The organism is Pseudoduganella guangdongensis (assembly GCF_009857475.1).
Classification (GTDB): Bacteria; Pseudomonadota; Gammaproteobacteria; order Burkholderiales; family Burkholderiaceae_D; genus Rugamonas; species Rugamonas guangdongensis.
Window position 1 is genome coordinate 1 of sequence record NZ_WWCJ01000023.1, and the last position, 57,259, is coordinate 57,259.

Consider the following 57,259-nt stretch of genomic DNA (forward strand, 5'->3'; position numbering starts at 1 on the left):
GGGCGCGGCGGCGCCGCCCAGGAACGGCATGCCGCAGCGCTCCACGGTCGGCGCCGGCGGGCGCGGCACCAGGCCGAAGCCAAGCGCCCCCGCCTTGCGCCGCGCCAGCTGGCGCACGCGCCAGGCCACCTCCGCCGCCCCCATCAGGCGCAGGCGATTCCACTTCCATGCCAGCGCCGTCATATGGGCACGAACCCCAGTTCGCGGTACATCTGCTCCACGCGCGGCAACACTGCCTGCGTGCTGAACATGGCTTCCACCTTGCGCCGCCCGGCCGCCCCCATGCGCCGCGCCAGCGCCTCGTCCTGCAGCAACTGCCGCAGGCGCGCCGCCAGCGCCGCCACATCGCCCGGCGCCACCAGGAAGCCCTCCACCCCGTCGGCCACCGCTTCCGGGATGCCGCCCACCGTGGTTGCCAGCACCGGCACGCCGGCTGCCATCGCCTCCAGCACGCTCATGGGCATCCCCTCATGGTAGGACGGCAAGGCGAACAGGCTGGCCAGGGCAAGCTCGCGCTGCTTGCCCTCGCCCGCCACCCAGCCCAGCAGGTTCAGTTGCGCCGCAATGCCGAGCTGCCCGGCGCGCGCGCGCACGGCAGCGAGCTCGCCATCGCCGCCCAGGCGCAGTTCGATCGCCGGCACCTGCGGCGCCACCTGCGCCGCCGCCTGCAGCAGGTCGAAGCTGCCCTTCTGCGGCCCCAGGCGCGCCAGCGACAGCACCGCGCCGCGCGCGCGCGCCTCCCAGGCGCTGGCCGGCGGCAACAGCACCGGATTATGCACGCACACCACATGCGGGTGCCCGCACATGGACTGCACCCACTGCTTCCACCCTTCCGACAGCACCACCACGCGCGCGCAGCGGCGGAACACATAGCGCACGAAACGCTGGCGCACGGGCCCGCATTCGGCGCCGTAGAACTGCGCAAAGCCGCCGCCATGCAAGTGCAGGATGGCCGGCACCCGCGCCGCGAACGCCAGCAGCAGGAAACCCGACTTGCGCCAGAAGCTGGCGCGCGAGGCCATATGCACATGCACCAGCCCGACCCGGCCGCGCAGCAGCAGCCCGGCAAACGCCGCCAGCGCCGCCAGCATGGCGCGCAGCTTGCGCAGCGCGCTGCCGTCGCAATGCGTGGCCAGGTAGATCACGCCGTAGCGCTGCAGCAGGCCGGCCTGCTGATAGACCCGCACCACGGCAGCGATGCCGCCCATGGTATCCAGCCCGGTGCCCAGCATGACGATGTGTTTCATGTGCGCCGCCCGTCCTGCCATTCGTTGACCACCCAGCGGAACTTGCCCGCCGCCGTATCGGGCAGCGCCTCGCGCAGCACCACCTTGACCTGCACCGTGGGATCGACCAGGTGGCGGATGTTGTGCAGCAGCTTGTCCTGGTCGTCCTGCGAGAAGCCATGGTCCGGCACCAGCCGCAACTCCCATTGCCCCGGCCCGACCTGGGCCACCTGCGACTTGCGCACATGCTCCACGCCCTTGAAGGCAAACGTCAGCACCGAGGCGCTGACCTCGGCGCCGTCGCCGCCGGTGATGCGGTCCTCCAGCTTGCCGGTCACCGGCTCGATCATGGGGAACGGCCGGCCGCAGGCGCAGCGTCCCGGTTTCCAGCGCGTGCGGTCGCTCAGGCGGTAGCGCACCAGCGGCATGGCCAGGTTGTGCAGGGTGGTGCCGACCACCTGGCCGACACCCTCGGTAGGTTCGCCATGCTGGTCCAGGATCTCGACATGCGAATAGTCCGGATTCACATGCAGCGAACCGTATTCGCACTGGGTGGCGAAGGCCACCCGCTCGGCCATGCCGTACATATCCATGATCTTGCCGCCCAGGTGCGCCAGGATCAGCTCCTGCTGGTGCGGGTAGAGCGGCTCCGAGGCCGTGAAAATCACGGGAATGTCGAGCGCCTGCCCGCGCCGCTGCAGTTGCTGGGCCAGCGTGAACGCGGTGGACGGATAGGCCTGCAGCATGGCCGGCGCGAAGTCGCGCAGCTTGCCGATGATGGCATCGACGCAGGCATCGGTCAGGTGGCGCGAGGACAGCAGCAGCTGCCGGTTGTAGCGGTTCTCGAACCAGTACGGCGGCGCCTTGCGCTCCAGCTCCGCCACCATATCGCCGCGCAGCGCGGCGCGCGGCATGCCGTCGGCAAAACCGCCCCAGGTCCAATGGCGCTTGATGAAGGCTTGCTCCATCTGCACCGAGGCCAGGCTGCGGAACACGGTCAGCGGCGTGCCCGTGGTGCCGCTGGTCTTGCCCAGTGCCTGCCACGGCCGCTTGACGCCGCCGTTCGGGTACAGCCCCTGCGGCTGGTCCAGCAAGGTCGACTTGTCGACCACCGGGAACAGCTCGCGCAAGGCCTGGCGCGCCTCGTGCGGCGCAAAGTCGGGTGTGATGCGCGCGTAGTAAGGCAGCTGCCTGATGGCAGCCTGCAGGCTGCGGTGCAGCAGGCGGTCGCCCAGCGCCTGCAAGGCCTCGCCATCCATCGCCTCGTGCCGCCGCAGCTTGCGCACCAGGCGCTGGCTCAGCGCATTGTCGCGCACCAGCGCCCGGCCGCCGTACAGGAACTCCTTGCGTAATTCAGCCAGCATAGCCGCCCCCCTAATGATCGCCCAGCAGCGCCCGGTAGCGCTGCGCCACCGCCGCCCCCAGCACGCGGTAGCTGCGCTGCGCGTCGATGAAGCGCGGCCCGGCCGCTGCCCGCGCGCGCGCCGCCTGCGGGTCGCGCAGGATGGCCAGCAAGGCGTCCGCCATCGCCTGCGGCGTGCTGGCCGACAGCCAGCCGGCGCCGCTGGCGGCCAGCACCGCCGCCTGGTCCGGTATATCGTTGCCGACGCACGGCATGCCGAGCGCCAGGTATTCCAGCAGCTTGGTCGGCGAGCTCACGTCGTACAGCGCGCCGCGCGGCACATACGACACCGCCGCCTGCGCGCCCAGCAAGTATTCCCAGGCCTGCGCCGATGGCAGCCAGCCGGTCACGCGCACCGCGTCGGCCAGCCCGCGTTCGCGCGCCGCCGCCAGCAGCGCCGCCTCGTCCTGCGCCTGCGGCGCGCCGCCGATCAGCAGCAGGCAGGCCTCGGGCCGCGCCTGGCGCACCAGGAGCAGCGCGTCGAACAGGCGCTCCAGCCCGCGCGCCCGGTCCAGGGTGCCGAGGTAGGCAAGCACAGGCCGCCCTTCCCAGCCCGGCCAGGCGCGCGGCGCAATGTCGCGCGCCAGCACCTCCATGTCCACCCCCATCGGCACCGCGCTCAAGCGCGCCGCCGGCAGCCCGCGCGCGCGCATCAGCGCCGCCATCGCCTCGCTCTGCACAAAGACATGCTCGGCGCGCGGCAGCAGCACGCGGTACAGCAGCCAGCCTTCGACCTGCCCCTTGAGCAGCACCAGGCGCGCACGCCAGGTGGGCCGGCGCGCCAGGTCGGCGCGCGCGCGCTCGATGCGCCCCTCGCTCATCAAATAGGAGACCCAGTACAGCAGCGGCACCCCTTTCAGGCGCGCCACCGCCAGCGCCAGCAGGCCGATTGAGACCATGTCGCGCACCTGCACCGCGTCGCACGCGCCGCGCTTCATGCCGAGCAAGGCGCGCAGGCACAGCCAGGCAAAGGACAGCTCGCGCCGCCAGCGCGCGCCGCCGCCGGAGCGGCGCACCGAGGCGAAACCCTGGGCGCCGGCCGGCGCCGCGGCATCCGTGCCGCCCTTGCCCACCACGTGGCACTGCACGCCGTGGCGCGGCAGGTATTTCCCGAACAGGGTCGCCACATCGGCGCGGAAGGTCGGCAGCGTTTCCGGCACCAGCTGCAGGATCTGGAGCGGCCGGTCCATGGCTTACCCGTGCAGGAAGCGTTCGATTTCCGCGCCCGGCTCGCCGCGCCCGGCCAGCACCTGCGCCGCCTGCCGCACACGCTGCGCCAGTTCCTCGCGCCAGGCCGGCTGCGCCAGCACGCCGGCCAGCGCGCTGCGCATGGCATGCACGTCGTCGTGCGGCACGAAACCGGGATAATCGGCGCCAAGATAGGCCTCGATCGCCTCGTGCCGTGTCGCCACCAGCGGCTTGCCATGGCGCAGCACGCGCAGCAGCACGCTCTGGCCGCAGGCCTCGCCGGCGCCGCGCAGCGGCATGGCGACCACGGTGCTGCGCGCCAGCAGGTCTTCGAATTCCGTCTCCGGCAAATCGCGCAGGATGCGCGTGCTGGCGCGCGCCGGAGGACGGATGCGGTTGTGCTGCGAGGCCACGATCACCAGCGGCTCGTCCAGTGTTTCCGCCGCTTCCAGCAGCAGATCGTAATCGCGGTTGGAAAAGCCGCCGGCGAAGATGCCGCCCTCGCCCTCCTGCGGCGCGGCGCGGCCATCGAGCTCCTGCCGCCATAAATGGCAGAACACATCCTGCGGCGCCATGCCGACGCCCTGCACCAGGTGGCGCGCCTCGCCCGGCGAAAACGCAATGAAGCCCAGGCCTGGGATGCGCAGCCAGCGCAGCAGGCGGTCGGCCACGCGGCGCGCGCGCTGGCCGTGGATGAAGCAGGCCATGACCAGCAAGCGCTGCGGGCGTGGCAGCAGGCGCGCCTTGAGCAGCGCCAGCAGCGGCAAGGCTTGCCAGCCGACCACCAGCAGCCGGTCCTGGCGCGTCCACAGGCCGCGGCAGCGCCACAGGCGCGGCGACAGCATGGCGCGCACAATGGCTGCCTTGCTGCGCATGCCGGCGCCATCGGGCCCGATCACGGTCACCCGCGCGCCGCGCGCCTGCAGGTACTGGGTGATGTCGCGGTAGCTTCCCGCCTGGGATAACAGCACATGGTTCATGTGGTCTCGCGCAGCAGTTGGCGTCCAATGACGCGGTTGATCAGTTTGCGGTCCATGCCATCGATTGCACCCAACAATAGCAGCGCCAGCGCGAAAACGGCGCACAGCAGCAGCGTTCCCAGCAGCGCCGCCCCCGTGCCCTGGCCCGGTACCAGCCAGGCCGCGCCCATCGCCAGCGCAGCGGCCAGCAGCGCGCGCCGCCACCAGTGCCCGCCCAGCGGCCAGGCCAGGCCGCGCCGCTGCAAGCCGGCCACCACCAGGCCGTTGATCACCAGTTCATTGCCCAGCAAGGCCAGCGGCACCAGCCACAACCCCAGGCGCGGCGCGGCCAGCCAGTACAGCACGGGCAACAGCAAGGCCGACGCCAGCGCCGCCTGCGCCCACAGGCCCGCCAGCCCCACCGCATTGCACACCACGTTCAGGATCAGGCGGTGCAGGCGCAGCGCCAGCCAGGCGCACAGCACGGCGAACAGCCAGTGGTACTCGACAAAGCGGCCGCCGCTGGCCAACTGCAGCACCAGACCGCCGTACACCACGGCCACCGCCAGCATGGGCAGCAGGCTCAGTGCGCTGAACTTGAAGACGAAGTGCGCCCAGCGCTGCAGCTCGGCATAGTCGCGGTTGCCGGCATAGGCACCGATCATGCGCGCCCGCACGACGGTAAAAATTACCATGCCGGGCAGGTAGTTGCGGATGATATCCGTCAAACGCAGCACGAATCCCAGCCCCGCCATCGCCTCGGCCGGCTGGCTGCGCGCCATCAGCAGCAACAGGCTGGACGGCGAATACAGGTATTCCACCACGCCGCCGGCGTAGTTGTTGACGGCGAGCGCGCCCAGCTGCCGCAGGCCGGGCGCGCGCCAGCCGTCGCGGCCCTGCGCCGGCAAGGCCCACAGCGCCCGCAGCGCCAGGCCGATCGCCACGGGCAGCAACACGGCGCTGGCCAGCAGTTCCGCCAGCAGCAGCCAGTGCGCCGTGCCTGCCGGCAGCAGGCATAAGGTGGCCAGCAGCAGCGCGCTGCGCAGAATATTCATGAGCTGGATGCGCCCCTGCAGGGCGAGCGCCTCCAGGGTGTTGTCGCGCAGCAGGCGCAGCCCGCCTTCCAGCAGCAGCAAGGGCGCCAGCACGTCGAGCATGCCGGTCAGCACCGGCGGCGCCACTGGTTGCAGCCAGCGCGCCGCCAGCAGTGCGCCGCCGGCCAGCGCGCCCAGCAGCAAGAGGCGCAGCGCCAGCACGCCCGCCACCAGGCGCACGGCGGCGCGCCGCGTGCCGTGCAGCCGGCAGTCCGGCAGGAAACGCAGCAGGACCCAGTCCAGGCCGAAGCCGGACAAGCCGAGCGCCAGTTCCAGCGCCGCCATCGCCGTCACGTAATAGCCGAACTCGGCGGCCGGCAAGACGCGCGCCGACAGGCCCAGCACACAGGCAGTCAGCACGGCGGCCGGTATTTTGCCGGCCAGGAAGGCGACGATATTGCGCCGCGTTTGGGGTCCCGAGTAAGGTGCTGTCATGGCATGACCCGGTCCCCCTGCAGGTTATGGCAGCGGCAGCGTCAGGGTCTGGCTCCCCACAGTCAGGGTGCGGCTGGTGGTGCCCGTGGTGAGCGACACCGCCGGCTTCTTGCAGCCCACGTCCAACAAGACCAGGAACTCAGCCTTGAGCGCCTTCGGCCGGATGAAGGCGGCGTGGTCCTCGATGCCGCTGCGCGGCGCCGGTCCATCGCGCTTCACCAGCGAGGTGCCGGGCGTGATCGAACGCAGGCAGAGCGAACGGTCGCCATTGACGATGACGGCGCTGCCATCGGCCTGCGGCGTGATCGCGGCCGCCCCGTGGAAGTTCCACTCGAAGGCGCGCGCCACCGGCGCCGCCAGCGTATCCATCACCACCGCCGCGTCCTGGCTGCGCAGGTACCACAGCTTGCGCCTTGCCTGCGTCAGCGCGCCTTCGTAGGCGGGCGTGGCGTCGCCTTCCACATAGTCCATGGTGGCCGAGGTCGAGAAGCCGGTCAGCTTGCCGTTGCGCGCCAGGTTGATGGTGTTGCCATCGACCCGCTGCCCCACCCCGTTGTCGTAGGTGATGGCGTTGTGCGATTTGGTCGGGCGGTACCAGCTGCTCCACAGCGGCGAGCCGTACCAGTCGTAGTAGCCGGCTTCGATCAGCAGGCGCTTGCCGCCGCTGTTCAGCACAAAGCTGTTCTGGTCGCCGTGGCTGTGGTTGTAGGCGCCGTAGGGGCTGGACTTGAAGTATAGCGAGGTGCGCTTCAAGTCGGCCATCGAGCTGTGCATGGCGGCCCAGCCCACGCTCGGGTACATGGCGGCATTGGGCGGCGGCACCGCCGTACTGACCGTATTGGCCGGCAGCGGCGACGGCGCCTGCAGCATGGTCAGCGGATCCTCGATGCCGGTCATGGCGTTGAAATACCACTTGGCGGCGGGCGAATTGAAGCGCGAGGAGAACGCCTTCAGCAAATAGGTGTTCGGCACATCCTCATGGCCATCGCCGAACACGTGGCTCGGCGTGCCGGGCGGCACGAAGTGCGCCAGGAAGCGCAGGAAACCATCCGACCACGGCTTGCGGTACACCGACACATTGAGTGCCTGGCTCAACGGGTCCCAGATTTGCACCGAATAATCGGCCGCCGCCTGGGCATAGGCGGTGCCGTTGGCATAGCCGCCTTCCGGCCCGCTCCAGGTATACACCTGGTGCACGTAAGTGCGCACCGAGAAATCGAACCAGGTCTGCGCCTGCGGCACGTCGCCCAGGTTCAAGGTGGCAATCAGGGCCAGGAAGCCGAGCGCGGTGCCGGCATGCGAATCATAGGGGTACTGGTCGGTGCGCACGATGCCACTCGACAAGTCGGCGTAGATGGCGCCGGCACGCGTGCCGATGATGGAGAGCCAGCGGTTGCGCCGGGTCGCGTCCAGCTCGGCCCACAGCATATCGGTCGCCTTCGACAGCGACAGCGCAATCGCGCGCGTAGCCTGGTCCTGGTTGGCGTAGCTGGTCGGCCCGGCGGGGTTGAGCGCCGCCAGCTCGTCGCCGCGCTTGATGGCTTCCGCCAGATAGGTCGCCGCCTTGGGGTCGCCGATGCGCAGGCGGTACAGCAGCGAAGCCGCCTCCAGCTGATGCGTGGTGCGGTTGATGCGGGTCCGGATATCGGCGTTCTGGTTGCTGAGCGCGGTGGTCATGGTGCCGCTGGTCAGCAACGGCCAGTCGGTGTCCTTCACCGGCGCCATGCCAAGCCGGCCATCGACGATTTCGGCCAGGCGCCGCACCTGGTTGCCGCGCTCAGTCACCATGGCCGGCGTCCACTTCAGGTAAGGCAGGAAGCCCGGCGCCAGCATGCGCGTGCGACCGTGGCGCAGCACATTGTCGCGCAAGGTGGCGTTGTCCGGCACCTCGAATTTGATGGCGCTGCTGTCCAGCGTGAAGCTGCGCACGCTGGACCAGTCCTTGGCCACCGCTTCGGCCAGCGGCACCACGGCGGCATTGGCCGCCTCTTCGATCTGCGCCAGCGAGGCGCCGGCCGCCTTGGCCTTGGCGCGCGCCGCCGCGTCGGCGTCGTTCATCGCCTGGGTACGGCTGAACGGCGCCACCTTCCAGGTGTAGATGCCGGCGGCCGCGAAGGCGCGCGAGGGCAACAGCCAGTTGCGCGGCACCACCGTCTTGATCGGCGTCGCGCCGGCCGGCGGCTGCACGCTGACCAGGTACCAGGTCGAGGCGTTGGCAACCGGATAACGCGACCAGGAGAAGCCGGGCGGATTTTGCGGCTGCAACTGCATTTTGTCCGGCGCCGGACGGATGGCTTCAATATTGGTGGATACAGCCCAGTCGGCATGACTGGTGCTTGCGAAGGTGGCAAGGGCGCCAAGGACGGCCGCCCGCAGCAGGCCAGATTTAACGAATTCCATGTGATACTCTCCAGACAATTTCGTTTGCCGATCAATAACTTATCGAGCAATCAACCGGGTACAACGAAGAAAGTCTACATCACGAATTTAACAAATTCGTTGCCGCAAGGAATAAATTTTGTAACAGTGTGGCGGATCGATGACACAGTTAGCGCTCCGCTTTGCGGCCATAACGGCACAACTGGACGACCGTTCCCATGCACATCATGAGCAGCAGCTGGGCCGTTGGTTCATCCATGAGCGAGCGGTTATACACCAGCATGATGAGGAACAGCAGCATGGCCGCCACGCAGGTATCGGCCAATGCGCGCTGGGCCGCTGTGCCCTCGCCGCGGCGGACGTAGCGCCCGGCCGCGAGCAGGGAGAACAGTAGCATGGACGCATAAACCACAGCGCCCAATACGCCCTCGTCCCACAGCAGCACCGCCAGCGCGGTTGCATCCAGGTGCAGCGGCTGGTAGCGCTTGGCCACCTGCCCCGCCCCCAGCAGGCCGGATGGCTTGCTGGCGCCCGGCCCGTAGCCCACCAGGCGGCTCGGCGTAGTCGCCTGCGGGTCGCGCGCCCACAACGCGAGCGAGGCGGCGCGGCTGATCTCGCCCGTGCGGTAATTGATCTGGTTGGGATCGAAGAAATAGCCGCCGCTGCGGTCCAGCTTTTCCGCCACATTGCGCGCCGCTTGCAGGTTCTTGCCCCAGTACAGCTGCTCGTACACGGTGTACGTGGTGCCGACGAACGCCAGCACCAGGAGGCCGAAGCCCAGGAAGGCACCCAGGCTGCGCAGCACCTTGCGCCGCAGCACCCAGGCCAGCACCAGCGGCAGCCAGACGAAAGCGGCCTTCACCTCACCCAGCAGGATGATGGCCACGGCCAGCAGCAGCATGCCGCCGAAGGCGCGCCCCGACATCTGCCCGGCTTGCCAGCGCGCGCCGGCGTAGCCCGCCGCCAGCACGCTGAACAGCACCAGCATGGCGCTGTTGCCGCCGCCGCCCTGGTTGCCGCCAAAGGTGCCGACGATGGAGTCGAAGGTGGTGCTGGTGGCGACGAAGAAATGCTGGTACAGCACCACCGGCAGCTGCAGCGCCGTGACCCAGAACAGCAGGCGCCAGCTGGCTTCCAGGTGGTTCTCCTTCCAGCGGAACCAGTACAGGGCAAACAGCACCGAGAACATCGGCAGCATGGCCTTGAAGGCCGAAAAAATCTGCGCCTTCGGCACGCGGTTGAAGAGCAGGCTGAGGATGAAAATGAGGACGAACAGGGCGGCCGCCAGCACCACGCTGGAGCCGTCGCCGGGACGCGCGCGCAGGCTGTGCTGGCGCTGCACCACCAGGTCCAGCAGGGCGCGGCAGAAGAACAGGATGGCCAGGCCGAACGCCAGCCAGGCCGCCGGCCGCAGGCGCAGGAAGTAGACCGCCGAGCCCTGGATCACGAACGTCAGAATGAACAGGCACCAGAACATGCCGTGCAGCGGCAGCACGAACAGCAGCAGGAGCGAAAGCACGGCGGCGCCGACAATCGCCACCAGCGGCGGCGAATCCAGCCCGCCCACCAGGCCGACAAAGACCGCCAGCAGCATGAAAGGCAGCAGCAACAGCAGCGGCAGGCCCTGGGGCCGCGCCAGGCGCGCCGGCGTGCCGGCAGCGGCAAAACGGCGGAAGGTCGGCATGCGCACGGTGCCCTCCCCTCAGCCCTCGAACACGCCGACCAGGCGTGTGCGCGCCGTGCCATCCATGGCCTGCAGCATGGCGCGCACAAACTGCTGCTGCAAGGCGTAAGCCGCGCCGGCATCGCCGCTGATGCTCGACACCCGCACCAGCATGCCGTCCGGCACGGTGCCGCTCAAGCCGTAGCGCAGCTCCTGCAGGCGCTGCTGCATGCCGGGCAAGGTGGCTTTGCGCCCGACCGTGATCCAGTAGGTAATCGGCTCCTGGCGCGCGCCCGCCACCGCGAACAGGCGCTTGACCGGCAAGCGGCCGAAACCGCTGTCCAGCGCGCCGGCCTGCCCGTCGCGCACGGTGAAGCCCTGCGCCGTGTAGCACACCTCCGGCTTGTGCACGCCCATATTGTCGCCCTGGTCGCCGCCATACGCGATGGACAGCATGATGCGCTCGCCGCTGCGGTTGATATAGGTGCGGCCCAGGGTCTGGTTATAGATCTTGTCCAGCTTGGCCTGGGTGGCGGGATCCACCTGCAAGGGCATGACCCGCGTGTCCACTTCCCATTCGCCGAAGCTGCGCGGCACCATCTGCTCCAGCTGGAAAAGCCCCTGGGCATCGGCCATGCGCAGCGTGGGCGTGAGCGCGTGCGTCAGGGCCGCCGAGGACAGCATCAGCAGCGCCAGCAGCAGGCTGACCCAGGTCGGTTTTTTCAAGAGTTGCGCCATTTGACAAACCATTGCAAGAAGGCGTCCACGCCGATGATCAGCAGCAGCGCCGTGATGAACAGGACAAGCCCGGCAAAGCCGTGCAGGAAGCCCTGCCCCGCCGCGTCGCCCAGGTAGTAGGTCACCAGCGACAAGGTGATCACGCGGATCACATTGGCAGTGAAGGAAATCGGGATGATCAGCACGGCCAGCGCCACATTGCGGAAGGCCGAGGAATGGCGCACCACGTTCAGGTAGAACAGGCCGAGCGCCTCCAGCGTGAGCAGGGTCTGCAGGCCGGCGCAGGCGTCGGCCACCAGCAACTGGTACTGGCCGACCTGCAGGATCACGCCGCTGCGCGCGATCGGATAGCCGGCCGCGTACAGCAGGTGCTCGGTGGCCCAGGACACCGCCATCTTCATCGGCATGGTCAGCATGCCGACCAGGGGTCCCGGCAGCGGCACCATGAAGACCATGAAGAAGAAGGCGAACCATTGGGCGCGCAGCGCGCCGCGCCCGCACTTGAGCATCAGCACCGCCGCCAGCAGCAGGATGAAGGAGGCGATCTCAAACGCGACGATGCCCTGCGAGCGGCCCAGCACATAGGCTGCCAGCCCCGCCGCCAGCACCGGCCAGCCGGCGCGGGATGGGCGGCCGTCGGCGCGCGCCAGCATGGCCGGCCAGTTGCGGTACATCAGCCACAGGGCCAGTAGCAGGATGATGGGGCCGTGCGCTTGCTCCTCGGTGGTCCACAGGCCGGTGAACAGGGCATAGAAGGTGGGGACGTACAGCACCGCCATGCCGAGCGCGACCGGCAGCCAGTCCGGCAGCGCGGCGCGCAGGGCCGCGCCCAGGTTGCCGCGCAGGGGCGGCTCGCCGGGCGGACGGAGGGCGGCGCCGGGTTCCATGTCAGAACTCCAGCAATACCGAACCCAGCACTTCGGCGCCGGCGTGGCGCACCTGCTCGCCCAGCGCGGCCACGTCGTACAGCGAGCTGGCGTTCTTGTGCACCACCAGCAGCACGCCGCGCGCGCGCGCCATGACCGGCAGCGCGTCGTGCGCGGTCAGCACGTCCGAGGTGTCGTACAGCACGATGTCGTGCAGCGCCTCCAGCTGCGCATTCAGGCCGGTGAAGGCCTTGCGCGCCAGCAGCTCGGCCGGGTTGGGCGGCGGCGTGCCGGCGCCCAGCACGGCCAGCGACTCGAAGGCGTCGATGCGCGCCAGCGCCGCCATGGTGGCGCGCCCGGCCAGCATATCGGACAGGCCGCTCTTGCCGGCCAGGCCGAAGATGCTGCGCTGCGCCGGGTGGCGCAGGTTGGCGTCCACCAGCAGCGTGTTCTGCCCCAGCTGGGAAAACACCACCGCCAGGTTGGCCGCAAACAGGCTGGCGCCGCAGCCCGGTTCGACGCCGACGATGGCCAGCGCCTTGTGGCCGCGCCCAAACCAGCGCAGCATCAGCTGGGCGCGCACCGCGCGCAGCATCTCGACCTGGCGGCTGAAAGGGTCATAGGCCGCCACCAGGTGCGGCGAAAACTGCTTGTCGCCGGCCGGCACGAAGGGATAGTCGAACTGGCGCGCCAACGCCTGCTGCACGTCGGCCGCGCTCACCATGCCCAGCGCCTGCGCCGCTTCGCCGAAGCGGATGCCGGTTTCCTCCTGCATGCGCAGCACGCTGTCGGTGTTCTCCGGCGTCAGCTTGCCGGCTTCCTGCAGCAAGACGCCGATGCTGGCGTCGCCCGCGCCGCGCGGCGCGGCAGGATTGAAATGCAGGGGACTGTTCATCGCTACCTCCATGGCTCAGCTCAGGCGCAGCTGCTGCGGCGCCTGCAAGCGCGGCAGGCCGAAGCGGCGCTGGCGCGGCGGATTCCAGTCGATGGTGGCCAGCACGGGAATGCGCGCCACCTCGGCCAGGTCGGATTCCGACCGCACGCGGCGGTCGAACATTTCAGACAGCATGGCAATGCCGATGCCCAGCATGCTGCCCAGCAGCAGCGAGAGCACCGTGTTCAGCAGCACACGCGGGCCGGACGGTTCGATCGGCGCCACCGCCGGGTTCAGCACCGATACGTCGGACTGGTCGGAGCCGCCCTCGATGCGGGTTTGCGACACGCGCTGCGCCGCCTGGTCGAAGGCGCGCTGGGCGATTTCCATGTCCTTGTTCAGCACATTCATTTCATCGCGCTGGCGGTTCAGCTGCAGCACCTTGGCTTTCTGCTCGGCCAAGGCGCTGCGCAACGCCGCCTCACGCTGGGCGAAGACATTGGCATTGTTGCTGACGGAAGACGTGACCAGGGCGGTCTGCTCATTGAGCCCGGCCCGCAGCCGCGCCACCTCGGCCGAGGCGCTCTGGTACTGCGGGTGGTTGCGGCCCAGGCGCTGCCCCAGTTCCGCCAGCTTGGACTCCTGCTGCGCCAGGTTGACGCGCAGGTTCTGCACCACCGGGCTGGCCGTCACGTCGGGCGAACTGCTGCCGCTGCCGCGCGCCACCGACTGGCGCGAGGTGGCCTCCATCAGCTGCGCCTGCGCCTGCACCAGCTGGGCCGACAGATCGTTCAGGCGCATCGACTCCACGTCCAGCCGGTTGTCGACGCTGACGATGCCATGCTCCTGCTGGTATTTGGAAAGCTTGGCCTGGGCCGCCTCCAGGTTGTCGCGCAGCAGCTTGAGCTGGGAATTGAAGTAGGTGGTGGCCTTTTTCATCGGGTCCACTTTCAGCTGCACCGTGATCTTCATGTACTCCTCGGCGAAGGCGTTCGCCACGGCCGCCGCGAACTGCGGGTCGGATGCCTTGAAGCTCACATTGAGCACCGAGCTCTCGCGCGCCGGCACCACGTCCAGTTTCTTCTGCAGCAGTTCGGCCAGCCAGTCGCGCACCGCGCCCTTGCCACCGGTCGATTCATTGAACTGTTCGATCACGGCCCGGCTCTCGGCCAGCTTCAGCTGGTCCACCACGCGCAGCGCCACGTTCTTGCTGCCGATAATATCGACCTGGGTCGCCATATAGCCGGGCATGAGCTGCCCCGGCAAGGCCATGCCGGTCAACGGATCGACGCCCTTGTAATTCATCACCAGCGAAGTGCTGGCCTCATACGTCTTGGGCAGCAGCAGGCTGACCAGCAGGGTGGCGGCCACCGTGACCAGCAAAGTCAGCAGCACGATCTTCTTGCGCGCCTGGAGGATCAGGAGAAACTGGGCGAAATTCATGGCAGCTCCTCAGAACCAGCTCTCTTTGATCACGATGACGTCGTCCACCTGCACCATGTCGTCGTTCTTCACCGCCAGCACCTGCTCCTGGCCGTTGCCATTGCGCCGCTTGACCTTGATGCCGCGCTCGGTGCCGCGCGGGGTCAGGCCGCCGCCCACCGCCAGCGCCTGGCTCACCGTCATGGTGCGCTCGAGGCGGAAGGAACCGGGGCGCTGCACCTCGCCGTAGATGTAGAAGCGCGGCGCGCGCTCGGCATAGATGACGTCGTTCGGCGCCAGCTCGATCTCCTTGTCCAGCGCGCCGTTGCGCACCATGTCGACCACATCGATCACGGTCTTGGTGGTCTTGCCGTCGCGCGTACGCACCACGCTCACCGTATCGCCGCCATCGGCATTAAAGCCGCCGGCCTGGGCCAGCATGTCCATCACGCCGCGCTTGCCGCCATCGAGCGGATAGCGCCCGGGGCGGTTCACCATGCCCAGCACCGACACCTGGGCGCTCTGGATTTGCGAGATGATGATGTTGACCTGGGCCGTCTTGAGATAACCCTTCTTCACCAGCTGTTCGCCCACCAGCCTTTCGGCCTGCTGCACGGTAAGCCCGCCCACCTTGACCTCGCCCAGCAGCGGGAAGGTGATCCTGCCCGATTCGCTGACCCGCGTCTCCACGCCCATGTCCGGGTTGCCGAACACGGAAGCCTTGATCACATCGCCCGGCCCCAGCGTGATATCCGCCGCCTGCACCATGCCGGCGCCCAGGGCCAGCAGCAAACCCGCCATCCACATCAGTACTCGTTTCATGATCGCTCCTTGAACGTGTTATTTGAGGCCGGCCACACCGCGCTCCAGGCCGGTGGCCTGGGCCCCGGCATTCGCCACCGGCGCCGGCTGGTTGATATAGGCAATCTTGGCGCTGGCGCGCAGGCGCTTGACTTCCTGCTCGGCCGCCTCCTTCCCTTTCTTGGCCATCAGATACTGCTCGATCTGCGGCCGCGCCGCCTCCAGCTCCACCGGCGAGGAACGGATATCGGTGATGGTCACCAGCATGCTGCGCTCGCCTTCGCGCACGATGAAGAGCTGGTCTTTCGACAGCGCCATCAGCTTGGCCGACAGTTCCGGCGGCAATTCCGAGCCACTGCGGCTGAGCTGGGCCTTCTGGTACTTGACCTTGTGCGTATCGAGCCAGGCCGCCGCATCGTCCAGCGAACGGGTCTTATCCATCACGGCCTTGAGCTCGTCGGTCACTTCGCGCGTCGGCAAGATGATTTCGCGCATTTCGAAATGCTTGCGCTGCGCGAAGAATTGCGGGTTCTGGCTGTAGTAGGCCTCGACCTCTTCGGCGCTGGGCTTGGCCGGCGTGCCGATGCGTTTTTGCATATACGCTTGCGCCAGGATCAGGGCACGCGAGCGTTCAATGGCCTGCACCACGCGCGGGTCGCGGTCCACGCTCTCCTTCGCCGCTTCGCTAATCAGCAGCTGGCGGTCGATCAGCGATTCCAGCATTTGCTTGCGCACGGCGTCCTGGCGCGCCGCCGGTGCATTGGCGCGCGCCAGTTCATCGTTCAACTGCATGACGGTAATTTCCTCGCCGTTCACGCTGGCCAGCGCCTGGCCCGGCTTCTGTTCCGCCTTGTTGCCGCAAGCGGAAACCAGTACCACCATCAGTCCTGCGCAGAGCTTGTTCGGGTTGATGTTCTTCAAGATATCCTCCCTCGACTGTTGCAACTCATTCTAATAGCGCGCCGGGCGCGCACGATTGACTCAGTACGCGTTTTGCCGCTTCAGCACCACCTTGACCGTGCGCAAGATAATCCACAGGTCCAGCCATACGGACCAGTGGCGCAGGTAGTCCAGGTCGTAGCGGATGCGCGCCTCCATCTTTTCCAGGGTTTCCGTTTCGCCGCGCAGACCGTTGACCTGGGCCCAGCCGGTAATGCCCGGCTTGACTTTGTGGCGCAACATATAGCCTTTGATCAGCTTCCGGTATTGTTCGTTATGAGCCACCGCGTGCGGGCGCGGTCCGACGATGCTCATGCTTCCTCGCAGCACGTTAAAGAACTGCGGCAGCTCATCGAGCGATGAGCGGCGCAGGAAAGCGCCAATGCGGGTGATGCGCGGGTCGTTCGCCGTGGCTTGCCGCACGGCAGGGCCATCCTCGGTCACGCGCATGGAGCGGAATTTGTAGACGATGATTTCTTCGCCGTACAAGCCGTAGCGCCGCTGGCGGAAAATCACCGGGCCCGGCGAGCTGGCCCAGACTGCCAGCGCGATGGCCAGCATCAAGGGCGCCAGCAGCAGCAGGATGGCGCTGCCCAGGATCACGTCGCTGGCGCGCTTGACGATGCCGTCAAAGCCGACGAAAGGCGTTTCGCAGATCGCCACCACCGGCATGCCGCCCACGCTGTCAAAGCGCGCCTGCATCAGGTCGAACACATAAATATCCGGCAGGAAGTACACCGAGGCCGTGGTGTCCTGCAATTCATCGAGCAGCTTGCGGATGCGCGGCTGGGCCGAGATCGGCTGGCTGATGAAGATCATCTTGATGTGGTGGTCGCGCACAAAGCTGGCCACCGAGCCCATATCGCCCAGCACCGGATGCGTCAGGTCCGGCTTGCGGCGGTCGGCGGTGCGGTCGTCGAAGAAACCGCGCACGCTGAGGAAGAGATTGGGCATGCGCTCCACCGTGCGTGCAAACTTGGTGCCGACCTCGTTGGCGCCAACGATGACGATGGAGCGCACCTCGCTTTCCTTGGCCGGGTCGGTACCCACATGGCTGGCTGCCGTGTGGCTGATCAGCAAGAGAAACGGAGTGGCGAGGAACCAGCTCAGCACGACGGTATCGTCGTAATGGTAGGCCAGGCCGCTGACCCGGCCAAGGAACACCAGGATCAGCGCGGTCACGATCCAGCCCATGAAAATATCGCGCGCATAGGCCCCGATGCGGCCGCTGCGCCAGGTGCGGTAAGGGTCGACGTGCTCATACACCGCCGACGAAATGAAGAAGGCCAGCACCATGAGCACCAGCGAATAACCGGTAAACGGCTCCCCATACACCATCGACGTGACGTACAGTGTCCCCATGATGATCAGCGGATCGAGCACACGCTGAAAAAAGGAAACCAGGGGAATATCGTTTACCGTCATCGTCGCTCCTCGGGTTAGAACTGCATGGTCGCCATTACTGCAACGCCTTTGGCCTTGTAGCTGCCGGTGCCGGCCAGCGGCGTGCCCGTGCGGCGGTCCTTGAAGGCAGTGGCGCTGAGCTGGATCTTGCGCGTGGGCTGGTAGACCAGGCCGACGTTGGTGCTGCGCGTGGTATCGCTTGGGTCGCCGTCGAAGTAGACATAGGGCAGGCGCTCAAAATTTCGTTTCTCGCGCTTAACGCCGGCATTGGCCTGCAGCTTGGCGGAAATATCCCAGCTGGCATTCACGCTGGCGCCCTTGTTGACGCTGTTGTTGACGATGGTGCTTTCCACGGCGGCGAATTCACGCCAGGCGTCGGCGCTGAAGCGCAGCTTCTGACGTGGGCGCCAGGTCACATTGACGCGCCCGTTCAAGCCACTGGTATCGCGCTCGGCGAAGGTGTCGTGCTTGCGCTTGGCATAGCCGGCCAGCAACTGCACTTGCGTGATATCGCTGTACAGCCAGTTGATGTTGGCCTTCAGCTCGTCCTGGTCATAGTTCTGGTCGAGGAAGGTGGTGCCGATGCGCAAGGGGTTGAGGAAGCTGCCCTTGATCTTGCGCGCCACCAGCCCTACCCGGCTGCCGCTGGCGGCCAGGTAGTCGATGCCCAGTTCAACCCGGTCTTCCTTGCGGTTGTTCAGGCTCTGCGCGGCCAGCTCGTAATCGAAACGGTCGCGATTGAATCCGGTACGCAGGCGCCAGCTGGGATGGAAGCGCCAGCCGCCGTTGGCATAGGAACGCCGCTGCGTGCGCAAGTTGCGCTGGTCGACGTGGAAGTCATTGAACGGCGTCAGCACTTGCTGGTAGCTGGCGCCGATATTGCCGTCGAAACGGTTGCCGAGCACCCAGGCCCAATCCAGCACGGCATCCTTGCCGTTGTAGTTGAGCTGTTCGTAATGATCGAACGTCACACGCGACAGCTTGGCATGGCCCGTGAGCCGCTGCCGGCCGATCGGCCCATCCAGCAGGATGCCGCCCTGGGCTTGCGTGGAGCGGTCGGAGCGCTGCACGCCCGGCGCCGTGTTATCCGGCAGGCGCAGCAGGTTATTGTCATAGCTCGAGCCCAGCGTGACGAAGGGCTTGATGGTGTCGCTGATGTCGGCAGCGGCGGGACAGCACGCCAGTGCCGCAGCCAGCGCCAATGGGGTGGGCAGGATGCGCATATTTTTCTTCTCACCAATAGATCCAGCTACCAGTTGTCACGACCCAGGCCGCCAACAGGCCATTGGTCACGGCATGTCCCACAATGGGAGTCCACAGCGTTTCGCTGCGCATATACAGCCAGGTGTAGGCGAGGCCCGCGACGATGCCGGCCAGCCAGAGGTTATGTTCGCTACCGAACAAAAGAATCGAGATAATTGCCGCGCTAAGCCCTGCGCGCGCCGGACGCAGTAACAGGAAGTCACGCTGCACCAGCCAGCGCAGCAGGAAAGAACGCCAGAACAGCTCTTCCATCAGCGGTACCACCAGCGTGGCGCCTGCGGCGCGGATGGCAATCAGCGGCCAGTCGATGTGGCCGTCCGCGCCCGCCGGATCAAAGACGCGCGGGTTGCCAAAATGCATCCACTCGAGATCGAGCAGCAGCCACAGCACAAACACCAGCGCGCCAATAAGCGCCCCCCACAGCACATGGCTGTGCGACGGCCGGTCGCGCAACTCCTGGTAATGCTGACGCCAGGCAATCAACATCGCCAGCACCAAGGTAATCTGGATCGGATAGAGCCAGCGCAGGCTGGCCGGCTGGGCGCCAAAGCGTTCCAGCACGTCGGCCAGTACGATGAAGGCGATATAGGTAGCAAATGGCAACACGCGCGGCAAAGCGGGGTTACCCTGCCAGGCAAGAGGGAAAGCAGACGCGCGCGCCGCAGCGGCGTGCGGCTGTTGTGGAACGCGCTCTGGTGGCTGCTGGTTCGTCACAATATCTGCCTTCCCGTTGGTTATGCCGAGACTGTCGTGCCTCGGCATTAAGGTTGTCAGATATTACAGCGCGCAATCGTGCGCAAGCGCACGAAAGTGAGAAACAGCAAGGAGTGGATTGAGTTACATCAAACGTTGTTGCGGGATTCGATTTCTTCCCAGCGCTCCAGCGCGCTCAACAGTTCCGCTTCGATTTGTGCAATACGGTCATTGAGGCGCTTCGCTTCGGCCGGTGTCTTTTTATAGAAGTCCGGGTCGGACAGCGTGATGTTCAGCGCGGTTTGCTCGTCTTCCAGTTTAGCGATGAGCTGCGGCAATTCTTCCAGCTCACGCTGCTCCTTGTAGCTGAGCTTTTTCCCTTTGGCCGGCGCCGCTGCTGGCGCGGCGGCAGGTGCGGCGGCGGCAGCCTGTTTGGCTTCCACCTTCTTCGCCACTGGCGCAGCATCGCGCACGCGCTCCCAGTCGCTGTAGCCGCCCACATATTCCTTCCACTCGCCCTGCCCCTCGGCAACGATCACTTGCGTCACCACGTTGTCGAGGAACATGCGGTCGTGGCTGACCAGGAACACGGTGCCAGGGTAGTCCTCCAGCAGTTCTTCCAACAGTTCCAGCGTGTCGATATCAAGGTCATTGGTCGGTTCATCCAGCACCAGCACGTTGGCTGGCTTGGCAAACAGGCGCGCCAGCAGCAGGCGATTGCGCTCGCCACCGGAGAGCGAGCTCACCAGCGAACGCGCACGTTGCGGTTCAAACAGGAAGTCGCCCAGGTAGCTCATGACGTGCTTGCGCTGGCCATTGATTTCCACCCAGTCGCTACCAGGGGCGATGGTGTCGGCCAGGGTCGCGTTGTCGTTCAATTGCGCGCGCATCTGGTCGAAGTACGCCACCTGCAATTTGGTGCCCTGCTTGACCATGCCGCTGTCGGCCTGCTCTTCACCCAGGATCAGTTTCAGCAGCGTGGTTTTGCCGGCGCCGTTGGCGCCGATCAGGCCGATCTTGTCGCCGCGCAGGATGATCGAGCTGAAGTCGCGCACGATAACTTTTTCGCCGTAGGCCTTGTTGACGTTTTCCAGTTCCGCCACGATCTTGCCCGAGCGCTCGCCGGTGCCCACTTCCAGGCGCACCTGGCCTTGCTGGTCGCGGCGCGCCGCGCGCTGTTCGCGCAGGCGCTCCAGGCGGCGCACGCGGCCCTCATCGCGCGTACGGCGCGCTTGCACGCCCTTGCGGATCCACACCTCTTCCGCCGCCAGCACCTTGTCGAACTTGGCGTTCTCGATTTCCTCAATCGCCAGTTGCTCCGCCTTGCGGGTCTGGTAGGTGGTGAAGTTGCCCGGGTAGGACATCAGGTTGCCGCGATCGAGTTCAATGATGCGGGTCGCCACGTTGTCGAGGAAGGAACGATCGTGGGTAATGAACAGGATGCTGCCCTTGAAATCGCGCAGCAGCGCTTCCAGCCACTTGATGGAACTGAAATCCAGGTGATTGGTCGGTTCGTCCAGCAGCAGCACTTCCGGCGCACCGACCAGGGCGCGTGCCAGCGCAGCGCGCTTCTTGGTACCGCCGGACAGGGTTTCGATCAGCACCGAGCCATCCAGGTTCAGGCGACCGAGCACGGTTTCCACTTTATTCTTCAGGTTCCAGGCATCGCCCGCATCGAGTTTCAGCTGGATGTCGTGCATGCGCTCCATCAGCTTGTCGTCGTCGCCCTGGCCGAACTGGCCGGTCAGCTCGTCGTACTCCTTCAGCAGCGCAGGCAGTTCGCCCAAGCCGGACGCCACCGCGTCGTACACGCTCTGGCCCGGCTCGAATTGCGGCTCCTGTTCCACGTAGACGATCTTCAGGCCTTGCTGCATGACCAGCAGGCCATCGTCCAGCTTCTGCATGCCGGCGATAATTTTCAGCAGGGAGGACTTGCCGGTGCCATTACGGCCGATCAAGCCGACGCGCTCGCCGGTTTCCAGGGAGAATTCGGCGTGGTCCAGCAGGGCGTGGTGGCCGAAGGCGAGTTGTGCGGATGATAATGAAATGACGGCCATGGGAGTGCAAATCTAGACGGGAAAACGCGCATTTTACCTGTTGCCAGCCCGTCAGCTATAATTGCGCTCGCTTTGCGTCCTCTCCGTAGCACAATGGATAGTGCACATGCCTCCTAAGCGTGGGATACTGGTTCGATTCCAGTCGGAGGGACCAACAGCGCTTCCACGGGAACTTTCCCGCCCCTCCCCTGTCCTACCTCAATATCCCCGCACCCAGACAAGGCAAAGTAGAACGATCTACTTGCGGAGGCTGCTATGGATACCGAAATTCGTCTTGTGAAGGTCGAGAAGGAAGTGGACTCTCTGAAGGTTTTGACCGAAAAAAATTCTCAGGCAATTGAAAGCCTGCGCGAAGCCATGGATCGCAGGTTCTCAGATGAGCACGCTTGGACTGAACGGCAGTTTGCGGAACTTCGTAAGGAAATGAGTACCAACCTACGTTGGACTCTAGGAATCATGCTGACCGGCTTCACCGCCATCCTCGGCATTTTGGGCCGGACTGGCGGTCTGTACTAATTACTCCACAAACGGCTCGACGGTGACGTGCTTGCCGACCAGACGGGCGTCGGCCACGGCGCGCAGGGGCGACATGTCGAGGTCGGACTGTCGCGCGGCAATCAAGCGGGCGAAGTGTTCGTACATGCGCGGGTATTCGCGCTCCGGCTCGTCCAGAACCAACTTGCCATCCACCTCCATCACTTTGCCGCCCATGTGCAGCGCCATCGTCTCGCCGTTGACGGCGGCGACGTGGATGCTCCAGGTTTGCTCGCCCTCCTGCAGGAAATCGAAACAGGCTTCGATCGGGACGCCCGCGCCGCCTTGCATGCGCAGCTCGGCCTGGATTGGCTCATTGCAGTTGGACGGCACGCGCAACTCGGCACCCTGCACCACCACGCCACCACCCAGCAAACGGGTCAGGATGGACAGCGAATTGATGCCGGGGTCGAACACGCCCATGCCGCCCGGTTCGAAGATCCAGCGCTGGCCGGGATGCCATTGGCGCACGTTCTCACGCCATTCGATGCGGATGGCGGCGATGCTGCGCGCCGCCATCCATTCGCGCGCGGGCTCGACGCCCGGTGCGAAGCGCGAGTGCCAGCCGGCGAGCACGGTCACGCCGTGAGCGGAGGCCAGCGCGTGCAGCGCTTCGCCTTCGCCCAAGGTGGCGGCGGGCGGTTTCTCAAGGAAGACGTGGCGGCCGGCGGCAATGGCTTCCTCTGCGATCGCTTGCCGCACTTGGGGCGGCGTGCAGATGGCGACGGCTTCGATTTCCGGGTGTGCTTGCAGCATCTCGTCCAGGCTGCGATAGACGTCCAGTCCCTCCACTGAACTGCGCGGTGAGCAGCCGGCCACCAGTTCAAGTTGAGGATTGTTGCGGATGGCGGGGATGTGCTGGTCGACAGCGATCTTGCCCAGGCCGACCAGGCCGATCTTCAAGGTAGCCAGGCGAAAGCGTGATTCAGGCAGGCCGCGCACATCCAGCTGCTGCATGAACAGGCCGCCCGACTGCGGCGCGGCGTCCAGGCGCGCTGCGCTCATATCCTTGCGGGCGGTGGTCACGAACAAGGTGTCGAGCGCGCTGCCACCGAAGGCCGGGCAGCTTGGCTGGGGAACGGGCAGCGCGACCACGCGCTCCACTTTCCCGTCGGGCGTGAAGCGGACCACCTTGCTGGCGCCCCAGCGCGCGCTCCACAGGCCGCCCTGCGCATCGATCACCGAGCCATCAGGCTCGCCGGCCACGACATCGGCAGCGACGAAGACACGCTGCGCGCCGATGGCGCCGGTCAATGGATCGTAGTCGCAGCAGCGGATTGCCCCATCCTGCGAATCGGTGAAATACATGGTGCGGCCATCGGGGCTGAAACAGATGCTGTTGGCGATGGCGGCGGGCGGCAGCGGCAGGCGCTCCAGCGACAGGTCGGCATTCAAACGATAGAAGCAACCGATCGCCTCTTTCGGATTGCTCGCCTCATTAAACATGCCGAACACGAAGCGCCCCTGGCGGTCGCAGCGGCCATCGTTAAGGCGCGTGCCAGGCTGCTCTGGCGCCACCTCGCAAATGCGGGTCAGCTCACCGCTGGCGAAGTCGAAGAACGCCAAGCCGGAGGCCAGGCCAAGCAGCAGGCGCTGGTCATCGTCGGTCAGGGCAAAACAGCACAGGCGCTCCGGCATCGGCCAGCTTTGGGTTTCGCCGCTGGCCGGAGTGTGGGCGTACAGGACCGAGCGCTGTATATCCGTCCACAGCGCGCGCTGGGTACGGTCGCACCACAACACGCATTCGCCCAAGGTATTCCGCCCATCCACCAGTAACTGCATGTTTCCTCCTGTTTGCATGACGTTCATTCTAGCCGCGCCCCGGAAAAGCCGCATGGCGGCATATCGCTTTGATATACCTCGCGTGCGTTTATTCATGCTTTGCGCATGGATGGCGCCATTACACTGGCCGCATGAAGATTACCAAACTCACCACCTATCGCATCCCTCCAAGGTGGATGCTCCTGAAAATCGAGACCGACGAAGGCGTAACCGGCTGGGGCGAACCCGTCATCGAAGGCAAGGCGCGCACTGTCGAAGCGGCGGTGCACGAGTACGCGCCGTACCTGGTGGGACAAGACCCGTCCCGCATCAACGACCTGTGGCAGATGATGTACCGCGCCGGTTTCTATCGCGGCGGCGCCATCCTCATGAGCGCGATTGCCGGCATTGACCAGGCGCTGTGGGACATCAAAGGCAAGGTGCTGGGCGTGCCTGTGTACCAGTTGCTTGGCGGCCTGGTGCGCGACAAGATGAAGACCTATAGCTGGGTCGGCGGCGACCGTCCGGCGGATGTCATCGAAGGCATGCGCCGCCTGCGCGAGGCGGGCTTTGACACCTTCAAGATGAACGGCACCGAGGAACTGGGCATCATCGACAGCGCGCGCAAGGTGGATCAGGCCGTGCAGCGCGTGGCCGAGATTCGCAGCGCCTTCGGCGATGCGGTCGAATTCGGCCTGGACTTCCACGGCCGCGTGGCCGCGCCCATGGCCAAAGTGCTGCTGCGCGAACTGGAGCCATTCCGCCCGCTGTTCGTGGAGGAGCCGGTACTGGCGGAGCAATATGAGGTCTACCGCGCGCTGGCCGACCACACGGCCATCCCGCTGGCAGCCGGTGAGCGCATGTACTCGCGCTTTGAGTTCAAGCACGTGTTCCAGCAAGGCGGCCTGTCCATCGTGCAGCCCGACCTGTCGCATGCCGGCGGTATTACGGAATGCCTGAAGATCGCCGCCATGGCGGAGGCCTATGACATCGCCCTGGCGCCGCACTGTCCGCTCGGACCGGTGGCGCTGGCTTCCTGCCTGCAGGTGGACTTTGTCTCGCACAACGCCGTGCTGCAGGAGCAGAGCATGGGCATTCACTACAACCAAGGCGGCGAAGTACTGGACTACGTGAAGAACAAGGAAGACTTCAAGCTCACCAACGGCTATATCCAGCCGCTGCCCAAGCCGGGCCTGGGTGTGGAGATCGATGAGGAGCGCGTGATCGAGGCAAGCCGCAACGCGCCGGACTGGCGCAACCCGGTCTGGCGCCACGAGGACGGCAGCATCGCCGAATGGTAAAGGAGTGAAGGCATGGCGTTTGACGGACGGGTACTGCTCAACTATGATGGGGAAGCCCTTGCCGTCAGAACGCAGATGTCCGATCCTCGCTCACAACGCTTTGTCCGCTCCTACCTGAAAACCAAGCACCTGGTGCTGTTGGTGGAACTTGGCCGCCATGGCTCGATCATGCATGCGGCGCAGGCGGCCAACCTGACCCAGCCTGCGGCATCCAAGCTGCTGGGGGAGCTGGAACATGCCCTGGGCGTGCCCCTGTTCGAGCGCCTGCCGCGCGGCGTCGAACCCACTTCTTACGGCAAAACCCTGATCCGCCGCGCCGGCGCCGCGCTGGCGGAAATGGATGCAGCCCACCAGGAAATCATTGAACTGCAGTCCGGCCTGCGCGGCCGGGTCGCCGTGGGCGCCATCCTGACGCCGGCCGCCACCCTGGTGCCGCCGGCCGTGACCCTGCTCAAATCGCGCCACGCGCAGCTGCATGTCTCGATCGATGTCGACAGCAGCCGCCAGCTGCTGGACCGCCTGCGCGCGGGCGAGCTGGATATCGTCATCGGCCGCGTGACCGATGCGGCGATTGCGGGCGAACTCAATTTCGAACCGATTACCGACGAGCCGCACTGCCTGGTGGCGCGCAAAGGCCACCCTTTGCTGCACGGCGGTGAAGTCACGCTGGCGCAACTGGCGCGCCAGACCTGGATCCTGCCGCCGGAGGGCAGCGTGGTGCGCGAACGCCTGGCCGCCCTGTTCATGTCGCAGGCGCTGGAGCAGCCGTCGGAGACCATTTCCACCATGGCGCTGCCGGTGGTCACCCAGCTGCTGATGGGGAGTGATATGGTGGCGCCGATGGCGGTGGAGCTGGTGCAGCCTTTCCTGGACAGCGGCCTGCTGGGCACCCTGCCGATCGACCTGCACCTGCGTATGGACGTGTATGGCTTCATCACCCGCCGCAACCACAAGCTGTCACCCGGCGCCGAATCCATGCTGGAAACGCTGCGCGAGCTGGCCTGCTATGCCAAAAACTGATAGCTGGCCGCAAAAACTGCCATAGCTGGCCAGCAGGTGGGCGCGTAGCATGGCTCCATGAATACGTCCGCCTCTGCTCCCAAACACGTACTCGGCATCGACTGGGGAACCAGTAACCGCCGGGCCTATCTCATTGATCCAAGCGGCGAGTGCCGCGCGCGCCATACCGACGACCAGGGCATGCTGGCTGCCCGTCCGCACTTCGCCCAATCCATCGACCACCTGCTGGCCGCCATGACGCTGCCGCTGGACACGCCAGTGATCGCCTCCGGCATGGTGGGCAGCGCGCAGGGCTGGCATGAAGTGCCCTACCTCGATATTTCGGTGCCGCTGCACGAGCTGCCCGGCCGCCTGCTGCGCGCTGCGCCCAACCGCTTCATCGTGCCGGGCTATTGCCAGCGCGGCGCGGAAGTCGATGTCATGCGCGGCGAGGAAACCCAGCTGCTTGGCGCCCTGGCGCTGGGCCGGGACGACGGCTGGGTGGTGCTGCCCGGCACCCACAGCAAATGGGTGCTGCTGCGCGCTGGTGCGATTCAGCAGATCCGCACTTATATGACTGGCGAGCTGTTTGCAACGCTGGGGGCGCATGGCACCCTGGCGCCGCTGTTGGGCGGGCCGGAGGATGCCGACGCTTTCACGGCCGGCATCGACGCGGCCCGCCTGCGCGCGCCGTTGAGCAATGCCTTGTTCCGCGTCCGTGCCCGCGTGGTGTCCGGCGCCATGCCGGCTGCCCATGCCCGCTCTTTCCTGAGCGGACTGCTGATCGGCACCGAGTTCGTGGCGGCGCAGGATATGTCGTCCAGCGTGGCGTCCATTTGCTCGCCGGCGCTGCAGCAGCACTACGCGGTTGCCGCCGCCCAGTTCGGGATCACGCTGGAAAGCCTGGATCCGGATCGCGTTTATTGCGCCGCCCTGGCGCGCTTCTTCGATTGAGAGCCTTGATGAATCCACACCAGTTTGAACTTCCCCTGGTCGCGATCTTGCGCGGTTTGTCCCCAAGCGATGCGCCGGCGGTCGGCGCGGCGCTGTTCGAGGCCGGCTTCCGCCTGCTGGAAGTGCCGCTGAACCGACCCGGCGCGCTGGAGTCGATCCGCGTGCTGGCCGGGATGGCGCCGGACGATGCGATAGTCGGCGGCGGCACCATGTTGACCGTGGCCGATGTCGATGCGGTGGCGGCGGCAGGCGGCCGCCTGTTCGTCTCGCCCAACTGCCGCCCGGCGGTAATCGCCCATGCCGCCGCGCGCGGCATGCTGTGCGCGCCTGGCGTGGCCACGCCGACCGAAGCCTTCGATGCGCTGGATGCGGGTGCGCACGCGCTCAAGCTGTTCCCGGCTGAATCGATTGGCGTGGCGGGGGTAAAGGCGCTGCGCACCGTGCTGCCGGCCGGTACGCCGCTGTGGCCTGTGGGCGGGGTGACGCCGGAACAACTGCCGGCGTGGAAGGATGCCGGTGCCACCGGCGCCGGCATTGGCAGCCAGCTGTATGCGCCAGGCGTCGCACTGGACGCGCTGGCGCAGCGCGCCGCCGCTTACGCGGCCGCCTGGCGCGCGTAAATCACTGCCAGCAGCACGCAGACTGCGGCCGAGCCTACGGCAAAGCCGCGGTCCACCGCGAACAGGCGGCGTTCCACCACCAGCGCTTTTGCAGCGCCATCCCGTTTGCCGGCGAGGCTGATCATCACCATGCCTGCCACGACTGCGAAGAACACCAGGAACATGCGGTCGATGAAGGGGATTTCATACACGCCGCTGCCATTGTCGGCAGCCCAGCCGATCGGCCCCAGGAAGGACAGGTCCATCATCTGCGGCAGGAACTTGAGGATGACCGAGAACACCAGGCCGCCCACCGTCGCAAACATGGCTGCCGCACTGGTGGCTTTCTTCCAGAAGAAGCCAAGCAGGAACATGGCGAGGATGCCGGGCGAGACGAAGCCGGTGTATTCCTGGATGTACTGGAAGCCGCCCTTCTTGTCGATGCCCAGCATGGGGGCGATCAACACGGCAATCGCCATGGCCACCACCACCGAGACGCGGCCAACCCAGACCATGCGTTCTTCGCTGGCCTTCGGGTTGATGCGGCCGCGATACAGGTCGAGCGTGAAAATGGTGGCGATGCTGTTTGCCTTGCCGGCCAGCGAGGCAACCACGGCGGCGGTCAGCGCGGCGAAGGCGATGCCTTTCAGGCCGGAGGGCAGCAATGCCAGCAGGGTCGGGTAGGCGCGGTCGGGATTCAGCTCACCGCCTTCGCGCAGCGCGCCGCCCAGGGCGCCAGATTGGTCCAGCGCATAGGCTGCGATACCCGGCAGGACGACGATGATCGGCATCAGCAGCTTGAGGAAGGCGGCGAACAGCAGGCCTTTGCGGGCGGTCGGCAGGTCGGCGCCGAGGGCGCGCTGGGTGATGTACTGGTTGCAGCCCCAGTAGTTCAAGTTGGCGATCCACACGCCGCCGATCAGGATACTCAGGCCCGGCAGGTCCATATAGCTTGGGTGGTCGCGCGAGAGCACCATGTCGAAGTGGCCGTTGGCGCGCGCCAGCAGCTCGCCGGCGCCGGCGATGGCGCCCTCCTTGCCGGCCAGGCCAGCCACCAGGTCGAGCGCGAGCCAGGTGGTGACCAGGCCGCCGATTATCAGGCAGACCACCTGGATCACGTCGGTGTAGCCGATCACCTTCATGCCGCCCAGGGTGATGACGGTGGCGAACAAGGCCATGAACAGCATGCAGGGCAGCACGCCGACGCCGGACACGCTATTGATCGCCAGCGCGCCGAGGTAGAGGATGGAGGTCAGGTTGACCACGATATACAGGCCAAGCCAGAACAAGGCCATGGTCATTGCCACGCCCTTGCCGTAGCGCCGTTCCAGGAACTGGGGCATGGTGTAGATGTGGTTCTTCAGGTAGACCGGCATGAAGAAGATGGCGACCACGATCAGGGTGGCGGCGGCCATCAGCTCATACACGGCGATGGCCATGCCGATCTTGAAGCCGGCGCCGCTCATGCCGATGAACTGCTCGGCCGAGATGTTGGAGGCGATCAGGGAGGCGCCGATGGCCCACCATGTCAGCGAGCCCTCGGCCAGGAAGTAGTCGCGCGAGGCGGAGCCGGAACCGGCGTTCTTGCGCCGGTAAATCCAGAACCCGTAGGCCGCCACCACGACGAAATAGACAAGGAATACGACGGTATCAAGCGTAGTTATTTTCATGGGTGCTTTGTCTCCTTAATAGCAGGAGATTAACGTATTCACTTGCCAACAGTTATGCGGAAAGCACTTCCTGCTATGAATTTCTGAGATAACAGCGCAACGGCCCAAGCGATCCGCCGCGAGAGACAATGCCTGGCCTGAGGCGGCGGATTGCCGGGCTGTACTAGCTGTGGCAATATCGTGGCCTATGAAAAGCCTCTACTCCCTGCTGCTCGCGGCCAGCATTGCCCTGCCCCTGCAGGCCTGCGCCGAAACCTATCATATCTATGTGAGCCGGCACGGCGAGAAGGCCGTGTCGGAGAGCAAGGACCCGCCGCTGACGGCGGCAGGCGAGCAGCGCGCGCACCGCATTGCGCTCATGTTGAAGGACGCGGGCATCAAGCAGGTCTACAGCACGGCCTACCAGCGCACGCGCCAGACCGCCACGCCAACAGCGCAGCAATTCGGCGTGCCGGTGCAAACCTATGACCCGGGCAAGCACGCGGAGTTTGCAAAGCAGCTGCGCAGCGCCGCTGGCGGCAACGCGCTGCTGGTGGGCCATTCGAACACGGTGCCGGACCTGGTGCGCCAACTGGGCGGCGAGCCCGGCGCGGAGATTGCGGACGACGAGTACAGCCGCCTCTACCAGCTCACCTTCACCGACGACGGCAAAGTCGCCACCCGCGTCCTGAGCTCGCAGCCGTAATTACCGCCATGCCGGCCAGCAGCAGCAGCCACGCGGCCGGCTCGGGCACCGGGAAGATCGCCCACACCTCCATGGCGCCATACGTGACATTGGGCGATTTATAGTCGCGCCCATCGAGCAGGCTGGAGTCGAAGTTGCTGCGCACGGGGTCGATATAGGAATACATGCTTGAATAGCCGCCGTTGGTCAGGTCCCACGGCACGTACAGGTCATGCCCGGCGCCGAACACCGGGCCGACGCGCGCGTCGTTCCAGGTCTGAAAGGAGCCGACCGTGTCCAGCGCATAGGTGCGCGGGGTTTGGCGGCTGATGTGGCGCCCGGTCAGGTTGAACAGAAAGGCCGTGCGCAGCTCGTTCTCGGTGGTGATATTGAAACTGCCGCGCGAATGCCAGCTTTGCGGATTGTAGCCGCCCACCTTGAAGGTTTGGCCCAGTTCGGTGGTCGCCTCCATCACGGTAAAGGTACGGCCCTTGCCATCGACAGCGGCATGGAAATCGGCCGCCGTCTGGCCGTCGCGCTTCTTGTACAGGCGCTCCAGCCTGATTGGACCATTTCCCAGCCATCGCGCCAGCTGGGTTTTGTCCGCCTCCGTCAGCAACGGCGTCGCGCCGTATGCCGCAGGCAAGGCTAGCAAAATGATTGCGCCGAGCAGGCGCGTGAGGAACTTGGCCATGGCATGACACCTCCACGGCCGACTATATCACTTCAAAAAAATTATGCGGGCACGACTGCCGTGACTTCGATTTCGACCCGGGCGCGCGGCTCCAGCAGGCCCGCCACCTCCACCGCCGTCATGGCCGGATAGTGCTTGCCGATCAGTTCACGGTAGATGGCGCCGATCTGCGGGTAAGCGCCCACATACTCATGCTTATCGACCACGTACCAGGTCATGCGGGCAATGTGTTCCGGGCCGCCGCCCGCCTCTTTCAGCACGGCCAGCACGTTCTGCAGCGCTTGCCGTACCTGGCCGGCAAAATCGTCGGTCTGGAACTGGCACTCGGCATCCCAGCCGATCATGCCGCTGACAAACACCATGCGGCCGCTGGCCGCAATCCCGTTGGAATAGCCGCGTGGGCGGGCCCAGCCCGGCGGTTGCAAGACTTGCATAGTGACTCCTTAGCCTTCGCGCAGCAGTTCGCGCGCAATGATCAATTGTTGTACTTCGGTGGCGCCTTCGTAAATCCGCAGCGCGCGGATTTCGCGGTACAGGCGCTCGACCGGGTGCTCGCTCACCACGCCCATGCCGCCGAACATCTGCACGGCGGCGTCGATCACCTGCTGCGCCGTTTCGGTGGCCGTCATCTTGGCCATGGCGGCCTCCTTGGTCACCTTCCGGCCCTGGTCGCGCTGCCAGGCGGCGCGGTAGGTCAGCAAGGCGCTGGCGTCGACGCCGGTCGCCATCTGCGCCAGCTTGGCTTGCGTCAGCTGGAAATCGGCCAGGGTCTGGCCGAACATCTTGCGGCCCTGGGCGTGGGCCAGCGCTTCCTCCAGCGCGCGCCGCGCGAAGCCGAGCGAGGCGCCGGCCACCGAGGTGCGGAACACGTCCAGCGTGGCCATGGCGACCTTGAAGCCCTGCCCTGCTTCACCCAGGCGCTGGCTGGCGGCAATGCGGCAGTTGCTGAATTTCAGGCGCGCCAGCGGGTGCGGAGCGATCACGTTGATGCGTTCCGCGATCTCGAAACCGGGCGTGTCCTGATCGACGATGAAGGCGCTGATGCCGCGCGCGCCGGGCGCTTCACCCGTGCGGGCGAAGACCACGTAAAAGTTGGCGATGCCGCCGTTGCTGATCCAGGTCTTTTCGCCATCGAGCACGTAATGGTCGCCGTCCTGCACGGCGGCGCACTGCATGGCGGCGACGTCGGAGCCGGCTTGCGGTTCGGACAGCGCGAAGGCGGCAATCGCTTCGCCTTTGGCCACGCGCGGCAGGTAGGCTTCCTTATTGGCGGCGCTGCCGAACAGGCTGATGGCGCCGGAACCCAGGCCCTGCATGGCGAAGGCGAAATCGGCCAGGCCGTTGTGGCGTGCCAAGGTTTCGCGGATCAGGCAGATGGCGCGGGTGTCGATGGTGTCGAGCGCGCCGCCGTAGGCCGTGCCGCCAATGGCGTGGCGCAGCCAGCCGGCATCGCCCAGGGCGCGTACCAGCTTGCGGCATTGCGCGTCCACGGCGGCGGTGGCATGCCCGTCGCCGTGGTCATCGCGCACGTGCGCGGCGGCCCAGGCGTCCAGGTCCCGCTCCAGCTCCGCGTGGCGCGGCGCGAAGAAAGGCCAGTCGAGGTAGGATTTGTCCGCCATATCAATCGCCCTCGAAGACCGGTTTTTGTTTCGCCACAAAGGCGTGGTAGGCGCGGTGGAAGTCGTTGGTCGCCATGCAGATGGCTTGCGCCTGCGCCTCCGCTTCAATGGCTTCGTCCACGCCCATATTCCACTCCTGCTGCAGCATCTTTTTGGTCATGCCGTGGGCGAAGGTCGGGCCGTCCGCCAGGCCTTGCGCCAAGGCTTGCGCGGCGGCCAGCAACTGCTCCGGCGCGTGCAGGCTGTTGAAAAAGCCCCAGCGCTCGCCTTCGGCGCCAGCCATGGAGCGGCCGGTGTACAGCAGCTCCGCGGCGCGGCCCTGGCCGATCACGCGCGGCAGCAAGGCGCAGGCGCCCATATCGCAGCCGGCCAGGCCGACGCGGGTGAACAGGAAGGCGGTTTTGCTGCGCTCCGTGCCCAGGCGGATGTCGGAACCCAGCGCCAGCATGGAGCCGGCGCCGGCGCAAATGCCGTCGATGGCGGCAATCACCGGCTGCGGGCAGGCGCGCATGGCTTTCACCACGTCGCCGGTCATGCGGGTGAAGGCCAGCAGGCCCGGCATATCGAGCTTGGTCAACGGGCCGATGATTTCGTGCACGTCGCCGCCGGAGCAGAAATTGTCCCCGGCGCCGGTGATGACGATGGCTTTGATGTCGTCCGCATAGGCCATGGCGCGGAACAGGTCGCGCAGCTCGGCGTAGGAGTCGAAGGTAAGCGGGTTCTTGCGCTCGGGGCGGTTCAGGGTGAGCGTGGCGACGCCGTTGGCGACGCTGAACTTGAAGTGTTCGGCCTCATAGGTCGCCAGCAGCGCGCGGTTGCCGGGCAGGTTTTGCGGTTCCCCTTGCAGGTATTTCATGGTTTTTCCTTTTCTTCGCGGGCGTACAGATGGCCCTTCATTTGCGACAGCAGGTCGATCAGCTGTCCTTTGTCTTCTTGCGTAATGTCCTGCAGCAGTTCGGCCACCCAGCGCTCGTGGACTTCCGCCATTTCGCTAAAGGCTTTGCGACCGGCGGCCGTGAGCTTGACGCTGAAGGCGCGGCCGTCTTTCGGGTCGGGCACGCGCACCACCAGCTTTTCCTGCTCCAGCTGGTCGGTGATGCCGGTGATATTGCCGCCGGTGACCATCATGCGCTTGGAGAGTTCGCCCATGCGCAAGCCTTCCGGGTGGCGCTCCAGCTGCGCCATCAGGTCGAAGCGCGGCAGGGTGATGCCGAACTCGGTGCGCAGGCGGCTGCGGATCTCGGCTTCGATCTTGGTGGTGCAGGAGAGCATGCGCAGCCACAGTTTGAGCGACTGGTGGTGGTCGTTGGTCAGGCGGCTTTCCAGGTCGAGTTGCATGGTCCCTGCTTCCTTACATGACTTCACCGCCGGCGACGGCGATGGATTGGCCGGTGATCGCGCCCGATGCCGGCTGGCACAGCCAGGCAACGGCGTTGGCCACCTCCTCCACCTGCACCAGCTTTTGCTGCGGGTTGGCGGCGGCCAGTTCGGCGCGCGCCTGCTCTTCGCTGCGGCCGGTTTTTTGCATGATGTTGGCGATGGCGTCTTGCACGATATCGGTTTCGGTGTAGCCGGGGCAGACGGCGTTGACGGTGATGTTCCTGGTCGCCAGCTCCAGCGCCAGGGCCTTGGTCAGGCCGACCAGGCCGTGCTTGGCGGCGACGTAGGCGCTGACGTACTTGTAGCCTTTCAGGCCGGCGGTGGAGGCGATATTGATGATGCGCCCCCAGCCCGCGTCCAGCATTTGCGGCAACACTGCTTGCGTGCAGTGGAAGGCGCCGGTCAGGTTCACGTCCAGCATTTGCTGCCAATGGGCCGCCGTGGTTTTCGCGAATGGCGCCGGGCGGGCCTGTCCCGCATTGTTGAGCAGGATCGTGATGGGTCCAAGCAGTTGCGCCGCTTCCGCGATGGCCTGGTGCACGCCAGCTTCGTCGGTCACGTCCAGCACGCAAATCGCCACACCCGCTTTCCCGGTTTCCTCCGCCAGCGCCGCCGCGGCGCCTTCCAGCGTTTCCAGATCGCGCCCGGCGATGGTGACGTTGATGCCCTGCGCCAGCAGCGTCCGGGCGCAGGCCAGGCCGATGCCGCGCCCGCCGCCCGTAATGAATGCGTGTTGCATGCTTAACCCTCCAGCAGTTTGGCCGCAACCTGCTGCGGCGACAAGCCGGCGCTGGCGGCGGCCATCTGGCGCTCGCGCTCCAGGTTGCGCTCCAGCTGCTGCTTGCCCGGCAGGTACTGTTTGGGCCAGCTCACCGGCGTGTAGCCCAGCTTTGCCGCTTCCGCCAGCGCCCATGCCGGATTGGCAAGGTGCGGGCGGCCCACCGCGCACAGGTCGGCACGGCCGGCGGCGATGATGCCGTTGGCGTGGTCCGCTTCAAAGATCGAGCCGACCGCCATGGTCGGAATGCCGGCTTCGTTGCGCACGCGGTCGGCGAACGGGGTCTGGAACATGCGGCCGAAGACCGGCTTTTCCAGCTTGCTGACCTGGCCCGAGGAGCAGTCGATCATGTCGGCGCCGGCCTGCTTGAACAGGCGCGCGATCTGCACCGCGTCGTCCGGCGTGATGCCGCCTTCCACCCAGTCGTGGGCGGAGATGCGCACGCTCATCGGCTTATGCGCCGGCCACGCGGCGCGCATGGCGGCGAACACGCGCAGCGGGAAGCGGCAGCGGTTCTCCAGCGAGCCGCCGTATTCGTCGCCGCGCTCATTGGTCAGCGGCGAGATGAAGGAGGACAGCAGGTAGCCGTGGGCGCAGTGCAGCTCCAGCCAGTCGAAGCCCGCCTCCTGCGCCGCCAGCGTGGCGCGCACGAAGTCGGCTTCTATGCGGCGCATGTCGTCGGTGGTGGCAGTGCGGGCGACTTGCGAGACGCCGGCCAGGTATTGCTGCTGCGAGGCCGCCACCAAAGGCCAGTTGCCTTTGTCGAGCGGCTGGTCGATGCCGTCCCACATGGCGCGCGTGGAGCCTTTGGCGCCGGCGTGGCCGAGCTGCAAGCCGATTTTCGCGTCGCTGGCGGCGTGGATGAAATCGACGATGCGTTTCCAGGCCATGGTGTGGGCAGGAGCGTACAGGCCGGGGCAATGCGGGGTGATGCGGGCGTCGGCCGAGACGCAGGTCATTTCGGCCATGACCAGCGCCGCGCCGCCCATGGCGCGCGCGCCGAGGTGGGCCAGGTGCCAGTCGCCGACGCAGCCATCGACCGCGCTGTACTGCGCCATCGGCGAGACCACGATACGGTTCTTAAGCACCAGGTCGCGCACCTTGTAGGGCGTGAACATGGGCGGTATGGAGCGGCCCTGGGCGGCGACCGGCGGCGCCAGGCCGGCCTGGCTGAATGCGCGTGCGGCCAGCCAGCGTTCAAAGCCGGCTACGTAATCCTTGTCGCGCAGGCGCAGGTTTTCGTGCGACAGGCGCTGGCTGCGGGTCAGCATCGAGTAGGCGAACTGCGGCGCTTCCATGGCGCTGTAGCGCTGCACGTTCTCGAACCACTCCATCGAATTGCGCGCGGCGCTCTGGATCTTCAGCACCTCCACGGCGCGCACTTCCTCATAGGCGGCCAGTGCGGCACGCGGGTCGGCGCCGTGCTGGCCGAAACAGCGCGCCAGCTCGATGGCGTCTTCCAGCGCCAGCTTGGTGCCGGAGCCGATCGAGAAATGGGCGGTGTGGGCGGCGTCGCCCATCAGCACCACCGGGGTGGCGCCGTTCCAGTGCACCCATTTCTGGCAGACGATGCGCGGGAACTTGATCCACACGTTGGAGCCGCGCAGGTGGGAGGCGTTGGACATCAGCTTGTGGCCGTCCAGCCGGTCGGCGAACAATTGCTCGCACCAGGCCAACGCCTGCTCCTGCGACATGTCTTCCAGCCCGGCGGCGCGCCACACCGATTCCGGCGTTTCGATGATGAAGGTGGAGGTGTCGCCGTCGTACTGGTAGATGTGGGCCTGGAACCAGCCGTGCTGCGTTTGCTTGAAGTCGAAGGTGAAGGCGTCGAATTTCTTCTTCGTGCCGAGCCAGACGAAACGGCACTGGCGCGCTTCGATCATGGGCTGGAAAGTGCCTTCGTAGCGCGCGCGCACGCGCGAATTCAGGCCGTCGGAGGCGATCACCAGGTCGGCCTTGTAGCGCGCGGCCAGGTCCTGGTCGTCCTGCACGTCCGTCTCGAACACCAGTTCCACGCCGAGATCCTCGCAGCGCTGCTGCAGGATGTTCAGCAGGCGTTTGCGTCCGATGCCGCAGAAACCGTGGCCGCCGGAGGTGACCTTCTGTCCCTTGAAGAAGACGTCGATATCGTCCCAGTGGTTGAAGGCTTGCAGGATCTCGCGCGCCGTCTTCTCGTCGGCCGCCACCAGGTTGCCCAGGGTCTGGTCGGAGAACACCACGCCCCAGCCGAAGGTGTCGTAGGGCCGGTTGCGCTCGACGACGATGATGCGGTGCGATGGGTCCTGCTTTTTCATCAGCAGGGCGAAATACAGGCCGGCCGGGCCGCCGCCGATACAAACGATATTCATGCGTATCCCTAGGTGCTACGGAGTTTGAAGCGTTGCAGCTTGCCGGTTTCGGTGCGCGGCAGCGACGACAGGAAGCGGATGGCGCGCGGGTATTTGTACGGCGCGATCTGCTCTTTGACAAAGTCCTGCAACTGGCTTGTCAGTTCAGGAGACGGCTCGAAGCCGGGCTTCAGGACGATATGGGCTTCCACCACCTGGCCGCGCTCTTCGTCCGGCTTGCCGACCACGCCGCATTCGGCCACGGCGGGGTGGCGCAGCAGCGCGTCTTCCACTTCCGGGCCGGCGATGTTGTAGCCGGCGGAAATGATCATGTCGTCGGTGCGCGAGCGGTAGATGAAGTAGCCGTCGGCGTCCATCTCGTAGGCGTCGCCGGTCAGGTTCCAGCCGTTCAGCACATAGTCGCGCTGGCGCGGGTCGGCCATGTAGCGGCAGCCGGTCGGGCCTTTGACCGCCAGCCGGCCGACGATGCCGGGACCGACCGGCTGGCCGCGGCTGTCCAGCACGCAGGCGCGGTAGCCGGGCACCGGTTTGCCGGTGGCGCCGGGGCGGATCTCGTCGCCCGCGGCGGCGATGAAGATGTGCAGCATTTCGGTGGCGCCGATGCCGTCGATCATGCGCAGGCCGGTGGCCTGCTGCCAGGCTTCACGGGTTGCCACCGGCAGCGCTTCGCCGGCGGAGACGGTTTTTTTCAGGCTGGAGAGATCGTATTTACCGGCCAGGCCAGCCATCTGGCGGTAGAAGGTGGGCGCGGTGAAGCAGATGGTGGCGCGGTACTTTTCTATCGCTTGCAGCAGCGATTCGGGTGTCAGCTTTTCCAGCAGCACGGCGGCGGCGCCCACGCGCAGGGGAAACAGCAGCAGGCCGCCCAGGCCGAAGGTGAAGGCCAGCGGCGGTGTGCCGATGAACAGGTCGTCCGCCGCCGAGCGCAGCGTGTGGCGCGGGAAGCAGTCGCAGATGGCCAGCACGTCGCGGTGGAAGTGCATGGTGCCTTTCGGGACGCCGGTGGTGCCGGAGGTGAAGCTGATCAGGCAGATATCGTCGGCTGCGGTATCGCAGGCCTCGGCGTGGTCGGGCTGGGCGGCCATCAGGGCGTCCAGCGCGCCCGCCTCGGCCACGTTGAACCAGAGGGTGCGTTCGGGGCGGTTGGGGGCGGCTTCCATTTCCTCGCGCAGGGCGTGGGCGCACAGCACGGCCTGCACCTGCGCCTTGTCCATGATCACGCCCAGTTCGCGCGCGCGCAGCAGCGGCATGGTTGGGACGGCGATCAGGCCCGCTTTCAGCACCGCCAGCACGGCGGCGGCCATCATCGGGTGGTTGGCGCCGCGCAGCAGCACGCGGTTGCCGGGCACCAGGCCCATGGGGCCGCGCAGCACGTTGACGATGCGGTTCACCTGCTGCTGCAGCTCGGCGTAGGTCCAGCTGATGCTGTCGCCGCGCACCGCCAGGCGTTCGCCCCTGCCGGCGGCGACGGCCTGGTCCAGGAGCTCGGCCACGCAGTTCAGGCGCGCGGGGTAGTGCAGTTCGGGGAGGTCGAAAACCAGCTCCGGCCACTGGTCGGCAGGCGGGAGGTGCTGGCGCGCGAACTGGTCGAGATGCGCGCTCGGTTCTGCTGCAGTGAGTCTGTTCATGATCGCCCTGGGTAAGGTTCGGTTGAAGGCAGCCTGCTTGTTTGGTGCAGGGTACTTTAAACCTAAACTATATTTACCGCAAGGCTGGCCTGTACCGGGCAACCAGGCAACCGGGAGCTTAGCCCTGGCGCACCAGCGAGGACTGCTGCAGCACCGCCCGCACCACATCGGTCAGCGCCGCCTGCACCGCCTCGTTGCTGCCCTGCCCGCCCAGGAGCGGCTTGAGGGCCGCGGCGGCGCCGTGCAGGCCAAGCGTGGTGCAGCCGGTGTGCAGCCGCTCCAGCCGTATGCGCGCCTCGTCGCGCTCGCCGCGCGCCAGCAAGGCGTCGAGCTCCGTGCCGGCGGCTGTCAGCTGGTTCTGGAAGCCGGTCAGGTACACCAGCAGGCGGTCGGCGCCGATCCCCAGGCGCTCCTGCGTTTGCGCCGGCGCCTCGGCGCGATGCTCGTAACCGTTGGCTGCCTGGTCGAGGAAGGCGCCCAGGTGGGCGCGTACCTGGTCGGACTGGAACGGCTTGACGATGTAGCCGGTGGCGCCGGCCAGCGTGGCCTGCTGCACCGTCTCCTTGTCGGTGGCCGAGGACACCAGCACGAACGGCACCGCCGCCAGCTCCTCATGCGCGCGCACGCGCTGCAGCAGTTCGATGCCGGACAGGCGCGGCATGCGCAGGTCGCAGAAGATGATGCCGGGCCGCAGGCCTTGCTCCAGCTGCTGCCAGCCGTCGGCGCCGTCTTCCGCTTCCACCATGTCGAATTTTCCGCAGCCGTCGATCAGGTGCATCAGCACCATGCGCGACACCACGTCGTCATCCACAACCAAAACTTTCATGCGTTCCCCGTCTTTGTTTTCAATGCCGCGATGGTGAAACAACGTGTTCCAGCAACAGCCGCAGGCGCGGCAGCTTGGCGCGGATCGCCGGCCACAGGGCGCGGTCGGCGGCCCGTTCCAGCTCGCCGCACAAGGCATGCAGCTCGGCTTCATCCAGGTAGGCCGCGCTGCCCTTGATGCCGTGGAACAGGCGCCCGGCCGCGTCGGCGTCGGCGGCGGCCAAGGCCTGGTCCATCTCGCGCAAGCGCGCCGGCAGGTCGGCGATAAAGGCGTCGCGCAGGCGCAGTTTCAGGGCCTGCGCGGCCATGCCGTGCAAAGGCGGCTGCAAGGGCGACGGCGGCGGCGCCAGGTCGGCCACACCGAACATGGCGTCCAGCTCGGCCAGCGAGGCCGCCGGCGCGGCTTTGCCGCCCATCCGCGGCAGCTTGATGCCGCGCGCCAGCTGGCGCTCGATGGTGCGCTCCAGCTGCATGTGCAGCGCGCCCTCGTCGATCGGCTTGGTCAGGAAGTTGTCCATGCCGGCCGCCAGGTAGCGGCTGCGGTCCTCGTCGCTGGCATTGGCGGTCAGGGCCACGATCATCAGGTGCGGGTCCAGCACCGGCGCCTCGCGCGGGCCGCCGGAGCGGATCAGGCGGGTGGCGGTGGCGCCGTCCATTTCCGGCATGCGGCCGTCCATCAGCACCAGGTCGTAGCGCTGCTGGGCGCAGGCGGCCAGCGCCAGCACGCCGTTGCCGACGATATCGACCTTGTGGCCCAGCTCCTCCAGCATCATGCGGATGATGATCTGGTTGGTCGGGAAGTCCTCCGCGCACAGCACGTGCAACTGGTGGCTGTGCGGCTCGCGCGACACGTGCGGCACCAGCGGCGGCGCCACGCCGTCGCGCAGCGGCACCGTGAAGGCGAAGGTGGAGCCGGCGCCCGGCGCGCTGACCACGTCGATCACGCCGCCCATCAGCCCCACCAGCTGGCTGCTGATCGCCAGGCCCAGGCCGGTGCCGCCGTAGCGGCGGGTGGTGGTGGTATCGCCCTGCTCGAATTTCTGGAACAGGCGCGGCAAGGCGTCCGGCGTGATGCCGATGCCGGTGTCCTCCACCGTGAAGCGGATGCGGTGGCCATCCGGCCCGCTGCTTTCGCGCTCGACCCGCAGCGACACTTTGCCGCGCTCGGTGAACTTGAAGGCGTTGCCGACCAGGTTGACCAGCACCTGGCGCAGGCGGGTCGGGTCGCCCACCACGAATTGCGGCAAGTCCTGCGCGAAGTCGACTTCAAAGCCGACCATGTTCGACATGGTCTGCTCGGCGAACAGGCTGACCACGTTCTCCACCATGCTGGCCAGGGCGAAGTCGATCGACTCGATATGCAGCTTGCCGGCCTCGATCTTGGAAAAGTCCAGCAGGTCGTTGATGATGCCCAGCAGCGACTGCGCATTGCCCTGGCCGCGCGCGATCTGCTCGCGGGTGCGCTCGGCCAGCGCATTGTCGCGCAGGGCAAAGCCCAGCATGCCGATCACGCCGGCCAGCGGGGTGCGCATCTCGTGGCTCATATTGGCCAGGAATTCGGACTTCTGGCGCGTGGCTTCCTCGGCGCGCTGTTTGGCTTGCGACAGGTGCTTGTCGCGCTCCTCCAGCTCGCGCTTGCGCTCCTGCAGCTGCTGGTTTTTCAGCTCCACCTCGGCGGTGCGCAGCCTGACCTGCTGTTCCAGGCGCTGCTGCTGCAGGCGCAGGACGCGCACGCGCATGTGGTAGGCGGCCCAGGCCGCGCCCAGCAGGGCGGCCAGCATGCACAGGCGGAACCACCAAGTCTTCCAGTACGGCGGCGCGATGCTGATCGACAGCGTGGCGGCCTGCTCGTTCCAGATGCCGTCCTTGTTGGCCGCCTTGACGCGGAACTGGTAGGTGCCGGGGTCGAGGTTGGTGTAGGTGGCAAAGCGCTTGCCGGCGTCGGTCACCACCCAGTCCTTGTCGAAGCCCTGCAACTGGTAGGCAAAGCGGTTGCGCTGCGGCGCGGCATAGTGCAGCGCGGCGAACTCCAGCGAGAACACGGAATCGCCCTCGCGCAGCGAGATCGCCTGGGTGTATTCGATGGCCTGCTTCAGCACGCCCTTGTTGGCGCCGCCCTGCCCCGGCCGCACCGACTTGTTGAAGATCTGGAAGTCGGTGATGACGGCGGTCGGCGCCAGGCTGTTCTCGCGCACCTCCTGCGGTTCGAAAGCGGTGATGCCGTTAAAGCCGCCGAAATACAGGGTGCCGTCGCCCGCGCGCAGCGCCGAGCCGTCGAAGTAGGCGCCCTCGATGGTGCCGTCCACGCCCGAGTAGTTGCGCACCTGGCCGTTGCTCATGTCCAGGCGCGAGATGCCGGTATTGGTCGACAGCCACAGGTACTTGCCGCGATCGGGCAGGATGCCGGCGATGGCGTCGTCGGCCAGGCCGTCCTTGCGCAGGAAACGGCGGAACTGCACGCTGCCGTCGGCGCGCCGCTCCATGCGGTTCAGGCCCGCCGCCGTGCCCACCCACAAGGTGCCGCTGTCGTCCTCGAACAGGTAGTGCACCTCGTTGTGGCTCAAGCTGCCCTGGTCGTTCGGGTTGTTGCGGTAGTGGGTGAAGCGGCCGGTCTTGCGGTCCAGCAGGTCGAGGCCATTGAAGGTGCCCACCCACAGATTGCCCTGCCGGTCCTCCAGCACCGGGCGCACCACGCTGTCGGCCAGGCTGTGCATGTCGGCCGGGTCGTGGCGGAAGGTCAGCACGCCGCCGCTGTTCGGGTCGATGCGGTACAAGCCGCTGCGCGAGGAGGCCCACAGCATGCCTTCGCGGTCGCCGTACAAATAGCGGATGACATCGTTTTCCGGGTCGCCGTGCGACAGCATCAGCGGGCCGAAACGGCGCGCCTTGATGTCGAAACGGCGCACGCCGTAGCGCCCGCCGACCCACAAGGTGTTGCGGTCGCGCCGGTCCTGCGCCAGCGCGGTCACCTCGGCATCCAGGCTGTCGCTGCCGATGCCGCCGGGGCGGAACAGCACTGTCTTGCCTTCCAGCGGGTCGTAGTAATTCAGGCCGTCGTTATTGCCGACCCAGATCTTGCCGTCGCCGGCATCGACAATCGAGCGCACCTTGTTGTCGCTCAAGCCGGCCGGCCGGCCCGGGTCTTTCACCAGGCGCGCGAAGCCGCCGCTGCCCAGGTCGACCCGGCTCACGCCGCGGTACCAGGTGCCGACCCACAAGGTGCCCACATTGTCGCGGTACAGGGCCGACACGTAGTTGTCGGCGATGCTGTGCTGGTCGCCCTGGTAGTGGCGGTACTGCACGAAGCGGTCGTCGGCCGGACGCCAGCGCAGCAGGCCGCCGGTCTGGCCGCCGACCCACACGGTGCCGTCCTGGTCCTGGTAGATGCGCTTGATGGTGCCGGACGGCAGGCCCTGCGCCGCCCCCAGCGCGCGCCGCTTCGGGTAGCGCCCGTCCAGGTTCCAGCGCTCAATGCCGTTCTGGGTGCCGACCCACAGCACCTGGTCGCGGTCCAGCAGCAAGGCTTGCGCGCCGCGCGCGCGGCTGCCCTGCATCGGGAAGTGGACGAAGTTGCGCGAATTGGGGTCGAGCATGTCGACGCCCGCCGCGCTGGCCACCCACAGGCGACCCTGCTTGTCGCGCGCGAGCGCGTTGACCTGGTCGTGGCCAAGGCTGGCCGGATTGCCGCGCTCGTGGTGGTAGATCACGAACTTGCGGGTGGCCGGGTCGAAGTGCTGCAGCCCGTCCGAAGTACCGATCCACAGCCCGTCGTAGCCGTCGTCGATGATGGCGCGGATATGGCGGTTGCCGCTGCCGCGCTTGTCCGGCTCGTGCGGCAGGAAATGGGTAAACGACTGGGTCTTGGGGTCGAACAGGTTCAAGCCGCCATCGGTGCCGACCCACATGCGCCCGCGCGGGTCCATGTGCAGCACGCCGACCCAGTTCTCCGCCAGGCTGCGCGGGTCGCCCACCACATTGCGGTACACCGTGACCTTGTAGCCGTCGAAGCGGCTCAGGCCCGCCTGGCTGCCGAACCACATGAAGCCCTGGCGGTCCTGCGCGATCGACAGCACCGATTCCTGGGCCAGGCCGTCCTGCACGTCGAGCTGCTCGAAACGCAGGGTGCGCGGCGGCGCCGCCAGCGCCGGCAGGGCGAGCGTGCAAGCCAGGGCCAGAGCGGCCAGGCGGCGGGTCAGGCGGGGGGAAATTACAGCCACGGGTCAGTAATCGGGTAAAAGCTGCGCAAAAGCGATGATTGTACTATTGGTAAGCATCAGGACCCGAAAAATGCCAGCACGTCGGCGCGCCGCGCCTGCGTGTCGCGCTGGCCGAGGCGGATCAGCTCCTGGGTGTAGCTGGCCTCGAACAGCAGGTAGGACGCGAGCGCCGAACCGCGCGCCTCGGTGGCGCCGATACCGGACAGCATGGTGCGGATGGGCGCCGGCAGGCTGCTGATATGGCGCGACGCCAGATCGTCCAACCGCTCGGACGGCGCGATCACCAGCAGCTCCACCGGCCGCAGCGGGGTCTTGGCCAGCAACTCCTCCGGCAGCACCGACAGGGTCTGGTTGACGCGATTCAGGCGCTCGATATCGATCGACAGGCTGTCCAGGAAGATGGAGGACATGGCGTGGCCGGCGATCTGCGCCAGGCTTGGGTAGCGCGGCGTTTCCGTCATCTGGCGCGGCGGCTCGGTCAGGCGGCCGGCGCCCACCACCAGCACCTTCTGCGCGCCCAGGTGGATGGCGGGCGAGATCGGCGCCAGCTGGCGCATGGAGCCGTCGCCGCAGTATTCCAGGCGCCCGCCCATATACAGCGGCGTGGCCGGGAAAATAAACGGGATGGCCGACGAGGCCAGCAAATGTTCAACCCCGATCTGATCCTGCATGGCCACGCGCTGCATGCGGATCCAGGGTGCGATTTCGGCGGCGGTCTGGTAGAAGGTGATGTGCTGGCCGCCGGTGTAGGACGAGGCGGTGACGGCCAGGGCGTGCAGCAGGCCTTCCTGCAGGCAGTTGTCCAGGCGCGGCAAATCGAGCATGCGGTGCAGCAGGTTGACCAGCGGCGTGTTGTCGAGCAGGGACTGCGGCGGCGCGGCGCGCCACTTGCGCAGCAGCCAGCCGAAGGACAGCAGCGACAGCCAGCGCGCGCCCGAGCGCAGCACGCCCAGCGAGTCGGCGCGGTACACCTGCCCCACTTCGAAATTGCTCCACACATCGAGCAGCTTTTGCACGCCCTCGCCGAAATTGTCGGCGCGGCAGGCCAGGGCCGTGGCGTTGATGGCGCCGGCCGAGGTGCCGCAAATGATCTGGAAGGGATTGCGCGCAGGCGGCCAGCCTTCCTCCCATAGGATTTCGGAGATCGCCTGCAAAACACCAATCTGGTACGCCGCACGGGCGCCGCCGCCCGTCAGGATTAAACCCGTTTTCTTTTTCATGCCCATTTATCGAGAGTAACATGAAGGCTGCAAGGCGGGGAATGCCCCTCCCCCGCCCCGCCCGCGCGCTGTCGCGCCGCGGTCACTCGCCCGGCTTTACTCCCCGCGCACGATGCCCTCGCGGCGCGGATCGGCGCCGCCGAACCAGCCGTCCCGGGTGCGCTGCAAGCCTTGCAGGCCGGAGTTCATCTCCACCTGGCGCACCTCATGGCCGCGCGCCCTCAACTGCCCCACCACCTCGGCGCCGACCTTGCCCGCCTCGACCTCGGTCGGGCCATTGCGGCTGCCGAAATTCGGCAGGCTGATGGCCTGCTGCACGTTGAGCTTCCAGTCCAGGGTGCCGACCAGCACCTTGGCCACGTAGTTGATGATGGTGGAGCCGCCCGGCGAACCGGCCGCCAGCACCAGTTTGCCGCTCTGCTTGTCGAACACCAGGGTCGGCGCCATGGAGCTGCGCGGGCGCTTGCCGGGCTGCACGCGGTTGGCCACTGGTCCGTTCTCGTCCGACGAGTCCCACGAGAAGTCGGTCAGCTGGTTATTCAGCAGGAAGCCGCCCACCATCTGGCGCGAGCCGAAGGCGTCTTCCACCGAGGTGGTCATCGAGATGCCGTTGCCAAAGCCGTCCACCGCCACCAGGTGCGAGGTGGATGGCTTGTCCAGCGCGGTATCGTCGCCCCACGCCACCTTCACCTCGGCCGGCACGCCGGCGCGGGCGCGGCCCATCGACTTCTCGCCGATCAGGGCGGCGCGCTGGCGCAGGTAGGATTTATCCAGCAGGCCGCTGGCGCCACGGCCCGGCAGCGGCACGAAATCGGTATCGGCCACGTAGCGGTTGCGGTCGGCGTAGGCCAGGCGCTCCGCTTCCGACATCAGGTGGATGGCGTCCGCGCCGACCACGCCGTTGACGGGCGCGTAGTCGCCGATCCTGCTGTTTTCCAGGATGCCGAGGATTTGCGCGATCGCCACGCCGCCCGACGATGGCGGCGGCATGCCGCATACGCTGTAGGCGCGGTAATCGGCACACAGCGCGGCGCGCTCTTTGGCCTGGTAGCCGGCGATATCGGCTGCGCTCAGGCCGCCCGGATTGGTGGGGTGGCCCTGCACTTTGGCGGCGATGTCGCGCGCGATGCGGCCCTTGTAAAAGGCGTCGGCGCCGCCAGCAGCGATCTCGCGCAGGGTTTTCGCCAGCTCAGGGTTTTTCAGGATATGGCCGACCGGCCAGGCCTGCTTGTCCTGGTTGAAGAAGTAGGCGGCGGCGACCGGGTCGCGCTGCAGGTGGCGCTCGTTCGACAGCAAGGCGTTCAGGCGCGGGCTGACGGCGAAGCCTTCCTCGGCCAGTTTGATGGCGGGCGCGAACAGCTTGGGCCAGGCCAGCTTGCCGTATTGTTTGTGCGCCAGCTCCAGCATGCGCAGCACGCCGGGCGCGCCGACCGAGCGGCCGCCGACCACGCCTTCGGCGCGCGGCAGGGGTTTGCCGTTGGCATCCTGGAACAGGGTTTCGGTGGCGCTGGCGGGCGCGGTTTCGCGGCCGTCGAAGGCGCGCACTTTCTTGCCGTCCCAGTGCAGCAGGAAGGCGCCGCCGCCGATGCCGGAGGACTGCGGCTCGACCAGGGTCAGGACCAGTTGCGTGGCGATGGCGGCGTCGATGGCGGAGCCGCCTTGTTTCAGCATCTGGTAGCCGGCTTCCGTTGCGAGCGGGTTGGCGGCGGCCACCATGTATTTTTGCGCCGACCAACCAGGCTTGTCCTGCCAGCCGGTGGCGATTTCAGGGGCGCGGTTATCTTGGGCGTGGAGATTGGTGCAGCAGAGTGCTGCGAGGGCGAGTGCAATGGCTTTCATCACTGCATGCTACACCAAACCCGGAAAGGCTGGGTCTGACCCTTGGGTCTGACCCAGCTTTGCCGGGTGTTACTTCGGCTGCATCCGGATCGCCCCATCCAAACGAATGGTCTCGCCATTCAGCATGGTGTTTTCGATAATCGATTTCGCCAGCGCAGCATACTCGAACGGCTTGCCCAGGCGCGGCGGGAACGGCACCATCTTGCCCAGCGCATCCTGCACCTCCTGCGGCATGCCCAGCAACATCGGGGTTTCAAAAATGCCCGGCGCAATGGTCATCACGCGGATGCCCGAACGCGACAGGTCGCGCGCCATCGGCAAGGTCATGCCCGCCACGCCGGCCTTGGACGCGCCATAAGCGGCCTGCCCGATCTGCCCGTCAAACGCCGCCACCGAAGCGGTGTTGATGATCACCCCGCGCTCGCCCCACTCCGCCGCCTCGGTCTTGCCCATGGCATCGGCCGCCAGGCGGCACATATTGAAGGTGCCGATCAGGTTAATGCTGATGGTGCGCGCGAAGGCATCCAGCGGATGCGGGCCATCCTTGCCCACGGTCTTGATGGCAGGCGCCACGCCGGCGCAGTTCACCAGGCCGCGCAGGGTGCCCATGGCGGTGGCTGCCGCCACGACCGCCAGGCCGTCCGCCTCGGAGGTCACGTCGCATTTCACGAACTTGGCCGCGCCCAGTTCGGCTGCCAGCTTCTCGCCCGCTGCCACCTGCACGTCCGCCAGCACGACCTTGCCGCCGTTGTCCACGAGCATGCGCGCGGTCGCCGCGCCCAGGCCCGAAGCGCCGCCGGTGATGATGAATACCTGATCCTTGATTTGCATTTGTCTCCCCTATTTACTTTACGTTACGTAAACGTCAATCGAGGCGTATTGTACAAGAATCAGTAGCAAGTCATCCATACACCGTTGTGCGAACACACCCTCCCCGTCGGGCTGGTGACCTGGCCTGGCGGGCCGTGGTGGTAGATGCCGCTGGGGTCGCGGCAGCCGCCCGCATCGCAGGTGACGGGAATCGGCGCGCTCGGGCCCGGCAGCGGCGCGGCAGCCGCTGGCGCGGCCGGGCGGCCGGCGCGCGGCAATTGGGCGATGGCCGAGGGCGGCGCAGCCGGGTCGCGCCGCGTCAGCACGGGCCCCCAGCTCAGGGCCGGATCGGGCGCCGGGGCGATGCGCGGCGTGGGCGTGACAATTTGCGGCACCGGGCGGCGCGGCATGTCCTTGCGCGCCGGCGCCGTGCGGCACGGCTCAACCAGCAAGCGCTTGCCGTCGGCGGCCAGCCGGCACTCCGGCAGGCGGCGGTACTCTTCCAGGGAATCGGCGCCTGCGGCCGGGCCAAGCAGCCCGGCGGCCAGCGCCAGCAGGATGGGAAATGTCATGGCGCCCTCCACAGCGTACCGCCATCATACGCCGTGGAAGGTGGCAGCGGCGCCGCTTACTGCGCCGACGGCGCCTCGGCCGGGGCCGGGGCCGCAGCCGGGGCGGCCGCCGGCACCGCCACCTGCGGCACGGTTGCCGTGGCCGGGGCCACCACTTGCTGCTGCGCGTGCATCGGCGCCATGGTCACCGACAGGATGCCGGTGGCCGGCAGCAGCGGCACCAGCAGCAGCGCCACGATGTTGATGATCTTGATCAGCGGATTGACGGCCGGGCCGGCGGTATCCTTGTACGGGTCGCCTACGGTGTCGCCGGTCACCGCCGCCTTGTGCGCGTCGGAACCCTTGCCGCCATGATTGCCGTCCTCGATATACTTTTTCGCGTTATCCCAGGCGCCGCCGCCGGTGGTCATGGAGATCGCCACGAACAGGCCGGTGATGATGGTGCCCATCAGCATACCGCCCAGCGCCGCTGGCCCCAACAGCATGCCCACCACGATCGGCACCAGCACCGGCAGCAGCGAAGGCGCGATCATTTCCTTGATGGCGGACGCGGTCAGCATGTCCACCGCCTTGTCGTACTGCGGCTTGCCGCTGCCGTCCATGATGCCCTTGATATCGCGGAACTGGCGGCGCACTTCCACCACCACCGCCCCTGCCGCGCGGCCCACCGCCTCCATCGCCATGGCGCCGAACAGGTAAGGAATCAGGCCGCCGATGAACAGGCCCACGATCACCATCGGGTTGGACAGGTCGAAGGTGATGCTCTTGCCGACCGACTCCAGCGCGTGGGTATAGTCGGCGAACAGCACCAGCGCCGCCAGGCCGGCGGAACCGATCGCATAGCCCTTGGTCACGGCCTTGGTGGTATTGCCCACCGCGTCCAGCGGGTCGGTAATGGCGCGCACGGAATCCGGCATGCCCGCCATTTCGGCGATGCCGCCGGCGTTGTCGGTGATCGGGCCGTAGGCGTCCAGCGCCACCACGATGCCCGCCATCGACAGCATGGAAGTGGCCGCGATCGCAATGCCGTACAGGCCGGCCAGTTTGTAGGAAACCATGATCGCCACGCACACCGCCAGCACCGGCCATGCGGTCGCCTTCATCGAGACGCCCAGGCCGGCGATGATATTGGTGCCGTGGCCGGTGGTGGAAGCTTCCGCGATATGGCGCACCGGGGTGAATTCGGTGCCGGTGTAGAACTCGGTGATGTAGACCATCAGGCCGGTCAGCACGATGCCGACCACAGTGGCGCCCATCATCTTGTAGCGCATGTCGTCGTCCGGCCAGATCATCCAGGTCACGACCACAAAGCCGATCAGCGACAGGCCGGCGGCCCACCACAAACCGGTGTACAGGGCCGACATGATCTTCTTGCCCGGCTTGGCCTTGACCATGGAGCAGCCGACGATGGAGCCGATGATGGACACGGCGCCCAGCAGCATCGGGTAGATCGCAGCCTGCATCGGCGCAGCGGTGATCATCAGCGCGCCCAGCAGCATGGTCGCGATCAGGGTCACCACATAGGTCTCGAACAGGTCGGCCGCCATGCCGGCGCAATCGCCCACGTTGTCGCCCACGTTATCGGCGATCACCGCCGGGTTGCGCGGATCGTCTTCCGGGATGCCCGCCTCCACCTTGCCCACCAGGTCGGCGCCGACGTCGGCGCCCTTGGTGAAGATGCCGCCGCCAAGGCGCGCGAAGATCGAAATCAGGGAAGCGCCGAAGGCCAGGCCGATCAAAGGCTTCAGCACATCGTGCAGGTTTTTGCCGGGCGCGGCTTGCGCGATCAGCATCCAGTAGAACAGCGCCACGCCGAGCAGGCCCAGGCCGACCACCAGCATGCCGGTGATGGCGCCGCCCTTGAAGGCGACGTTGAGCGCTTCGTTCATGCCGACCGAAGCTGCCTGCGCGGTGCGCACATTGGCCCGCACCGACACGTTCATGCCGATGAAGCCGCAGGCGCCGGAGAGCACGGCGCCGATCAGGAAGCCGATGGCAGTGGTGACATCAATTGCCGCCCCGATGGCTACCAGCAGCACCACACCGACAATGGCGATGGTGCGGTACTGGCGGGCCAGGTAGGCCGCAGCACCCTGCTGGATGGCTGTCGCGATTTCCTGCATGCGGGCGTTGCCCGCGTCTTGTCGAAGGATCCAGTTGCGCGCCCACAACCCGTAAATCACCGCGAGCGCGCCGCATGCTATCGCGAACCACAAACTTGCTGCCATAAATTGCCCCCTTACGTTATTAGAATCAAAAGCTACAAAACGAACTCGGTACGACCGAACTACGTACTGCAAAACTTTGACGCTGCACGGCCAGGGGGCCGCGTGCGGGAAAAAATGGGGCGGAAAAAGATGGGGACGTACCCCATCTTTCCCGCCTTGCGGGAAAATGGGGTACGTCCCTATTTTTTCCGCCCCATTTTTTCCCGCAATGATGTGATTTAGCTGGACAGAGCCGCGAAGGCGCGTTCGCGGATTTCCTCGACTGGACCGACGCCTTCGATCTTGCGGTATTTCGGCGCACCAGGCTGGCCCGATTTGGCCCACTCGCCGTAATAGCCGAGCAGCACTTCGGTCTGGTTGTGGTAAACGTCCAGGCGTTTCTTGACGGTTTCTTCCTTGTCGTCGTCGCGCTGCACCAGGTCTTCGCCGGTGACATCGTCCTTGCCTTCGACTTTAGGCGGGTTGAATTTGACGTGGTACACGCGGCCGGAAGCCGGGTGGCTGCGGCGGCCGCTCATGCGTTCCACGATCTGGTCGTCCGGTACCGCGATTTCCAGCACGTAGTCGATGGCAACGCCGGCGTCTTTCATGGCGTCGGCTTGCGCGGTGGTGCGCGGGAAGCCGTCGAACAGGTAGCCGTTGGCGCAGTCCGCGGCTTTCAGGCGGTCTTTGACCAGGCCGATGATGATGTCGTCGGAAACCAGCTGGCCAGCGTCCATGACCTTCTTGGCGGCCAGGCCCATTTCAGTACCTTCCTTGATTGCCGCGCGCAGCATGTCGCCGGTGGAAATCTGAGGAATGTTGTACTTTTCCTTGATGAAGTTGGCCTGGGTGCCCTTACCGGCACCTGGTGCTCCTAACAGAATGAGACGCATGAATGTTCCTAAACGATTTAATAATAATTTTTTGATGATGCCTTAGCCACCTTGCTAGAAACTTACCACAAAAGTTGAGCTATACGCCACTTTTGTAGAAAGCCTGTACACGCTCCAGGTCTTCCGGTGTATCCACTCCGGCAGCGGGGGCGGAATCGGTCACGTGCACTGCAATCGGGTAGCCGTGCCACAGCACGCGCAGCTGCTCCAGGGCCTCGATGCCTTCCAGCGGCGACACGTCCAGCGCCGGGTAGGCTTGCAGGAAATCGTTGCGGTAGGCGTACAGGCCGATATGGCGCAGCGGGACATAGCCGGCCGGCAGGGCCGATTTGTCCTGTGCAAAGGCATCGCGGTGCCACGGGATGGTGGCACGGCTGAAATAGAGGGCGTTATCCTGCTTGTCCAGCACCACCTTCACCACATTCGGGTTGAAGGCGTCGGCCGCGTCGTGCAGCGGATGGGCGCAGGTGGACATCGGCACGTCGGCGCCAATGCGGGCGGCGGCGGCTTGCAGCAGTTGCGGGTCGATCAGGGGCTCGTCGCCCTGCAGGTTGACCACCACCGCTTGCGGCGGCAGGTTCATGGCGCGCGCCACTTCGGCGATGCGGTCGGTGCCGGACGGGTGGTCGGCGCGGGTCATGCACACTTCCACGCCGTGCTGTTCGCAGGCTTCTTTAATAGAGGCGTGGTCGGTGGCGACGATGATGCGTGCCGCGCCGGCTTCCCGGGCGCGCTCGGCGACGCGCACCACCATCGGCTTGCCGCCCAGGTCGGCCAGCGGCTTGTTGGGCAGGCGGGTCGAGGCCAGGCGGGCCGGGATGATGACAATAAACGACACCGCTTACTCCGCGGTGTCGGCCAGGGTGCGCGCTTCGTCGGCCCACATGATCGGAATGCCGTCGCGGATCGGGTATGCCAGGCGGTCGCCTTTGCAAATCATTTCCTGGGCTTTTTTGTCGTACTCCAGAGGGCCCTTGCACACAGGGCAGACCAGGATATCAAGCAGGCGTGCGTCCACGTAGTTTCTCCACAATTTGATCGGCCAGCGCCGGGTTGATGCTGGCACTGACTGGAACGACCCATATTCTCGGATCGTTGCGTAATTCTTCAATTTGCCAGCATTTTACTGCATCCTTCTCCGTCACCAGAATAATGTCGGCCTCTATGGCGGCGAAGGGGCGGTCGTTAAAGTCGTGGTGGTCGGGCAGCGGCAGCTCCTGCGGCTGCAGGCCGGCGGCGCGCAGCATGGCGAAGAAGCGGCCCGGGTTGCCGATGCCTGCGGCGGCGGCCACTTTCAGCCCGCCGCCCTGCCCTTCAGCGGCGGCCTGGCGCGCCAGTTCCGCCAGCGGCATGCGCTGGGCGCGCTCGGCCAGCCGCTCCGCGACTGCGCCGGCAAGGCGCATCTGCCACGGCGCGCCCGGGCCGGAACCCGGGGGCGCGACTGCGGCGGCCAGCGCTGGCGCCAGCTCCGGCGTATTGACCACGGTGAAGTCGCGCCGGCGCGAGGGCGGCTCACGCAGCGGCCCGGCGGGCAGCGTCCAGCCATTGCCGACGCCCCGGCCATCGAACAGCACAATCTCGATGTCGCGCGCCAGGGCGTAGTGCTGCAAGCCGTCGTCGGTAACGATCACGTTGACGCCGGGGTGGGCCGCCAGCAAGGCGCGGCCGGCGGCGGCGCGCCGGCGGCCAACAAATACCGGGCAGCCCGTGCGGGCCGCGATCAGCACCGGCTCGTCGCCCACCTCGGCGGGCGTCGATGCGGGGCCGACTTCGCGCGGCGCCGCATCCTTGCTGCCGAAACCGCGCGACACGACGCCGGGGGAAAAGCCCGCCGCCCGCAGCGCGTCCACCAGCCAGATGGTGAGCGGCGTCTTGCCCGTGCCGCCAATGAAGATGTTCCCCACCACGACCACCGGCACCGGCAGCCGCTCGGACGACGACAGGCCGGCGGCAAAAGCCGCGCGGCGCATACCGGCCAGGCCGCGAAACAGCAGCGACACCGGCCACAGCGCGCAGGCCAGCGCCCCGCGCCGCAACCACTCGCGCGAGAAGGTCGTCTCCAGGGAAGAGGCCATTTACTTGGCCTGGGCCGTCTGCGCCTCGAAGGTCACGCGGTCGAAGCCGGCGATGCGCGCCGCTTCCATCACGTTGATCACCATCTGGTGCATCGCAAACTGGTCGGCGTTGATCTTCACCACCGGGTTGGCGCCTTTGGCGGCAGCCTTCATATTCACCGCCAGGCCGGGCACATCGCGGAACGACACCGGGGTGCCGTTCAGGGTGTAGTTGCCCTTGGCATCCACGGTCACGTTCAGGTCATCCGGCTGCTCCACCGCTTTTTCCGCGTCGGCGGTCGGCAAGGTGATTTTCAGCTCGGTGAACTTGCTGTAGGTGGTGGTGATCATCAGGAAGATCAGGATCACCAGCAGCACGTCGATGAACGGGATCAGGTTGATCTCCGGGTCTTCGCGCTTCTGGCCGCGGCGGAAATTCATCGCCATAGGATCGATCCTCGCTTATTTGCGGCTGTTGTGGACCACGTCCACGAACTTGACCGCCTGCTGCTCCATGTCGATGACAAAGGAGTCCACCAGTGCGCGGAAGTGGCGGTAGAACACCAGGGTCGGCATCGCGATCGCCAGGCCGAAGCCGGTGTTGTACAGGGCCACGGAAATACCGTGCGCCAGCTGCGCCGGGTTGGTGCCGGAAGCGTTGGTGGCGCCGAAGATCTCGATCATGCCGACCACGGTGCCGAACAGGCCCATCAGCGGGGCCAGGGTGGCGATGGTGCCGAGGGTGGTCAGGAAGCGCTCCAGCTGGTGGGCCACGGCGCCGCCCGCCTCTTCGATGGATTCCTTCATCACATCGCGCGGAGCGTTAACATTTCGCAACGCTGCCGAAAGGACAACACCGAGCTGGGAGGACTTCTCCAGCTTTTCGATGATGTCAGGCGTGATATTGCCGCTGCGATAAACGCGCACAACTTCGTCCAGCAGGGTCTTGGGAATGATGCGGGTGCGGCGGAGGTACATCAGGCGCTCGATGATCAGAGCGGTGGCAACAACGGAAGCGATCAGCAGAGGCCAGATTGGCCAGCCGGCGGCCTGGAAAATTGCGAGCAAGACGTACTCCTGTGAAAGAAATCCTAAACGCGCAATGTAGCTTGTTGGAGCCTATCCGGCAAGTGTGTGCTTTCTTCACATTTTCTGTGGACAAGATTGTTGGCAAGCCGCCCAAGACGCCCTAAGCCCATGATTTGACTATGATTTTTTCTAATGCAAAAAATTTCATCAGCTTTCAAGCAATGGGGTTCTGCACATAATCTGTGGACAATATTGTGGGGAATGGTGGCTTTTATATCCTAAGCCATTGATCGGAAAGAGAATTACTCTCAAGCACAAAAAATGCGCACCGGCATTTTTCACCCCCCTGGCGCCTGTGCACTTCCCCACATATTCTGTTGATAAGATTGTGTGCAAAGCCATGCTTGAGCACTAAAGTACTTGATTCATAAGCACTTTCTTTCCATGCGTAAAAATTCCGCAGTGGATTGTCCACATTTCTTCCTGACCCCAGGACGGACAATTTTTGGGGATTTGCACAAAATCTGTGGACAATATTGTGCGCAAGGCTGCCGGAGGTGGGGGAAGTCCTTGATTATCAAGCACTTTCAGTTCATGCTCATTTTTTAGGCAGATTTTTACGCCGTCTTTTTCCCACAACTTCTGTGGATAAAATTGTTAGCAAGGGACAGACTGGAGTGCCAAGTCCTTGATTTCTAAAATGAAAGTTACCGTGCAAACATTTTCATCACGCAAGTTTGGGCACGCTCGAGTTCCTCACATATTCTGTGGATATCTTTGTGCGTAACAGCCCGGGGCTATCGCAAAGTCCTTGATCTATAAGGAAATTCATGGATTGCCTGCGAATGAAGCATCGCTGTTTACCCTTAATAATCAGATGTTTACAAAAAATGCTTGCGGTATGAAGTGATGTATGACATAAGCATGACCGCTTTCAAAAAGTGTGGACAGGTCCATGATGAATACCCCCGAACCCAACCAGGTTATCTCCGTTAGCGCCCTGAACCAGGCCGTTGCGCGCCTGCTGGAGCGCTCTTTCCCCCTGCAGTGGATATCCGGGGAAATCTCTAATTTCACCCGCGCAAGTTCGGGGCATTGGTACTTCACATTGAAGGATGACGGGGCGCAAGTTCGCGCCGTCATGTTCCGTGGCCGCGCGCAAAACGTGGGCTTTGTGCCGCGCGAGGGCGACAAGGTGGAAGTGCGGGCCCTGGTCACCCTGTACGGGCCGCGCGGCGACTACCAGATCAATGTCGAGGCGATCCGCCGCGCCGGCGTGGGTTCGCTGTTCGAGGCCTTCCAGCGCCTCAAGGAGCGGCTGGCGGCGGCGGGGCTGTTCGCGCCGGAGCGCAAGCGCGCGTTACCGTTGTTTCCCCGCACTATTGGCATTGTGACCAGCCCGCAGGCGGCGGCCTTGCGCGATGTGCTGATCGCGCTGCGGCGTCGCGCGCCGCATGTGCAGGTGGTGCTCTACCCTACCCTGGTGCAGGGCCAGCAGGCCGGCGCGCAGATTGCGGCGGCCATCGATACGGCGTCGCGCCGGGCCGAGTGCGATGTGCTGCTGGTGGTGCGCGGCGGCGGCAGCATGGAGGACCTGTGGTGCTTTAACGAGGAAGTGGTCGCTTACGCCGTGGCCAATTGCGCGCTGCCGGTGGTGTCCGGCGTGGGCCACGAAACCGACTTCACGATCTGCGATTTCGCGGCCGATGTGCGGGCGGCAACGCCGACGGCGGCGGCGGAACTGGCGGCGACGCCGCGCGCCGACTGGCTCGGTTCCCTGCGCGCCGATGCCGCCGACCTGCGCCGCGCCATGCGCCGCGCGCTGGGCGATGCGGCGCAAACGCTGGATAACCTGCAGCGCCGCCTGCTTAGTCCGACCGCGCGCATCGCGCAGCAGCGCCTGCAGCTGAAGGCTTTGTCCACCGCCATGATGCACGCCACCCGCAACCCGCTGCAGCAGTCGCGCTTTGGCGTGGACCGCCTGGCGGCGCGGCTGGCGGCGCGCAAGCCGGACCCTGCGTCGGCGCGGGCGGCCTTGGCGGCCTGGCAGCACCGTGCCGACGCCAGCATGCGCGGCCAGCTGGCGCAGCGGCGCGATGCGCTGAGCGCCCTGTCGGCGCAGCTGGAATTACTGAATCCCCAGCGCACGCTGGAACGCGGCTACGCCATCGTCACCGATGCCGCGGGTGCGGTGTTGCGCGATCCGGCCCATATCAAGCCGGGCCAGGCGCTGGGCGTGCGCCTGGCCGACGGCAGCGCCGAAATCGGTGTCGCCAGCGTGCAACCCACGCGGACCTAGCGTTCGTACTACAATAGTGGCCGTTTCGGCATTAATACCTTTTTACCCCCCTATTTGAGGAAATATTCATGGAACATACCCTGCCACCACTGCCATATGCAATGGACGCGCTGCAACCGCACATCTCCAAGGAAACCCTGGAATTCCACTACGGTAAGCATCATCAGGCTTATGTCACCAACCTGAACAACCTGATCAAGGGCACCGAGTTCGAAAACCTGTCCCTGGAAGAAATCGTCAAGAAGTCCTCCGGCGGCGTGTTCAACAACGCAGCCCAGGTGTGGAACCACACCTTCTACTGGAACTGCATGGCGCCGAACGCCGGCGGCGCGCCGACCGGTGCCGTGGCTGACGCGATCAACGCCAAGTTCGGCTCCTTCGACAACTTCAAGGCTGAATTCACCAAGTCCTGCGTGGGCAACTTCGGTTCCGGCTGGACCTGGCTGGTGAAGAAGGCTGACGGCTCCGTGGAAATCGTCAACACCTCCAACGCGGCCACCCCGCTGACCGGCGCCGACAAGCCGCTGCTGACCTGCGACGTGTGGGAACACGCGTACTACGTGGACTACCGCAATGCCCGTCCGAAGTACGTGGAAACCTTCTGGAACCTGGTGAACTGGAACTTCGTGGCCCAGCAATTCGCTTAAGCGCGACGCTGTGCTCCCTAAAGCCCGCTGAACGCGGGCTTTTTTCTACCTACGATCATGCAAAAAACACCAGAAACCGCCGTATTGCGCAGCACCGGCGCCGTGGTGGCCGTGGCCGGCGTGGCGCAGGCCTTGCTGCTCATGGCGCACGCTCCCGCCGGCGCCTTCCACCTCCAGTTCGCCAACGCCAATATCCTGTTCGGGCTGCTGATTGCTTGCGGCGGCCTGCGGGCCATGTCCGCCGTGCGCTGGCTGGCCTGGTTTTGCCTGATGCCGACCGCCCTGCTCCTGCTGGCGGGCGTCGTGCTGCAG

50 protein-coding genes, 1 tRNA gene and 1 pseudogene (1 of these 52 cut by a window edge) are annotated in these 57,259 nt (G+C 66.1%); 10 read left to right on the top strand and 42 right to left on the bottom strand.

Features of this window, described 5'->3' with window-relative positions:
- From GTP41_RS22910 to GTP41_RS22990, 18 genes are all read right to left on the bottom strand, one after another.
- On the bottom strand, nucleotides 1–183 hold a 183-nt coding region (locus GTP41_RS22910), incomplete at its 3' end, for a hypothetical protein (RefSeq protein WP_161027910.1).
- Entirely contained in the window at nucleotides 180–1,247 is a 1,068-nt protein-coding gene (locus GTP41_RS22915; RefSeq protein ID WP_161027911.1) for a glycosyltransferase family 4 protein, read from the bottom strand. The genes GTP41_RS22910 and GTP41_RS22915, both read right to left, overlap by 4 nt.
- Nucleotides 1,244–2,590: a phenylacetate--CoA ligase family protein gene (locus GTP41_RS22920; protein WP_161027912.1), complete on the bottom strand. Its 1,347-nt coding sequence runs from the start codon at nucleotides 2,588–2,590 to the stop codon at nucleotides 1,244–1,246. Before GTP41_RS22920 ends, GTP41_RS22915 begins: the two co-directional genes overlap by 4 nt.
- Before the next feature lie 10 nt (nucleotides 2,591–2,600).
- Nucleotides 2,601–3,818 carry a glycosyltransferase gene (locus tag GTP41_RS22925; protein WP_161027913.1) on the bottom strand — a complete coding sequence of 406 codons (1,218 nt, stop codon included), beginning with the start codon at nucleotides 3,816–3,818 and terminating at the stop codon, nucleotides 2,601–2,603.
- 3 nt (nucleotides 3,819–3,821) lie between these two features.
- Nucleotides 3,822–4,796 carry a glycosyltransferase family protein gene (locus GTP41_RS22930; RefSeq protein WP_161027914.1) on the bottom strand — a complete coding sequence of 325 codons (975 nt, stop codon included), beginning with the start codon at nucleotides 4,794–4,796 and terminating at the stop codon, nucleotides 3,822–3,824.
- Nucleotides 4,793–6,304 (bottom strand): polysaccharide biosynthesis protein, encoded by a 1,512-nt coding sequence (locus GTP41_RS27205; protein WP_202419852.1) that lies wholly within the window; start codon nucleotides 6,302–6,304, stop codon nucleotides 4,793–4,795. The genes GTP41_RS22930 and GTP41_RS27205 overlap by 4 nt, the downstream gene beginning before the upstream one ends.
- Before the next feature lie 24 nt (nucleotides 6,305–6,328).
- Nucleotides 6,329–8,704 carry a heparinase II/III domain-containing protein gene (locus GTP41_RS22935; protein WP_229503025.1) on the bottom strand — a complete coding sequence of 792 codons (2,376 nt, stop codon included), beginning with the start codon at nucleotides 8,702–8,704 and terminating at the stop codon, nucleotides 6,329–6,331.
- Nucleotides 8,705–8,852: 148 nt separating this feature from the next.
- On the bottom strand, nucleotides 8,853–10,373 hold the full coding sequence (locus GTP41_RS22940; protein ID WP_161027915.1) for a hypothetical protein: 1,521 nt from the start codon (nucleotides 10,371–10,373) through the stop codon (nucleotides 8,853–8,855).
- Between the two features lie 12 nt (nucleotides 10,374–10,385).
- Entirely contained in the window at nucleotides 10,386–11,072 is a 687-nt protein-coding gene (epsI, locus tag GTP41_RS22945) for an exosortase-associated protein EpsI, B-type (protein ID WP_229503026.1), read from the bottom strand.
- Nucleotides 11,069–11,971 (bottom strand): exosortase B, encoded by a 903-nt coding sequence (gene xrtB, locus GTP41_RS22950; protein ID WP_161027917.1) that lies wholly within the window; start codon nucleotides 11,969–11,971, stop codon nucleotides 11,069–11,071. The genes epsI and xrtB overlap by 4 nt, the downstream gene beginning before the upstream one ends.
- A gap of 1 nt (nucleotide 11,972) precedes the next feature.
- Entirely contained in the window at nucleotides 11,973–12,845 is an 873-nt protein-coding gene (gene epsG / locus GTP41_RS22955) for a chain length determinant protein tyrosine kinase EpsG (RefSeq protein WP_161027918.1), read from the bottom strand.
- Between the two features lie 15 nt (nucleotides 12,846–12,860).
- Nucleotides 12,861–14,267: a chain length determinant protein EpsF gene (epsF, locus tag GTP41_RS22960; protein ID WP_161027919.1), complete on the bottom strand. Its 1,407-nt coding sequence runs from the start codon at nucleotides 14,265–14,267 to the stop codon at nucleotides 12,861–12,863.
- A gap of 9 nt (nucleotides 14,268–14,276) precedes the next feature.
- Entirely contained in the window at nucleotides 14,277–15,068 is a 792-nt protein-coding gene (gene epsE, locus GTP41_RS22965) for a polysaccharide export protein EpsE (protein WP_161027920.1), read from the bottom strand.
- Nucleotides 15,069–15,086: 18 nt separating this feature from the next.
- Nucleotides 15,087–15,968, bottom strand: coding sequence for an EpsD family peptidyl-prolyl cis-trans isomerase (locus GTP41_RS22970; RefSeq protein ID WP_229503027.1), 882 nt, complete (start codon nucleotides 15,966–15,968; stop codon nucleotides 15,087–15,089).
- A gap of 60 nt (nucleotides 15,969–16,028) precedes the next feature.
- On the bottom strand, nucleotides 16,029–17,411 hold the full coding sequence (locus GTP41_RS22975) for an undecaprenyl-phosphate glucose phosphotransferase (RefSeq protein ID WP_161027921.1): 1,383 nt from the start codon (nucleotides 17,409–17,411) through the stop codon (nucleotides 16,029–16,031).
- Nucleotides 17,412–17,425: 14 nt separating this feature from the next.
- Nucleotides 17,426–18,613: an XrtB/PEP-CTERM-associated polysaccharide biosynthesis outer membrane protein EpsL gene (gene epsL, locus GTP41_RS22980; RefSeq protein WP_161027922.1), complete on the bottom strand. Its 1,188-nt coding sequence runs from the start codon at nucleotides 18,611–18,613 to the stop codon at nucleotides 17,426–17,428.
- A gap of 10 nt (nucleotides 18,614–18,623) precedes the next feature.
- Nucleotides 18,624–19,367 (bottom strand): CAAX prenyl protease-related protein, encoded by a 744-nt coding sequence (locus GTP41_RS22985; RefSeq protein ID WP_371867384.1) that lies wholly within the window; start codon nucleotides 19,365–19,367, stop codon nucleotides 18,624–18,626.
- Between the two features lie 128 nt (nucleotides 19,368–19,495).
- Nucleotides 19,496–21,403 (bottom strand): ATP-binding cassette domain-containing protein, encoded by a 1,908-nt coding sequence (locus tag GTP41_RS22990; RefSeq protein WP_161027924.1) that lies wholly within the window; start codon nucleotides 21,401–21,403, stop codon nucleotides 19,496–19,498.
- A gap of 79 nt (nucleotides 21,404–21,482) precedes the next feature.
- Here GTP41_RS22990 and GTP41_RS22995 point away from each other — a divergent pair.
- A tRNA-Arg gene (locus GTP41_RS22995) sits at nucleotides 21,483–21,557 on the top strand.
- Nucleotides 21,558–21,658: 101 nt separating this feature from the next.
- A complete protein-coding gene (locus tag GTP41_RS23000; RefSeq protein WP_161027925.1) occupies nucleotides 21,659–21,919 on the top strand; it encodes a hypothetical protein in 261 nt (86 codons plus the stop codon).
- Here the strand turns inward: GTP41_RS23000 and GTP41_RS27210 are convergent, their stop codons facing one another.
- Together GTP41_RS27210 and GTP41_RS27500 are read right to left on the bottom strand one after the other, a co-directional pair.
- On the bottom strand, nucleotides 21,920–22,894 hold the full coding sequence (locus GTP41_RS27210) for a Gfo/Idh/MocA family protein (RefSeq protein WP_202419855.1): 975 nt from the start codon (nucleotides 22,892–22,894) through the stop codon (nucleotides 21,920–21,922).
- Nucleotides 22,895–22,960: 66 nt separating this feature from the next.
- Nucleotides 22,961–23,815, bottom strand: a pseudogene (locus GTP41_RS27500) (SMP-30/gluconolactonase/LRE family protein); the annotation flags it as partial.
- A gap of 35 nt (nucleotides 23,816–23,850) precedes the next feature.
- On the opposite strand from GTP41_RS27500, the gene dgoD reads away from it, so the two are divergent.
- From dgoD to GTP41_RS23025, 4 genes are all read left to right on the top strand, one after another.
- Complete coding sequence (gene dgoD / locus GTP41_RS23010) at nucleotides 23,851–24,999, top strand: galactonate dehydratase (protein ID WP_161027927.1); 1,149 nt, start codon at nucleotides 23,851–23,853, stop codon at nucleotides 24,997–24,999.
- A gap of 75 nt (nucleotides 25,000–25,074) precedes the next feature.
- On the top strand, nucleotides 25,075–26,019 hold the full coding sequence (locus tag GTP41_RS23015) for a LysR substrate-binding domain-containing protein (protein WP_161027928.1): 945 nt from the start codon (nucleotides 25,075–25,077) through the stop codon (nucleotides 26,017–26,019).
- A gap of 57 nt (nucleotides 26,020–26,076) precedes the next feature.
- Nucleotides 26,077–26,952, top strand: coding sequence for a 2-dehydro-3-deoxygalactonokinase (locus tag GTP41_RS23020; RefSeq protein WP_161027929.1), 876 nt, complete (start codon nucleotides 26,077–26,079; stop codon nucleotides 26,950–26,952).
- Nucleotides 26,953–26,960: 8 nt separating this feature from the next.
- Complete coding sequence (locus tag GTP41_RS23025) at nucleotides 26,961–27,572, top strand: 2-dehydro-3-deoxy-6-phosphogalactonate aldolase (RefSeq protein WP_161027930.1); 612 nt, start codon at nucleotides 26,961–26,963, stop codon at nucleotides 27,570–27,572.
- Here GTP41_RS23025 and GTP41_RS23030 read toward each other — a convergent pair.
- The gene (locus GTP41_RS23030; protein ID WP_161027931.1) at nucleotides 27,548–29,221 is read right to left on the bottom strand and encodes a sodium:solute symporter family transporter; all 1,674 of its coding nucleotides are present in this window, start codon (nucleotides 29,219–29,221) and stop codon (nucleotides 27,548–27,550) included. The genes GTP41_RS23025 and GTP41_RS23030 overlap by 25 nt on opposite strands.
- Before the next feature lie 187 nt (nucleotides 29,222–29,408).
- Here GTP41_RS23030 and GTP41_RS23035 point away from each other — a divergent pair, with 187 nt between their 5' ends.
- Entirely contained in the window at nucleotides 29,409–29,906 is a 498-nt protein-coding gene (locus GTP41_RS23035; protein WP_161027932.1) for a SixA phosphatase family protein, read from the top strand.
- Here the strand turns inward: GTP41_RS23035 and GTP41_RS23040 are convergent.
- From GTP41_RS23040 to GTP41_RS23140, 21 genes are all read right to left on the bottom strand, one after another.
- A complete protein-coding gene (locus tag GTP41_RS23040) occupies nucleotides 29,857–30,579 on the bottom strand; it encodes a PEP_CTERM-anchored TLD domain-containing protein (RefSeq protein WP_161027933.1) in 723 nt (240 codons plus the stop codon). The two genes, GTP41_RS23035 and GTP41_RS23040, sit on opposite strands and share 50 nt — an antisense overlap.
- Nucleotides 30,580–30,620: 41 nt before the next feature.
- Nucleotides 30,621–31,013 carry a RidA family protein gene (locus GTP41_RS23045; RefSeq protein WP_161027934.1) on the bottom strand — a complete coding sequence of 131 codons (393 nt, stop codon included), beginning with the start codon at nucleotides 31,011–31,013 and terminating at the stop codon, nucleotides 30,621–30,623.
- A gap of 9 nt (nucleotides 31,014–31,022) precedes the next feature.
- Entirely contained in the window at nucleotides 31,023–32,198 is a 1,176-nt protein-coding gene (locus GTP41_RS23050; protein WP_161027935.1) for an acyl-CoA dehydrogenase family protein, read from the bottom strand.
- A 1-nt stretch (nucleotide 32,199) separates the two neighbouring features.
- The gene (locus GTP41_RS23055; RefSeq protein ID WP_161027936.1) at nucleotides 32,200–33,054 is read right to left on the bottom strand and encodes an enoyl-CoA hydratase family protein; all 855 of its coding nucleotides are present in this window, start codon (nucleotides 33,052–33,054) and stop codon (nucleotides 32,200–32,202) included.
- Nucleotides 33,051–33,536 carry a MarR family winged helix-turn-helix transcriptional regulator gene (locus GTP41_RS23060; protein ID WP_161027937.1) on the bottom strand — a complete coding sequence of 162 codons (486 nt, stop codon included), beginning with the start codon at nucleotides 33,534–33,536 and terminating at the stop codon, nucleotides 33,051–33,053. The genes GTP41_RS23055 and GTP41_RS23060 overlap by 4 nt, the downstream gene beginning before the upstream one ends.
- 13 nt (nucleotides 33,537–33,549) lie before the next feature.
- On the bottom strand, nucleotides 33,550–34,317 hold the full coding sequence (locus tag GTP41_RS23065) for an SDR family NAD(P)-dependent oxidoreductase (protein ID WP_161027938.1): 768 nt from the start codon (nucleotides 34,315–34,317) through the stop codon (nucleotides 33,550–33,552).
- A gap of 2 nt (nucleotides 34,318–34,319) precedes the next feature.
- Entirely contained in the window at nucleotides 34,320–36,704 is a 2,385-nt protein-coding gene (locus GTP41_RS23070) for a bifunctional salicylyl-CoA 5-hydroxylase/oxidoreductase (protein WP_161027939.1), read from the bottom strand.
- An 8-nt stretch (nucleotides 36,705–36,712) separates the two neighbouring features.
- A complete protein-coding gene (locus GTP41_RS23075; RefSeq protein WP_161027940.1) occupies nucleotides 36,713–38,332 on the bottom strand; it encodes an AMP-binding protein in 1,620 nt (539 codons plus the stop codon).
- 118 nt (nucleotides 38,333–38,450) lie between these two features.
- On the bottom strand, nucleotides 38,451–39,158 hold the full coding sequence (locus tag GTP41_RS23080) for a response regulator (RefSeq protein ID WP_161027941.1): 708 nt from the start codon (nucleotides 39,156–39,158) through the stop codon (nucleotides 38,451–38,453).
- Nucleotides 39,159–39,177: 19 nt separating this feature from the next.
- The gene (locus tag GTP41_RS23085) at nucleotides 39,178–43,374 is read right to left on the bottom strand and encodes a two-component regulator propeller domain-containing protein (protein WP_371867385.1); all 4,197 of its coding nucleotides are present in this window, start codon (nucleotides 43,372–43,374) and stop codon (nucleotides 39,178–39,180) included.
- 56 nt (nucleotides 43,375–43,430) lie between these two features.
- Nucleotides 43,431–44,600 (bottom strand): patatin-like phospholipase family protein, encoded by a 1,170-nt coding sequence (locus tag GTP41_RS23090; RefSeq protein WP_161027942.1) that lies wholly within the window; start codon nucleotides 44,598–44,600, stop codon nucleotides 43,431–43,433.
- A gap of 90 nt (nucleotides 44,601–44,690) precedes the next feature.
- Entirely contained in the window at nucleotides 44,691–46,433 is a 1,743-nt protein-coding gene (ggt, locus tag GTP41_RS23095) for a gamma-glutamyltransferase (protein WP_161027943.1), read from the bottom strand.
- 69 nt (nucleotides 46,434–46,502) lie between these two features.
- The gene (locus GTP41_RS23100) at nucleotides 46,503–47,264 is read right to left on the bottom strand and encodes a 3-hydroxyacyl-CoA dehydrogenase (protein ID WP_161027944.1); all 762 of its coding nucleotides are present in this window, start codon (nucleotides 47,262–47,264) and stop codon (nucleotides 46,503–46,505) included.
- A 59-nt stretch (nucleotides 47,265–47,323) separates the two neighbouring features.
- Nucleotides 47,324–47,815 (bottom strand): hypothetical protein, encoded by a 492-nt coding sequence (locus GTP41_RS23105; RefSeq protein ID WP_161027945.1) that lies wholly within the window; start codon nucleotides 47,813–47,815, stop codon nucleotides 47,324–47,326.
- Nucleotides 47,816–47,871: 56 nt separating this feature from the next.
- Nucleotides 47,872–50,043, bottom strand: coding sequence for a sodium-translocating pyrophosphatase (locus GTP41_RS23110; protein ID WP_161027946.1), 2,172 nt, complete (start codon nucleotides 50,041–50,043; stop codon nucleotides 47,872–47,874).
- A gap of 218 nt (nucleotides 50,044–50,261) precedes the next feature.
- On the bottom strand, nucleotides 50,262–50,918 hold the full coding sequence (gene adk, locus GTP41_RS23115) for an adenylate kinase (protein WP_161027947.1): 657 nt from the start codon (nucleotides 50,916–50,918) through the stop codon (nucleotides 50,262–50,264).
- Between the two features lie 79 nt (nucleotides 50,919–50,997).
- A complete protein-coding gene (kdsB, locus tag GTP41_RS23120) occupies nucleotides 50,998–51,756 on the bottom strand; it encodes a 3-deoxy-manno-octulosonate cytidylyltransferase (protein WP_161027948.1) in 759 nt (252 codons plus the stop codon).
- A 3-nt stretch (nucleotides 51,757–51,759) separates the two neighbouring features.
- On the bottom strand, nucleotides 51,760–51,936 hold the full coding sequence (locus GTP41_RS23125; protein ID WP_161027949.1) for a Trm112 family protein: 177 nt from the start codon (nucleotides 51,934–51,936) through the stop codon (nucleotides 51,760–51,762).
- Entirely contained in the window at nucleotides 51,917–52,993 is a 1,077-nt protein-coding gene (gene lpxK, locus GTP41_RS23130; RefSeq protein WP_161027950.1) for a tetraacyldisaccharide 4'-kinase, read from the bottom strand. Before lpxK ends, GTP41_RS23125 begins: the two co-directional genes overlap by 20 nt.
- Nucleotides 52,994–53,413 (bottom strand): ExbD/TolR family protein, encoded by a 420-nt coding sequence (locus GTP41_RS23135; protein WP_161027983.1) that lies wholly within the window; start codon nucleotides 53,411–53,413, stop codon nucleotides 52,994–52,996. It abuts the gene before it with no gap.
- A 21-nt stretch (nucleotides 53,414–53,434) separates the two neighbouring features.
- Entirely contained in the window at nucleotides 53,435–54,040 is a 606-nt protein-coding gene (locus tag GTP41_RS23140; protein ID WP_161027951.1) for a MotA/TolQ/ExbB proton channel family protein, read from the bottom strand.
- Between the two features lie 916 nt (nucleotides 54,041–54,956).
- Between GTP41_RS23140 and xseA the strand changes: the two genes are divergently transcribed.
- The 3 genes from xseA to GTP41_RS23155 form a co-directional block, all read left to right on the top strand.
- Nucleotides 54,957–56,300 (top strand): exodeoxyribonuclease VII large subunit, encoded by a 1,344-nt coding sequence (gene xseA, locus GTP41_RS23145; RefSeq protein ID WP_371867386.1) that lies wholly within the window; start codon nucleotides 54,957–54,959, stop codon nucleotides 56,298–56,300.
- A gap of 68 nt (nucleotides 56,301–56,368) precedes the next feature.
- Nucleotides 56,369–56,947 carry a superoxide dismutase [Fe] gene (gene sodB / locus GTP41_RS23150; RefSeq protein WP_161027952.1) on the top strand — a complete coding sequence of 193 codons (579 nt, stop codon included), beginning with the start codon at nucleotides 56,369–56,371 and terminating at the stop codon, nucleotides 56,945–56,947.
- Nucleotides 56,948–57,004: 57 nt separating this feature from the next.
- Nucleotides 57,005–57,259 carry the 5' end (the start) of a hypothetical protein gene (locus GTP41_RS23155; protein WP_161027953.1) on the top strand. Its footprint extends 414 nt past the window's final position, so the window shows 255 of its 669 coding nt (coding positions 1–255); its start codon is at nucleotides 57,005–57,007; the stop codon falls past the right edge of the window.

Coding starts and splice junctions, on each gene's coding strand:
- dgoD (WP_161027927.1), top strand. CDS start 23,851: ATGAAGATTACCAAACTCACCACCTATCGCATCCCTCCAAGGTGGATG.
- GTP41_RS23030 (WP_161027931.1), bottom strand. CDS start 29,221: ATGAAAATAACTACGCTTGATACCGTCGTATTCCTTGTCTATTTCGTC.
- GTP41_RS23100 (WP_161027944.1), bottom strand. CDS start 47,264: ATGCAAATCAAGGATCAGGTATTCATCATCACCGGCGGCGCTTCGGGC.
- GTP41_RS23065 (WP_161027938.1), bottom strand. CDS start 34,317: ATGCAACACGCATTCATTACGGGCGGCGGGCGCGGCATCGGCCTGGCC.
- GTP41_RS22915 (WP_161027911.1), bottom strand. CDS start 1,247: ATGAAACACATCGTCATGCTGGGCACCGGGCTGGATACCATGGGCGGC.
- GTP41_RS23020 (WP_161027929.1), top strand. CDS start 26,077: ATGAATACGTCCGCCTCTGCTCCCAAACACGTACTCGGCATCGACTGG.
- GTP41_RS23045 (WP_161027934.1), bottom strand. CDS start 31,013: ATGCAAGTCTTGCAACCGCCGGGCTGGGCCCGCCCACGCGGCTATTCC.
- GTP41_RS23040 (WP_161027933.1), bottom strand. CDS start 30,579: ATGGCCAAGTTCCTCACGCGCCTGCTCGGCGCAATCATTTTGCTAGCC.
- sodB (WP_161027952.1), top strand. CDS start 56,369: ATGGAACATACCCTGCCACCACTGCCATATGCAATGGACGCGCTGCAA.
- epsL (WP_161027922.1), bottom strand. CDS start 18,613: ATGCGCATCCTGCCCACCCCATTGGCGCTGGCTGCGGCACTGGCGTGC.
- epsF (WP_161027919.1), bottom strand. CDS start 14,267: ATGAATTTCGCCCAGTTTCTCCTGATCCTCCAGGCGCGCAAGAAGATC.
- GTP41_RS23135 (WP_161027983.1), bottom strand. CDS start 53,413: ATGAATTTCCGCCGCGGCCAGAAGCGCGAAGACCCGGAGATCAACCTG.
- GTP41_RS23060 (WP_161027937.1), bottom strand. CDS start 33,536: ATGCAACTCGACCTGGAAAGCCGCCTGACCAACGACCACCACCAGTCG.
- GTP41_RS22930 (WP_161027914.1), bottom strand. CDS start 4,796: ATGAACCATGTGCTGTTATCCCAGGCGGGAAGCTACCGCGACATCACC.
- GTP41_RS27210 (WP_202419855.1), bottom strand. CDS start 22,894: ATGCAGCAGCTGGATGTGCGCGGCCTGCCTGAATCACGCTTTCGCCTG.
- GTP41_RS22920 (WP_161027912.1), bottom strand. CDS start 2,590: ATGCTGGCTGAATTACGCAAGGAGTTCCTGTACGGCGGCCGGGCGCTG.
- ggt (WP_161027943.1), bottom strand. CDS start 46,433: ATGAAAGCCATTGCACTCGCCCTCGCAGCACTCTGCTGCACCAATCTC.
- GTP41_RS23105 (WP_161027945.1), bottom strand. CDS start 47,815: ATGACATTTCCCATCCTGCTGGCGCTGGCCGCCGGGCTGCTTGGCCCG.
- GTP41_RS23110 (WP_161027946.1), bottom strand. CDS start 50,043: ATGGCAGCAAGTTTGTGGTTCGCGATAGCATGCGGCGCGCTCGCGGTG.
- GTP41_RS23035 (WP_161027932.1), top strand. CDS start 29,409: ATGAAAAGCCTCTACTCCCTGCTGCTCGCGGCCAGCATTGCCCTGCCC.
- GTP41_RS23080 (WP_161027941.1), bottom strand. CDS start 39,158: ATGAAAGTTTTGGTTGTGGATGACGACGTGGTGTCGCGCATGGTGCTG.
- GTP41_RS23090 (WP_161027942.1), bottom strand. CDS start 44,600: ATGGGCATGAAAAAGAAAACGGGTTTAATCCTGACGGGCGGCGGCGCC.
- GTP41_RS27205 (WP_202419852.1), bottom strand. CDS start 6,304: ATGACAGCACCTTACTCGGGACCCCAAACGCGGCGCAATATCGTCGCC.
- GTP41_RS23000 (WP_161027925.1), top strand. CDS start 21,659: ATGGATACCGAAATTCGTCTTGTGAAGGTCGAGAAGGAAGTGGACTCT.
- adk (WP_161027947.1), bottom strand. CDS start 50,918: ATGCGTCTCATTCTGTTAGGAGCACCAGGTGCCGGTAAGGGCACCCAG.
- GTP41_RS23015 (WP_161027928.1), top strand. CDS start 25,075: ATGTCCGATCCTCGCTCACAACGCTTTGTCCGCTCCTACCTGAAAACC.
- GTP41_RS23070 (WP_161027939.1), bottom strand. CDS start 36,704: ATGAATATCGTTTGTATCGGCGGCGGCCCGGCCGGCCTGTATTTCGCC.
- xseA (WP_371867386.1), top strand. CDS start 54,957: ATGATGAATACCCCCGAACCCAACCAGGTTATCTCCGTTAGCGCCCTG.
- GTP41_RS22925 (WP_161027913.1), bottom strand. CDS start 3,818: ATGGACCGGCCGCTCCAGATCCTGCAGCTGGTGCCGGAAACGCTGCCG.
- epsG (WP_161027918.1), bottom strand. CDS start 12,845: ATGAACAGTCCCCTGCATTTCAATCCTGCCGCGCCGCGCGGCGCGGGC.
- GTP41_RS23050 (WP_161027935.1), bottom strand. CDS start 32,198: ATGGCGGACAAATCCTACCTCGACTGGCCTTTCTTCGCGCCGCGCCAC.
- xrtB (WP_161027917.1), bottom strand. CDS start 11,971: ATGGAACCCGGCGCCGCCCTCCGTCCGCCCGGCGAGCCGCCCCTGCGC.
- GTP41_RS22935 (WP_229503025.1), bottom strand. CDS start 8,704: ATGGAATTCGTTAAATCTGGCCTGCTGCGGGCGGCCGTCCTTGGCGCC.
- GTP41_RS23025 (WP_161027930.1), top strand. CDS start 26,961: ATGAATCCACACCAGTTTGAACTTCCCCTGGTCGCGATCTTGCGCGGT.
- lpxK (WP_161027950.1), bottom strand. CDS start 52,993: ATGGCCTCTTCCCTGGAGACGACCTTCTCGCGCGAGTGGTTGCGGCGC.
- epsE (WP_161027920.1), bottom strand. CDS start 15,068: ATGAAACGAGTACTGATGTGGATGGCGGGTTTGCTGCTGGCCCTGGGC.
- GTP41_RS23075 (WP_161027940.1), bottom strand. CDS start 38,332: ATGAACAGACTCACTGCAGCAGAACCGAGCGCGCATCTCGACCAGTTC.
- GTP41_RS22975 (WP_161027921.1), bottom strand. CDS start 17,411: ATGACGGTAAACGATATTCCCCTGGTTTCCTTTTTTCAGCGTGTGCTC.
- GTP41_RS23055 (WP_161027936.1), bottom strand. CDS start 33,054: ATGAAATACCTGCAAGGGGAACCGCAAAACCTGCCCGGCAACCGCGCG.
- GTP41_RS22990 (WP_161027924.1), bottom strand. CDS start 21,403: ATGGCCGTCATTTCATTATCATCCGCACAACTCGCCTTCGGCCACCAC.